Genomic DNA, 57,375 nt, shown 5'->3' with positions numbered 1-57,375 from the left:
GCCGCAGGATATTCGTAAGTTACAAACATTGAGGTATCCGCTGTTCATTTCCAGCCCCGCTCGCCCGCTTGATATAGCCGATGAAATCGAAGCGCTGGGTGCCTTGCTCGGTAAATCAGAACTGGCGGCCACACTGGCCCACCAACATCGTCAGGCGTTGTCTGCGCTTGCCGAGCAATACCGTCGAAAAACACCCTTAAGCGTGTTTTATTACATGCATCCCAAACCCCTGATGAGTATTGGTTCAGGAGCCTGGGCCAATCACCTTCTGTCTTTATGCAACAGTGATGCTGTTTTTGCCGATGCCATCAATGACTACCCGGAAGTGACGATGGAAGAAGTGATCAAACGCCAGCCACAGGCGATCATTGCGGCCCAACACCAGCCGATGACAGCTATCCTGGAGTTCTGGCGGCCCTGGCTACCCTTACTGGACATGGATGCGTCACATATCATTCAGGTGAATCCGGATCAGCTACATCGGTTTTCACTGCGTTTATCAGAGGGTGTCACCACCTTATGCGAGCAATTAGACCGTCTCAGATGAACCGAACCAGGTCTTCAGCGGTATAAGGGTTAACACATAGCCAGAATCACCTTTTGTCGTGTACAATTCGCCCTTTGATTTTTTTAACAGATAGCAACGTTAATGTCCGATTATGATGTAGTGGCGCTGGGCAATGCCCTGGTGGATAAAGAGTTTCAGGTCAGCGAAGCCTTTCTTAAAGAGCAGGGTATAGAAAAAGGGGTCATGACCCTGATCGATAGACACACTCAGCTTGCTTTGCTGGAGAACCTCTACCAGCACTGCGACCTTCGAAATCGAGCCGGTGGTGGCTCTGCAGTCAACTCGATGGTGACCGCGGCACAATTTGGCAGCAAGGTGTTCTGTTGCTGCAAAGTGGGTGACGATGAACTGGGCCATTTTTACCAACAGGATCTGGCCGCTGCCGGCGTTGACAACCGTCTTGAAGAGCAGGCAACCAAAGGCGATACCGGTCGTTGCGTGGTAATGATCACGCCGGACACCGAGCGGACCATGTGCACCTTTTTAGGCGTGACCACAGACTTTTCGGTGGACGAATTACACGAACAGCCCGTGCAAAAAGCGCAATATCTGTATATTGAGGGGCACCTGGTTTACTCAGATACGGCCGTGGAGGCGATTCTCAAAGCCAAGCGTCTTGCCCGGGATGCCAATGTCAAAATCGCCCTGACCTTCTCTGATCCGGCGGTGGTGAAATACGCCAGAGACAATCTGGAAAAGGTGATTGGCGACGATGGTGTTGACTTGTTATTTTGCAACAAAGATGAAGTGCTGGATTATGCTGGCAATCAGGATCTCGACACGGGTATCAAAAAGCTCAGAGAGATAGCTAATCTGATTGTGGTGACGCATGGTAAACATGGCGCACGCATTTATAATGGCTCAGAAGACTATTTGCCAGTGGCCCCGTATAAAGTCAAAGCGGTGGACGCGACCGGTGCAGGCGACACCTTTGCCGGTGCTTTTTTACATGGTATTACTCAGGGCATGAGCCTGTCCCGTGCCGGAGATCTGGCCAGCCGTGCGGCGTCTGAGTGCGTAGCCAGTTTCGGTCCGAGGCTGTCGTCAACGTTACAGCAAGATATCCTGAGCGAATTCAATTAACAGAGGATCACGATGCAATACGACAACATGACAGTAAAAAGTGGTGACTATAAAGTCGCAGATTTATCTCTTGCAGAGTGGGGGCGCAAGGAGCTGACCATTGCCGAGAGCGAAATGCCGGCATTGATGGCCATTCGCGAAAAGTACAGCGCCGAGAAGCCTCTGGCCGGTGCCAGAATCCTTGGTTGCATTCATATGACCATTCAGACAGGTGTACTGATTGAAACCTTGCTAGCGCTGGGTGCTGAAGTACGCTGGTCCTCCTGTAATATTTTTTCCACTCAGGACCACGCTGCCGCAGCGATGGTGGCAGCGGGTGTGCCCGTGTTTGCCTGGAAAGGTGAAACGGAAGAGGAATACGACTGGTGTCTGGAACAGACCATTGTTAAGGACGGTCAACCCTGGAACGCCAATATGATCCTGGATGATGGTGGCGATTTGACCGCCATGTTGCATGACAAGTACCCGCAAGTGCTTGAGAACGTCCATGGCATCACCGAAGAGACCACAACCGGTGTTCACCGCCTGCAGGAAATGCTTAAGGCCGGCACGCTGAAAGTTCCCGCTATCAACGTCAATGACGCTGTCACCAAGTCCAAAAATGACAACAAGTATGGATGTCGTCATAGCCTCAATGATGCCATCAAACGGGCAACCGACCACTTGCTCGCCGGTAAGAAAGCGCTGGTGATTGGCTATGGTGATGTGGGTAAAGGCTCAGCCTTGTCTCTGCGCCAGGAAGGCATGATTGTGCGGATCAGTGAAATCGACCCCATCTGTGCTATGCAGGCCTGTATGGACGGCTTTGAAGTGGTGTCGCCTTATAATGAAGGTATCAATACCGGCAACATCGAAGATATCAACAAAGCCTTGCTACAAAGCACTGATCTGTTGGTAACGACCACCGGCAACGTTAATGTCTGCGATGCAGCCATGCTGCAGTCTCTCAAAGCGGGCGCCGTTGTGTGTAACATCGGTCACTTCGACAACGAGATTGATACCGCCTTTATGCGTAAAAACTGGCAATGGGATGAGGTCAAACCTCAGGTACACAAAATATTGCGCAGTGACGATCCCCATGACAATCTGCTGTTACTCTCAGAGGGACGCCTGGTTAACCTGGGTAACGCCACGGGCCACCCTTCACGTATTATGGATGGTTCTTTTGCCAACCAGGTCATGGCCCAGCTGCACTTGTTCAAGCAAGCCTTTGCCGACATGAACGATGCCGACAAAGCCGACGCTATGCGTGTTGAAGTGCTGCCCAAACAATTGGATGAAGAAGTAGCCCGCTACATGGTGCAGGGCTTTGGCGGTGTTATCACCAAAATGACGCCCCAGCAGGCGGATTATATTCATGTTCCTGTTGAGGGTCCCTTCAAGGACGACAGTTACAGGTATTAAGCCTTTGCTGCTCAAAAGACCGCCACAAGGCGGTCTTTTTGATTATCCTCTCCATCACGCGTTTTATCCACGGCTTTTACCACCACGCTCCTCTGTCCAGCTCAGATTTACAGCGTGTTTCAGCGCTGCCTATTTACTCAGCCGCTGAGTAGACGTACCATCAAAGTATAAATTTTTTGATTATTAGCGCCCTATGAAATTCTTGCTCGCCTCCGTTGCACTGTTGTTAGCCTCTATGGGCGTGGTTGTTGCTGCCGAACCCATCTCCGCGCAACAGGTTCAACAAAATGCCCAGGACTATTTTGTGCTGGATGTGCGCAGTGAAGAAGAGTATCACCAGGGGCATGTTCCCGGTGCCACTAACATCGCGCACAGCAAAATTGACTCCCATGCCGGACTTTTGCCCGCTGACCCCACAACCCCGATGGTGCTCTATTGCCGCAGCGGACGCCGAGCGGCATTGGCGGCGCAGAAACTCGAAGAGATGGGATATACCAAGGTATTTCTGATGCAAGGTGATATGCTGGGCTGGCAGGAACAGGGATTTGATGTGGCCTATGACTGAGCCTCTGAGCAGAAAAGACAAATACGGCAGTTATAAGCTGCAATGTCATGATCGCGGTCCGGGTAAAATCATTGAGGCAACCTTTATGGGGGCCTTAGGTTCAGGCCTTGCCCGTCATTACAAGAATGACTTACTCAAGTTAGCCGCCACGATTCCGCCTAAGCCATGGGCTTACATGGCCGATTGCAGTGAATACCAGGCGTCTATTCCAGAGGCAGCTGACTACCTCAGACAGGCCTATGAAGGTGCGCTCAACTGCGGTTGTGTGGGCGATGCCTACTGCATCAGTTCCGCCATGGGTATTGCTCAGTTGGCGAAGATTCGCAGGCAGTGTGGTATCGACAGTCCCATCGAAGAGCGTATTTATTCCTCGATGGAAAAGGCTGAAGCCGCCGCACTGGAGCTTATCACTGACACCCATTCCGACTTTTCCTGACCCATGGATATTACCCTTACTACCCCGGCGATGCTCTTCCCAGCCATTTCATTGCTGTTACTGGCTTATACAAACAGGTTCGTCACCCTTGCCTCCATCATTCGTAATTTTGAGGATGACAGCGACAGTACCCATAAACAGGTGACAAATTTACGGAAACGCATCCAGCTGATTAAGCGTATGCAGGAAGGCGGCGCAGCCAGTTTCTTTTTGTGTGTGCTGTCGATGCTGGCCATCTACCTGCAATACCAAAGTGTCGGCAGCTGGATTTTTGCAGGCAGCCTGGTGTTGCTATTATGGTCGCTGTGGTTGTCGGTACTGGAAATTCGTATCTCCGTAGAAGCGCTGGATGTCCATCTCGACAGCGTCAATATTCAGGTTAAGAAAGTCAAATAAGAACAAAAATAATGAAGCATATTGAATATCAGGAATTGCTCCCCGAGCATTTTGAGCGTCTACTGATGCTCGCCAACAGGGTTCATGGTGATAACTACATGGATGAGCCTACGCTGCAAGCATACTGGCAAGCGGGGTTTTCCAACAAGATCAATGCCAGCTGGGTGGCGCTGGATGGCGACAAACTGGTGGGCTTTCGACTGACACTGGCAGCAAAAAACTGGCAGGCCGATAAGTGGTGCTCGCCGCAGCTATGGCTGCTTCCTGAAGATCAGGTTTGCTATTTTAAATGCAACACGGTAGATGAGGATTATCGGGCCTATGGTATTGGCTCAAAAATGCTCCAGCTGTCTGTGGAAAATGCAAAAAAACAGGGAGCCCGTGGGGGCCTGGCCCATATCTGGATGGCCAGCCCCGGCAACAGCGCCTATAAGTACTTTTCCAAATGCGGTGGCGAGCTGGTTAAGGAGCACCCCGGTAAATGGCTGGAGAACGTCATCAATGATGGCTATGACTGCCCCGTTTGTGACACCGGCTGCGATTGTGTTGCCGCCGAAATGTTATTGCGATTCGAGCCGGCCTGATGTCTGCCGGCTCTGGTATGTATGATCCCCTCGTAGCGTCCTCGCCCGGCCAGGGGGAAGCCTACCCACAAAGTTACTGGGCCGCCAACGTTACGCCTCCCGCCCCGACTCAGCTTAAGAGCCATATTGATACACCGGTCGCCATTATAGGTGGGGGTTACACAGGGCTATCCTGTGCCTACCACCTGGCGAAAACACATCAGATCCCCTCGGTTGTCCTGGAAGCGAACCAGCTGGCCTGGGGCTGCAGCGGCCGCAACGCCGGTTTTGTCCTTAATGGTACGGGCAGACTGTCACTGCCCCAGATTGAGCAGAAGTGGGGCGCGGACACCGCGCGCCGTGTCTATGCTGAATACCGCCAGGGTATTGAAACCGTGGATGAACTCATCTCTGCAGGCGGGATTGCCTGTGACAAAACCCCTGGCGGCTACCTTAAAGTGGCTCATAAAGCCTCACTGACAGAAGGGCTTGTCTCGCAAGCGGAGCATTTACAGCGACACTATCAGGATCCGGTCGAGATCATTGATGCCAGCGCGCTGCAACAGCATTACCTGCGCAGCACTGAAGCCCATGGCGCACTGCTTTTCCCCTACTGCTTTGGTATTCACCCGTTAAAGCTGGCGCTTGGCTATGCAACGCTCGCCCAACATCAGGGCGCGGCCGTGCACTCTCACTCTCCGGTAACGAACTGGCAACGTCACGGCGACAAACACTGGCTTAGCACGCCCACAGGAACCGTCAGCGCCGACAAAGTGGTCATTGCCACCAACGGCTATACGCCAGCCACATTTCACCCGCTGGTAGACAACCGTCATTTCCCGGTATTGTCCAGTGTCATCGTGACCCCACCACTGAGTCGTCAGCAACTGGATGATTGCGGCTTAAAGCCGGGACTCATGGTGATGGATACGCGGGCGCTTAAATATTACTACCGGCTATTGCCTGACAACCGCATTCTGTTTGGGGGCAGAGGCGCCATTCGTGGCAAAGACGCCAACCATCCTATCTACCGGCAACGGTTACTTAACGCGCTGGCCCAGAGCTTTCCTGCACTTAAAGGCATTGACGCAGCATACTTCTGGAGCGGTTGGGTCAGTGTGTCGCTGGATGATTATCCGCGTATCTGTCAGGCAGACACTCAGGGAACGGTGTTCTACAGCATGGGATATTGTGGCTCAGGCGTGTCGTTTTCCACCCAGGCCGGCAAACGCCTTGCCCAGCGCGTCGCGGGTGACACCAGCCTGCCAGACTTACCCTTTATGCAAACAGCCTTGCCGCGCTTTCCCTTAGCCAGGGCCAGACGACTGGGACTGTGGGCGTTTTATCACTGGGGGCGGTTCAAGGACAGCTGCAGCCTGCTTCGCTAAACGGCACTCACAGCTGTTGTTGTGCTGCAATGCGACACTAGCGGTGTCACACACCAGCGGCCTGAGACAGGCCGCAGAGCGGGGCCCGTTACGCCAATGTCACGCGGGCAAATTTTCGCTTACCCACCTGATAGACTGCCTGACCTTTTTCGGTCAGTACCAAACGGGTATCCGTCACCTTGTCACCGTCTATTTTCACCGCACTTTGCTTGATCATGCGCACGGCTTCCGAGGTTGAGCTGACCAGGTTAGCCTGCTTGAGCAAATTGCCAATGGCAACGCCTTCAGCATTGAGGGTAATCTCAATTTCGGGCATTTCATCGGGCATGGCGTTCTTAGAAAAGCGCTTGGTAAAATCGGCGTGAGCAGCCTCTGCAGCATTTTGGTCATGAAAGCGCTCGATGATCTCTTTTGCCAGCTCAATTTTGATGTCTCTGGGGTTCGCCCCATCTGCCACACGTTGTTTAAGCGCAGCGATGTCTTCCAGGGCCCGGAAGCTCAGCAAGTCATAATAACGCCACATCAATTCATCGGAAATCGACATGATTTTTCCGAACATTTCTGTGGGGCTGTCAGTAATGCCGATATAGTTGCCCAAAGACTTTGACATCTTCTGCACACCATCGAGTCCTTCCAGCAACGGCATCATCAGCACCGTCTGTGGTGATTGGCCTTCGTCTTTTTGCAGCTCCCGTCCCATCAGCAGGTTAAAACGCTGATCGGTTCCACCCAGCTCCACATCGGCTTGCAGGGCAACGGAGTCCCACCCTTGCACTAGTGGATAAAGAAATTCATGAATGGCAATCGGTTGACCCGAACTGTAGCGCTTTTTGAAATCATCGCGCTCCAGCATACGTGCAACAGTCTGACGGGCAGCGAGTTTAATCATACCGGCGGCCCCCACTTCATTCATCCACTCAGAATTGAAGCGAATCTGCGTTTTCTCGGGATCAAGAATCTTAAAAACCTGTTGTTTATAGGTTTCCGCATTGGCCAACACTTCTTCCTGCGTCAACGGCTTACGGGTCACATTTTTGCCGGTGGGATCACCAATCAGGCCGGTAAAGTCGCCGATCAAAAAGATCACTTCATGGCCGAGCTGCTGAAACGCACGCAGTTTATTGATGAGGACTGTATGACCCAAATGCAGATCTGGCGCCGTCGGATCAAACCCCGCTTTGATGCGTAAAGGCTTACCCTGCTTAAGTTTTTCTGCCAGTTCATCCTCGATCAGGATTTCTTCTGCTCCTCGCCTGATTTCTGCCAGTGCACTTTGCCAGTCATTCATCTGTATTTCTCTTTACTGCCGCTGTGAAAATAAGTCGGCCATTCTAACCTCTCCCCCCGTGACACACAATTTATGATCTCGGCCTGACAACCGCCTAAATCCATACCTATGTCAGCAGGTGGGAGTAGAAATTCACTCAAGAAGCAGATATTCTGCATAAACAAGACGATGCAGAACTAATGTTCTGAAATTGAGTCTGATAAAGAGTTGTTGTTGTTCGCTGTTTTCTGAGAGGTTGCTGTAGGTGGTAAAACAAACCATAAAACAACTGCCAAAACCCCATAAGCTGTTGATTATATCATTGGCACTTATTGCGGTAGTGCTGTTCATTTTTCCTTCAGAGCCCGCCAGTGCATCCCGTCACACTGCTGAACTGGAGCCAGGCAAGCGTTATCCACTTGAACTTGAACTTGAATCAGAACAGGCCAGTCTGGATCTGAAGGACAATGAAGAGCCAGCCTGGCAAAAGTATGAAGTAAAGCGCGGTGATAATCTGGCACGGATCTTCGACCGCGCCGGCCTGACGCCTCAGGAAACCTATCAGGTAAGTCGCGCAGGCGATGCAGCCAAGCGTCTGTTAAAAATGATGCCGGGTGACCAATTGCAACTGGCAACAGATGAGCAAGGCCGCTTTCTGGCGCTACAGTACGCCTATTCCCCCATTGAGTCCTTGCGTATTGAAAAGACCGGCGACAATGACATCACTAGCCGCATCGAGTCCCGGCAGGTAGATACCCGCCTGGGTTATGCAAGCGGCACTATTAATACCAGCTTCTGGCACGCTGGCGTCGCCGCCGGTATGAGTGAAGGGCAAATAATGAATCTGGCCGGCATCTTCGGCTGGGACATCGATTTTGCCCTGGAACTGCGCGCCGGAGACAGTTTTAACCTGGTTTATGAAGAAGAATATGTGGATGGTGAATTTATCGGCCAGGGCCGCATTTTGGCCGCCGAATTTACTAATCGTGGCGAAACCTTCAGGGCCATACGCTATGACGATGGCAACTACTACACCCCAGAGGGGCGCAGTATGCGTAAAAGCTTTTTACGCGCGCCGGTGAACTTTAAGTACATCAGCTCCAGCTTCAATCCTCGTCGCCTGCACCCGGTATTAAAGAGTGTCAGGCCACATAATGGTATCGATTATGCCGCCAGCACCGGAACACCCGTGATGGCCGCCGGTGACGGCAAGGTGATCGCAGCATCCTACAATCGCTATAACGGCAATTATGTGTTTATTCAGCACGGCGAGAAATACACCACCAAATACCTGCATTTCTCAAAGCGGGCGGTGAAAAAAGGCCAAAGCGTCAAGCAAGGCCAGGTGATAGGTTACGTCGGTTCCACCGGGCTGGCATCGGGCCCCCACCTGCATTACGAGTTTTTGGTTAATGGCACACACCGCAATCCGCGTACCGTGGAACTGCCGAAAGCCGAGCCGATTGCCAGCAGTGAAAAGTCTAAATTTGCGGCCATTGCCGAAGAGTATATGGGCTATTTAAATACCAACCGACGTATTATGTTGGCAATGAATTAATCGTTAAGGAAACGGCCATGCGCGCGCTGGATAACACGGACCTGCAAATTCTGGCGAATTTGTTTAAAGATGCCAGGGTATCAAATAAAGATCTGGCAAAAATGGTCGGCCTCGCGCCCTCTTCATGCCTTGAGAGGGTCAAGCGCCTGCAACACGAAGGCGTCATTCAGGGCAGCTCGCTCAAACTTAACATGAACGCGCTGGGCGCCCATATTCAGGCGATGATTGCTGTGCGCCTGTCAGACCATAACAGAGAGACCTTTGAGCGCTTTATGGAAGCGGTACAACATGTGCCGGAAGTGCTCAGCCTGTATCACCTTGGCGGTGAAAACGATCTACTCATTCATGTTACGGTGGTCGATACCCGTCATTTACGTGACTTTGTGTTTAATACCATCACCTCTAGGCAGGAAGTCAGCCATGTGGAGACTGCACTGGTATATGACTATCGCCAGAGTGACAGCATGCCGCGGTTTAACGCCTCAAAGGGTGAGTAAGGACAGTTTCTCAAGACTGGCAATCCAGTGTTCCTGATAGTGCTGCTGCATCCCACTGTCGGTTAAGTCACTGTGTATCAGAGTCAGCGATGACGTGGCGTCGTTAAGCTTATCAAACAACAGTGTCACTTTGGTTAGCGGCGGTTGCTCGTTAAGCTGCCAGGTAAACTCCAGTAACTTGTTTTCATCAATTTGCAGGTACTCACCGGTGATTTGATATTGCTGATACTGAGCATCCTGCATCATTATCCGGTACTTCCCCCCCACACTGAAGTTAGACATGGCCTGGGTCAGCGTCATATCACCGGGAGCAAACCACTGCAATAGCAACTCGGGTTTGTACCATGCTTCAAACAGGGCTTCGACCGGGGCATCGAATTTAATTTCCAGCTTAACGTCATGCATCAGATTACTCCTGGTTTTACTGTGCTTATCAGAACAACCGCTGCCTTCCCCGTCAAGATACACCCCTGTTCTTACCATACAGGAGCGTACGCTTGTTGACTCAGACCAGAACAGCGTTCGCCCCTGTATCGGCATCCTGACCGATTCCCTGAGTTCAGAAAGCTGCCTGGCTCTGAAGCGCTTATTGGGCCAGTAAATCTACCATGCTGGCACTGGACCCATAGTGCTGACGGCATACCTCGGTGCTAATCTGCAAGTACAATGCGTCGATCTCCGTGGCATCCATAAACTTATCGCTGAACCCCGGACGCACCGGGTCGATATGCATTCTGGCCGAATGAATAAAATGGGCAATCAGCTCTTTTATGCTTTCCGTGCCCACGGCAATACGCATGGTCGTCAGGTAGATCCCCGCGGCGTGCTGATCTTTTTCTGACAATTCTGAGTGAGAGGTCAGTGCCGGGCAGAGAATAATGGTGTTATTCTGGCCAATCGATACCTGATGACTGAAGCCGGGCTCCAGTGCATCGAAAAAGCGCACGAAGGTATCTCTGTCCAGCGCAGCACTTTCCATATCTACGGTAAACAGTGCACAGGGCCAGCCATGGCGGTGCTGCTTCTCACGCAGACCGGCATTAACATGATCAGGCAATGCGTGACTGTTGACCCTGAAATCAGGATGCGCACCCAAAACCCGTGTCAGAACTTGCGTATTGATGACTTTGTTCATCACCCGCTGCTCAAGGGTTTTCATACCATTGAGTACGTCAAAGGCTTTCTCCGAATCAAGAAACGCACCTTTAATGTAAAACACGTCCCAAAACATCGTCTTAGACCAGTCAAAACCGTTGACCGAGTCGCCTTTGGGCTGGAACATCCGGTAAGTTTCACCGATCACAACCCCGGCGGTCGTTGCTCCACTGCCGCAGATATCCTTGGTATAACTGTGAATGATGTAATCAGGGCGCTCCGCCTTATCTTCCCGCTGCAAAGGCTGACTTAAAATCGGGGTGGCGAGGGTGGCATCCAGCATGACCAGGTGTTCGCCTTCATGGGCAACACGGCAAATACCGGGCACATCCAGCACATAACCATGGGGGTTGCACGGAGATTCCAGATAAACGTGTAACTGCTTACCACTGTCCAGGCGTGACTGATGACGCTGCTTCACTTGTGCCATAAAATCGCGGAAGCTCTGCTCATCATAACCATCAAACCATTCCAACTGAATGTCCATTCGATTGCTACGTGCAAAATAATCCTGCAATAACTGGAACACCCCGCCATAGACATTGCGCGAGACAACCAGAACATCGCCATGACTGAGTACATTGGAGAGCACACCGTCAATGGCTGCCATTCCTGAGTTGTAGTTCCAGGCCAGATAGTCTGCGGAGTATTTGCCAGCTTCCAAATCGACAATGGCGTTAGCCAGTGATATGGCAGTGGGATTCAGCAACCGCGAATAGATTTGATGGGTAAACTCCTTGCCCTGAAACGCATCATCTATCCATTCTGTGCAGGCATAAACATAGGTTGCTGTGCGAACAATAACCGGTGTTGCCGAAAACAGTGCCGTCACATTATCAAACAACGGATAGTGACTTTTCACCAGATGCGATCCCTGCTGTTTGTGCAAACTCTGATGCACTGCTCTGAACGGGTTCTGTAGCGTATCTAATATTTTAGCCAGCTGAAATGAAAGGAACTTTTTGGCGTTGAAGCGGGCTATCTTGTCTTCATGGCTAAGGCTATTCAGGGTTTTCGTGGTGACGGCCCACAGTTGACTCACATCTACCTGCGCCTGATACAAATGCAGTGCTGCATCATAAAGCGCCTGACCATATTCGCTCTGGCTATCGATGCCAAAGTGCTTAAGCTGCTCTGCAGCCAGTGCTTCCATGGTGGTGGATTCGGTGGTGTTACGACGTGGCGAAAGAATTTTCGCCTGCTCAATCTGCTCTTTTGTATGCATAGCTGTTTTCCGCACATTTAAAGTTATCCGACATGCTATACCGAATATAATTCCTATTTAAGAGTTAACTTTCGATTTTAATTAACATCACAGCAAACTTTTCTTTACTTAGTTGGGATACCATTGCTGCGATGGTCACCGCGCGCAGCCCGGCAAATGCCAAACTGCAGACATAAAAAAAGCGGGCCGAGGCCCGCTCCAGGGTCGTCACAGGGAGTTAGAAGACCACACTGATAGTCACAGAGCAGGTTGCAGTACCTGATTCGCAGACCTGATAGTCATATACACCACCGCCTTTATTGCCGGTTGCGTCAGTGTAACTGCCACTATTGGTCGTCGTTGCTACCAACGCACCATTGCGGAAGATATCCACATTGCTGCTGCTGGCTCCGGACCAGCTCAGGTCGACAATGTGGCTGCCTTTGACTTTATAACCATTGGCCGTTAATTCGAAACTGCCAGTGTCGCCGCCGTCGCCACCATCACCGCCGTCGCCACCATCGCCACCAGCGCAACCATTGGTGGTCAGGTAGTTGTGCGCATCCAGGGCGTTAACGATACCGTAACCAAAGAAATCATCTTTGCCAGCTGCTCCGGCATCCATGGCGGTGGCTTTTAAGGCTTCACGAATCTCGGTGCCACTGCACTGAGGATGGTTAGACCATACCAACGCTGCCATACCTGACACGGCCGGTGTGGCCATAGAGGTACCGCTCATATAACCATAATCACTGACTGAAATCGTGATCTCAGCCGTTGAGGCTGCCAGTAACGCCGAGCGATCTTCCTGAGCTGCGCCCACCGCCGGAATACTGGTGTCATTGGTATCACCGAGTGTTCCATACAACATTCCGGGCTCATTGTTGATAATAATGGCACCGACACCGCCAGAGTTTTCACAGTTTGCAACTTTGTCATAGAAGCTGATTGCGCCGCGGTCAATCATACAAACCTTACCACTGGCACCTGTATCGATGGCTTCAGCCGTACCCATAAAATAGTTAGGGGCATTAGCGTAACCATTGTTCTCCATTGCAGAAGTCGCATACGCGAGACCATCGGCACTCATGCTGGCAATGGACGCGCCTCCTGATGGATACGTAGAAAGGGTGTTCACTCCCCCTGCGGTGACTTCCACACAGATCGTTTCATCGGTGGTAGCGCGCTTTCCTCTGCCGCTACTGCAGCTGGGATATTGTGAAAAATCGGCAATATTGTTGTCAGCATCGTTAGCGCCGATCATCATCACCGAAGAATACCCGGCAGGATAGGAGCGCACACTGTTACCGTCGTTACCGGCAGCCGCGACCACCAGACCACCGGCGTCAGTAAATGCCTGGAACGCATTCTCTTCGGTGCTGTTGGCACCACCACCACCGAGGCTCATGCTGATAATCTCAGCGCCCGCCTGGCTACACTTATTCGCGGCATGGGCCAGATCTGAGGAGTATCCCCAGCCCGCATCGTTAAACACCTTAATGATGTGCAGCGGGTTACCCGGTGCCATCCCAATCACACCATAGGAATTATCGGCAGCGGCAATCGTACCGGCAACGTGAGTACCATGAGGGCCACCGTCACGGAACCAGTCGCCGGTGCCCGAGTCACTGTCACCGGTGATGCTGTTCCAGTCAAAGTCAGGATTATAACCACCGGTTTCACCGGTCTCACGGGCAATACCCGAGTCGATAACACAAACCTTTTTGGCATTGCTCATTTGCAGCGCCACCTGGTTTGCCTGCGACTGATACACCGCATAAGGAGTCAGCTGCTCCATTTCCGGGTTGCCCGGATCATCATTGTACAGCGCCATGGGTTTGCGCAGCTGATCCTCTTCAATTAATTTCACGTGAGGGTTATTGAGTACCCCTTTGACCTCATCCAGACTTTTACCGGCAAAGGTCACGGCAATAAAGCCATCGGAGTCCACTTCGATGTTACCACCGAGCTGCTTACTCAGGGCCTTGACGATGCCTTTACCGTTATTATCTACCTGAATAATATAGCGATCATTGGCTGCCTGCGCGGAGGCACTGCCCAGTGCCATCAGGGTGGCGGCGACGACGGGTTTTAAAATTCTTGTTTTCACTTCTACTACCTTCAACATTTATTATAGGAATGCACTTAGTTCAGAATATTTTATTTTTATTGTATTTAATTCTGAATAAGACCTTTAAGCCGACTATAAATCGACCAAGTACAAACCAATCTAAATGTAACAGGATGTAATTTCAATCGCCTTTGACGATATTTTTTCTGTTCGAGTGGCGGTGAAATGACCTTTTATTGCGGTGAAATGCAGCTGCGCTGTGGGCTGTGGCCATCTGCAAGAGTCAGTAAAATTTATCTGCACAACTCAAAAAATCGTGTTGTTCTGTGTCTCTACAGAACATGAAGAATTGCAGGTAGCGGGTCTTTTGTTTTCTCATCCACAACATATAAAGCGGGCCGAAGCCCGCTTTTCTGTCACCTGGTAGGGAAGGTTCTAACTGATTCCTACCCGGTTACTTTGACACTATGCCTGTGATATCACTCATCAAAGCTTGCGGTCAGACTGACGCCGGAAAACGCCCGATAGCCGCGGATCATCAGGTAGTAGGTACCTTGTTGAGGGTTACTGAAGTCGCAACGTTCATTATTACCCGACTCATACGGACGACAATCATAATTAGATGTCGTGGGCTCAGCACCAAACCTGACGTACAGATCGGCATCGCCTGAGCCGCCACTCATAACAAAGCTCAGATTAGATGCTCCTGCCGGCACATTCATTTCCAGTATGGTCTCAGAACGTCTGGCGCCTGAGAGATCGCCGACGGTTTCACCGTTAGCCAATCCATCTCCGCTGCCACCCCCGGTACTGCCTTCGCTGTAGCTCGCCGTCAGACTTACACCGCTATAACTACTGTAAGCCTGGATCATCACGTGGTATGTGCCGGCCTGAGGGCTACTGAAATCACAGCGTTCACTGTTACCGGACTGATAGGGGCGACAATCATAGCTGGAAGTGGTGGGCGCGGAGCCGAATTTCACATAAAGATCCGCATCACCGCTTCCACCGTTCATGACAAAGCCCAGATCCGTTGCCCCTTCAGGCACCTCGATGGTAAAGAATGTCTCGGAGCCGGTCGCAGCGGAAAGATCACTGACCGTTTCACCGTTGTTAAGCCCGCCGGAGCCGGTATTACCGCCGTCGTCGCCGGAACCCGCACACCCGTTAGCAGTCAGATAATTATCGGCATCCAGTGCATTGACAATACCGTAGCCGAAATACTGATCTTTACCCTCCGTGCCGGCATCCATGGCGGTGGCTTTTAAGGCCTCACGAATCTCGGTGCCACTGCACTGAGGGTGGTTAGACCATACCAATGCAGCCATACCTGACACGGCCGGTGTGGCCATAGAGGTACCGCTCATATAACCATAATCACTGACTGAAAGATTGATCTCGGCGTTGCTGGCAGCCAGCAAGGCAGAACGATCTTCCTGCGCCGCACCCACTGCCGGGATACTGGTGTCATTGGCTGTGCCTAACGTTCCTTGCAGCACGCCGGCCTCGTTATTAATAATTACCGCGCCAATCCCGCCAGAGTTTTCACAATTGGACACTTTGTCATAGAAGCTGATATTGCCGCGATCGATCATACAAATTTTACCGTTAGCTGCGGCGTCAATCGATTCTGCGGTGCCCATAAAATAAGTTTCACCAGAGGCAAATCCGGAGTTTTCCATCGCCGAGGTTGGGTAAGAGGTGCCTTGTGCACTGAGGGTGGCAATGGATGTGCCGCCTGAGGGATAGGTGGACAGGGTATTGACCCCTCCTGCCGTCACTTCCACACAGGTTGTCTCATCACCTGATGCACAGCTGGGATATTGGGAAAAGTCAGCAATATTGTTATCGCCGTCATTCGCGCCAACCATCATCACCGAAGAATACCCGGCAGGATAGGAGCGCACACTGTTACCGTCGTTACCGGCTGCAGCAACCACCAGACCACCGGCGTCAGTAAAAGCCTGGAACGCATTTTCTTCTGTGCTGTTGGCAGCACCACCACCCAGGCTCATGCTGATAATCTCAGCACCCGCCTGGCTACACTTATTCGCCGCATGGGCCAGATCTGAGGAGTATCCCCAGCCCGCATCGTTAAACACCTTAATGATGTGCAGTGGGTTACCCGGTGCCATCCCAATCACACCGTAGGAGTTATCGGCAGCGGCAATCGTACCGGCAACGTGAGTACCATGAGGGCCACCGTCGCGGAACCAGTCGCCGGTGCCCGAGTCACTATCACCAGTGATGCTGCTCCAGTCAAAGTCAGGATTATAGCCACCGGTTTCACCGGTCTCACGGGCAATACCCGAGTCGATAACACAAACCTTTTTGGCATTGCTCATTTGCAGCGCCACCTGGTTTGCCTGCGACTGATACACCGCATAAGGGGTCAGCTGCTCCATTTCCGGGTTGCCCGGATCATCATTATACAGCGCCATGGGCTTGCGGATCTGATCCTCTTCAATTAATTTCACGTGAGGGTTATTGAGTACCCCTTTGACCTCATCCAGACTTTTACCGGCAAAGGTCACGGCAATAAAGCCATCAGAGTCCACTTCGATGTTACCACCGAGCTGTTTACTCAGGGCTTTGACGATCCCTTTACCGTTATTGTCTATGTGAATGATATAGCGATCGTTGGCCGCCTGTGCCGCGGTGGCACCCAGTGCCAGTAGCGTCGCAGCCACGACGGGGTTTAATGTTTTTACTTTCACTTTTTTACCTTCAACATCTCATTACAAAATGAATTAACTTCAGAAATATCACTTATTAATGTTTTTTATTCTGAAAATGACCACTTGAAACGGTTAAAATGCGATCAAGCGTCGGCCAATCTAAATGTAACAAAATGTATTTCAATCGCTTTTTGCGATAGTTTGAGGCGAGAAAAACGAAACATCGGGGGATGAATGAGGGCAAAGACCAATGGCATTGGGGGCAGCAGCGCCTTTGATAAGGCGCTGAAAAATTTACTTATTCCGCGCTTTGATATTCTTTTACCGACTCCAGCATCATGGTTACGAGGCGTCTTTCATCCTCACTCAACTCTGGCCGCCAGATATCAAATAACAGCACGATGCGCTCCTGGTCACTGTTGTTGCAGGCTTCATGTTCGATACTGTCATCAAAGATGAGGGTCTGGCCTTCCACCCACTCTCGCTGCTCGCTACCACAGCGCAATGCGCCACAGTTTTTGGGCACGATCAATGGCAAATGACAGATGAGACGTGTATTGAGCATACCATGATGCGGCGGGATACTAGTCTTCGCCGCCAGCCGCGAGAACAGCACAATAGGTGTCTGACTATTCACGTGCGGCAAAGGGACTTGCTCCATTGCCGCCATGGTGGATGGACAGGCACTGGCATTGTCTTCAACCACCTGACCGTATTCCCATAGGTACAAAGCGCCCCAATCCGGGTTGTTAATGATGTGCTTACCGGATTCGTTAATCTCCGGCATATCCGCATCAGACTGTAAATAGGGAGAAAAACGTTCGGGTGACTGCAATAACCCCTTGAGTTCTGTTCTGATGCTGTCTGTCTGCGCTTCCAGGCCTTCAATCCAGTCAAATTCCTCTCGCTCATAGAACTGACGCTGCGGCAGACCAGGAAAGTAGAATCGATTGGGCTGCTGGTGATAAATCTGTTTGCGCCCCAGACAAATGTCCAAAGATAAATTAAACCGGTCACTGGCGTCACCGGCCTGATAACCTTTCTCTTTAAGTTTACCGAGGAGGAAGTCGGCATACTCTGCGGAGAATTTATCCGCCAGGTGCTGTGCACGCTGTAGCCCTTTTTGAATGTCACCGGGTAGCGGTTCCTGAATATTGGCAGCCAGACTCAGTGCAGCCTCGAAAAACGGCAATGCCTTGCGACTCTGACCCGCGCTTTCCAGCTGTTCAGCTTTAAAGAGCAGCGCCCTGATGTTTCGGGGTTCCAACTTGAGACAGCGCTCTATCGCGGCCATGGCCGCTTCACTATCGCCCAGATTAGAGCAGCTGAACGCCAGCCCTAACCAGGCCTGCGCAGCCTGAGGAGCCTGTTGTACGACACTGTTGAACAAAGAGCGAGCTTCCTGAGAGCGGCCCTGTTGTAGCGCGGTAATAGCTTGTTGTAATTGTTGTGATGCTTGCGCCTGATTCATAATTCTTCCTGTCAGTCAGGGTTGCGTGGATTCGTGGTGGTGACTTCAATACGGTCGTTGTGGCGGGCCTGAAACTCAAGTAAGGCTGGCATGGCGGAGAGGTCATGCAACTCGCGAAACTCGATCCAGTCCACCAGACAATAGAGACAGATTTCCGGATACTGCCAGTGTCCGAACTCGCCTTCTTCCACCAGCCGGTTAAGATGTTCAAGGATGGTCTGAATACGTTCTTTCTGTAGCCTGAATATCAGCTTGCTGTCGTCCTCTTCAATCTCGGAGCGTTTGAGGATTAGCGATTGCACCAGCGCATCATTAGCCGAATCAATCAGGGTCAGCAGATTCTCTTGCTGCCAGTTCAGCGGGCGCTCAGCGTACTTATCACTGAGATAACGGAAGATCACCCGGGAGTCATAAATGACCTTACCCTCGTCATCAATCATGGGGATCTTTAGCGTCGGGTTCATCCTCGCCAGCAGTTCACGATCCGAGCCGGAGAAAATCTGCATGTTAATAAATTCATGCTCCACATTCGCCAGCCACAGCCGCAGACGCCTGACAAAAGGGGATGTGGTAGAGCCGTATAATTTTAACATTGTCGTTCTCCGTTGATTCGCCGGTTGTTACACGCTGAAGCTTGCACCACAGCCACAGGTGGTTGTGGCATTAGGATTATCAATCAGGAAACGACTGCCCTGCAATCCATCCTGATAATCGACTACACCACCGACCAGATATTGCAGACTCATGGGGTCCACCACCAGAGTGACATCATCTTTATCGATGGTGGTATCGCCCTCATTCACCTTTTCATCAAAAGTAAAACCATACTGAAACCCCGAGCACCCGCCACCGGTGACAAATACTCTGAGTTTAAGGTTCGGGTTTTCTTCTTCCGCCACCAGCTCTTTGACCTTGCGGGCCGCGGCATCAGAAAATTCTATCGGGCAGGCTGTTTGAACGGACATGATTACCTCAATCAATGGGGGATGGACAAGATTCGACGGTCGCCATTATCTAATACCTGACTAATTCAATCAACTATTCACTGGCGTGTCGGATGGCTCTGGATTATTAAGTTGCCAACGAAAGCTTCGTTCTAATTGTCCCCGTTTCGGTTTGGTCATATCACATACGACGTTAAGCCGCTGAGGCACAAAGCCTTCGGGCAGTCTGAATGTGCCCGACAGTACTTCAAAATACTTAAAGTTAAAGTCCAACTCCTGTGCTGACTCATCCATCAGTGTCCGGATATCCAACTGTCGGGTCTCACCATTTACCGTGCCGGACAGTTGCAATGAGACATTGCCCTGCACCATACCTTTGTGTTGATTTTTCTGCATCAGCACCAGCGCAAAACGGTAGTATCCTTCGCTGTTGCTGGCCTCAATATCCACAGAGTCGATGACGACCCCTTGTTCCTCTAGCTCTGGTGCCATAATTTTTTTATAAAAGGCGAGCTCCTGACGCAAGCCAGTCTCTCCTTCCATCGCTTGCCTGAGACTGCTTTGTAACTTCTGATTGGCCAGGCGCTCGACTTCCAGTTCGACACCCACAATGTTCATCTGTTTCGTGAGCTGATGATTTTCTGTGGTTATCGCGTCAATGGTCTGCTCCAACCCGGCTATCTTCTCCTTCTGATAGCTGTATTGCACGTTACCCAGGCGCACACCGGCATACATGGTCAGTACCAGAAGCGCCACCAGCAGCAAATAAAAGCGCATGGCCCCCAGCCGTTCTTTGATTTCTCTTCCTCGTAACAAGTCTTACTCCGGATATATGATTTTTCTTTAATTACAGATGCTTGTGTTAGACTCTGGCTCATAAGCCTCAACGTCAGCATAACGATGTCATTACAGGGACTGCGCCGGGAACTTGCTCATCCCAGAACTTCGGTTCAACTCTGCCTGCTCGGAATCGTGGGCGGCAGTTGTGCCGCGCTGCTTATCATACTGTTTCGTCTGAGTATTGAAACCATTCAGCACCTGTATATTGAGCAGTTTGATAATTTTACCACGCTGGCCGCCATCGACCGCTTTATTCTGCCCATTATCGGCGCCGTGCTTATCCTGTTTTTTGCCTACCTGACGGGCTTTAAACATTACCGCATGGGCATTCCTTACGTGATCCATAGGGTCAAGCACCGTTATGGTTTGATCCCTTTGCGTACCAGCATTAACCAGTTCTTCGGCGGCGTCATTGCGCTGGCGTCGGGGTTTTCCGTCGGTCGCGAGGGCCCTTCGGTGCATCTGGGTGCAGCCGGTAGCAGTTTTCTGGGGCAGTGGCTGAAATTGCCCTATAACAGTATCCGGATTCTCGCTGGCTGTGGCATTGCAGCAGGCATATCAGCCTCCTTTAACACTCCCTTTGCTGCGGTCATCTTTGTCATGGAAGTGGTGCTCAGAGAATACAAAATTCATATTTTTATTCCAGTGATGCTGGCGGCTGCCTGTGGTTCTGTTCTGACCCGCTTAGTCTTCGGTGAAGGCAGCGAACTGGACTTGCTGCATTTCGTCAATTTCAGCTACTGGATCTACTTGTATCTTATTCCCGTGGGGATGATCCTCGGCGCGCTGGCCACGCTGTTTAACAATCAGCTGATGAACCTGATCCGCTGGTTCCGCCCGTTGAACATGGTCAGTCGTTTGCTGCTGGCGGGCTTGCTCACCGGTGTGGTCGGCTATTTATTGCCCCAAGCCATGGGGTCGGGAATGAGCTCCATTCAGTTTCTGGTCAACTCCCCTGACAACCTGGTATTGCTGTTCGCTATTCTGGCGGCCAAACTGGCGCTGACACTGATTGCACTGGGATTGGGGATTCCCGGTGGTATTATCGGCCCGGTTATCGGCATGGGCGTACTCGCCGGCGCCATACTCCTGTTGCCGCTGGGTATCTTTATGGAGGATACCACGCAATTAACCGGTAGCTTTGCCTTACTCGGCATGGCAGGTCTGCTGACCGCCGTATTGCATGCGCCCCTGGCGGCCCTTTCTGCCGTCATGGAGTTATCATTCTCCCCCCAGGTTATTCTGCCAGCCATGATGGTCATCGTGCCGGCTTATGTGACCTCAACCCAATTGCTGGGCAACCGTTCGATATTTATCCGTCAGCTCGACTTTCAGAAACTCTCCTACACCAGTTCCTCTGTGCGCGAACATTTGCAGAAAACCGGCGTACTGGCTGAAATGAACAGCGAATTCCGACTCTTTAATGATCCGATGGAAAGTCAGTTGCTGGCGCACCTGCATGACAACCCCACAGATCTGGTTGTACAGGCACAGGACTTTGAAATTGGGAAACAGTTTTCGCTGGTACAATATGACACTAGTCTCGGATATGAAAACACCACGCCACTTAAATTCTTCAATATGGAAGGACTGCCCTCACAGGCAACCTTAGCCGAAGTGTATGAAGAGCTGCAGGCCAACAGAGACGGCGCCGTGTATATCTACGATGACAACCCGGAAGACATTGTCGGTATTATTACCTGGAACCGCCTGCATGCTGAGTTACTCAAGGAGCAATATTGATGCTGTTATGGTGTAAAGCCCTGCATGTGTTCTTTATGGTGGCGTGGTTCGCCGGTATTTTCTATCTGCCCAGACTCTTTGTTTATCATGCCGAGACAAACGATGAGGCCACACGCAATACCTTTAAGGTGATGGAACGTCGTCTGTGGTGGTTCGTCACACCCTTTGCCGCGCTGACCCTGATATTTGGCTTAGGTCTGATTTACCTGTATGGCATGACCTGGCTGAAGCTGTCGGTATGGCTGCATATCAAGCTGGTGCTGGTGTTGCTGATTTACGCTTACCATTTTTATCTGTACAAACTGGTTAAAGACTTCGCTAATGATAATAACCGTCACTCTGCGCGGTTTTACCGTTTACTGAATGAAGCGCCGGTGCTGGTATTACTGGCAATCGTCATACTTGCCGTACTCAAGCCTGCCATATGAGCGGAGTGAACCCTGCGCCAGTCCAAATTTCGTACCCTTGACGCGAATAGGATCTTATACTGCCACCAGAGCGCTTTTGTTAATTCGGCAGGTCATATGCAACGCAGACAGTTTCTTCTTGGCACCCTGGCTGCCAGTGCAGCCCTAAGCAGTGGTGCTCTTATCTGGTTGGCGACCGGTGATCAAAAGCCGGACTTGTCCATATCCAGTGTACTGGCAACATTGCAAGAGATGGATGAACAGGCGTATTTAACCACCGGAAGTTGGGATCTCTATCAGATACTCACCCACTGCGCTCAGAGTATTGAATATTCAATATCAGGCTTTCCAGAGCATAAACCGGAGTGGTTTAAAGATACCCTGGGAGTATTGGCTTTTACTGTGTTTGCCCGTAAAGGTGAAATGTACCATGCGCTTGATGAGCCGATACCAGGCAGTCAGGGCATTCAGGCGGGTGGAGATGTACGTCAGGCATATCAGCGCTTGCAACAGACTCTGCTTGACTTCCAGCATCATGACGGGCCCTTGCATGCTCACTTTGCCTATGGAGCATTATCCAAGCAAGACTATGCGCTTGCGCACGCCATGCATTTTTATAACCACTTGCAGGAGATACAGCTTTAGGCACCGGCTCCTTGCGGCAATGGTCTGGGGCTTCTAGGGTTAGTGGTAGGTTCACTAAACGACAGGGAAAAGATAATGAGTATGAAAGATGCCTATCAGAAAAAACTCCAGTCAAAGCTGGAACAAAGCCGGCTAGAGATTGGTCAGCTGAAGGCCAAAGCCGATGAAGCCGAGGCGGATGCCCAACTTGAATACTATAAACAAATCGAAGAGCTAAGAGTGAAACAGGAGCGGGCGAATCAGAAGCTTGAGGAGTTAAGGCAGGCCAGCGATGATGCGTGGGAAGACATTAAAGCAGGCGCAGATAATGCCTGGGATTCTATAAGCAAGGCGCTCACATCGGCAGCTTCCCGATTCAAATAGCCCGGCGGGCGCCGTGACTGCCGCCGGCGAGTACAGACTCACCGTGTCAGCTTTTACCTGATACCCGATCCCAGAACTCTTCGCGGTCGTTCGTTCTCGGAAACGGTGTGTCTGGCACCGGCAGATTGAGAAAGTCGCATAAGGGTTGCCATCCCTGCTTCACTTCAAATAACAACAGTTGTTTTGCCGGGATAGCAGCCTTAACGGCGTCATTATGCGCGATAAATCCATCGACCAGCCCCTGATGGTCCAGGCCTTGCGCAAACCCGCTTTTTTCAACCACACGTTGAGCCATGCTCAGCCATTCACGCATAGACTCGGGCGCCTCATTTTGATTGGCTAACAGCGTATAAATGGTGGAACCAAAGCTGCGGGCCCAACTATCCGGGTCACGATGCGTCAGAATAAACTTTGCTTTAGGGTAAGCCTGATGAAGCTCCCGAAAATAACCCGCAGTCGGCCAGTCAACCGCACTGTTATAACGGGTGTAAATGGCCGTCCAGTCTGGCTCTCCCCTGAGGGCGCTATTCCAGAGTGGTACCTGTACGTCCATATTAAGCAGCACTTCTTCCATATGATGACATGGACCGAGTCCCAGCTCATTTAATGCCAGCTTCAGAGAATACGTACCGGTTCGCCCCACACCTGCACCAATAATATGCATGTCATTACTCTTTTGAGGTAGGTAATTGAGCTTAGCAGCTTATTGTCAAAAGTCCTTCAGTCTTACAGCTTTGTTAGTGAACACTGAGCACGGGGCAATGCCTGGCTGATAGCGGTGAGCCTGTTTGCAGCGCCCTAGCGAACCTGACTGGCCAGGTAGCGGTCTTTTTCAAGCTCAATCTCCACGCCAGCCAGCCAAATCCGCATCAGCCGGGAGCGGGAAATACCGGTTGTCGCCGCCAGTTGCTCCAGCGTTGCCCTGGCCTCGGTGGTCAGCGTCACACTGGTAGTTTTTAGCGGTGCACCGTGCCCCTGTTGATCAGCCGTTGCGCCCGGGTGCAACCTGATAACTTTATTCAGGCCACGGGCATAATTCTCCGCATCTTCAATAAATTCATCGACACTGACCGCATTAGGACTGGCCGACGGCGAGTTTTTCTTCAAACTGGCGAACGTCATGCTTCTCTCCTTTGGCCCGGGCGAATAACTCATCAACAATAGCGCGGATTTCGCTGGCTGCTTTACCCTGGGGTTCGTTTTCCATGACAGACAGCCCCAGTTCTTCGCTGTCGTCATACATGTTACGGCTGAATGTCACCGAGTTAAGTACGGGGATCTCAAAAGAACGACAGACCTCTTTTGCTTCGATGATACGAGGGGCCAGAGATGGCAGCGATGGGCACTGGGTAATCACAAAGGCGACGTTCATCTTGGGATTCACCATCTTACAGGTGGAGATAATGTCTTCCATGTGCGGGACAGTTTTCAGATCCCGGCGCTTGGGGCGCAGGGGAACCAGGATATGATCGGCAACCGCCATGGATGAGCGCAACGCCAGGTTGTCCTGTCCGCCGCAATCAATCACCACATAGTCATAATGATTGCGTAAACTCAGCAATTCATTGCGTATCTTGCCGTATAACTGAACACAGTTTATGTTGGGCAGCTGTTTTTTATTGCTGTTACGTTCCTGTATCCAGTCAGACGTTGTGCGCTGCGGGTCGCAATCCACCATCAACACCGAGGCGTCGCGCTCTGTGCGCAGGTGAACCGCGATATTCTGAGCCAGACAGCTTTTTCCACTGCCGCCTTTTTCACCACCAACCAGAATAATCATAACCGTAATCCTCTCAATCCTGACAGACTTCGCAGCCATCAAGGCTGCCTCTGTTTAACTTTACGCCACCGATACAGCCCACGCCAGTAAAGGCGCGCATGGCAAATGACTATAAGGAATGGGAGTTAATACCTATTTGTGATGATGGCGTGCTGCCCGCGACACTGGCTTTTCCCCTGACCCTGTCGGGTTGCCACGGTATCCGGACCTTGTTCATAGCGGGTATGTGGATTGCCCTGACATCCCATCGCAAGATCCCTGCTCTGTGTTAATCAGTGATTGGTATAACCCTCCAGCCTTGCTAAAATTGCCGCACTTTTGCCGTCCAACAGGTTGTCCGCGTTATGAATCAGTTTAAAGGTCAGCATATCCTGTCCGTCAGCCAGTTTGACCCCGATAGCATTGCCCAGATTTTTTCTGTCGCCGATACCATGCGTCCTTATGCACACCGTCTCAAACGGACCAAGGTGCTGGATGGCGCCATTCTCGGCAATCTCTTTTTTGAGCCCAGCACCCGTACCAGAGTCAGCTTTGGCACCGCCTTTAACCTGCTTGGAGGTGAAGTCAGAGAAACTGCGGGCATGGCCACCTCCGCGCTGAGTAAAGGCGAATCGCTGTACGACACTGCCAGGGTGCTGTCCAGCTACTCGGATATTGTCGCCATGCGCCATCCTGACGCCGGCTCAGTGGCGGAGTTTGCTGAAGGCAGCCGTGTTCCTGTAATCAATGGTGGGGATGGCGCCAATGAACATCCGACCCAGGCATTGCTGGATTTGTATACCATCAGTAAAGAACTGCAGTTCCATGGTCATAGTATTGATGGCATGCATATCGCGATGATCGGTGATCTTAAACATGGGCGTACCGTGCACTCTTTGTCAAAACTACTCAGTCTTTACAAGAATATTCGCTTTACCCTGATATCGCCCAAGGAACTGGCAATGCCTGATGCGATATTAGATCTGATTAGCAAAGGCGGACATACCTTTAAAATCACGGAGCAGATGGAAGGCAGTATGGACGCCGACATTTGTTATCAGACGCGGATTCAGGAAGAGCGTTTTGAATCCCAGCTTGAGGCCAATAAATATCGTGGGCGCTTCCGCCTGAACCAGGATATTTATACCCGGCATTTTCAGTCCAAAACCGTGATCATGCATCCGCTCCCCCGGGATTCTCGCGCCGATGCCAACGAACTCGATAACGACCTTAACCTTAATCCTAACCTGGCGATTTTTCGCCAGGTCGATAACGGGGTATTGATCCGAATGGCCTTGTTTGCCCTAACCCTTGGGGTAGAAAATATCGTCCAACAGTACGACTGCGATGTGCAGTGGTACAGCAGCAAACAAAATCTTTGAAGCCGCCGCTGCGGTGTCAGTCTCAAACAACGAAGGTATTATGCAAAAATCCATAGAATTATTTGAACGCGCCCAGCAACACATTCCTGGTGGTGTAAACTCACCCGTGCGCGCATTTAAAGCGGTGGGTGGCACCCCGGTCTTCATCGATAAAGCCGATGGGCCCTACCTGTTCGATGCCGATGGCAAGCGCTATATCGATTATGTGCAGTCCTGGGGGCCCATGGTACTGGGTCATAATCATCCCCAGATAAAACAGGCCGTACTCAGTGCCGTGGAAAAAGGCCTCAGTTTTGGCGCCCCCACCGAGGCTGAAATTCATATCGCAGAGCTGGTCAGCAAGCTGGTACCGTCAATGGAAATGGTGCGCATGGTCAACTCGGGTACAGAGGCCACCATGAGCGCCATTCGTCTTGCTCGCGGCTACACCGGGCGGGATAAGATTCTGAAGTTCGAAGGATGCTATCATGGTCATGCCGACTCGTTGCTGGTCAAAGCCGGCTCTGGAGCCCTGACACTGGGTGTACCCAGCTCCCCCGGCATACCCGCAGATGTGGCACAACACACACTGACTGTCGAATACAATAACCTAGACTCGGTGCGAGAGGCCTTCGCTCAGGTTGGCGAACAGATAGCCTGCATTATCGTTGAACCCGTCGCCGGAAACATGAACTGCATTCCTCCGGTGCCAGGTTTTCTTGAGGGATTAAGAGAAATTTGCGACGAGTACGGCACGGTGCTGATACTGGATGAGGTCATGACAGGCTTTCGTGTGGCGCTGGGCGGGGCACAGGGTCATTATGGCATTGAGCCCGACCTGACGTGTCTTGGCAAGGTTATCGGTGGTGGTATGCCAGTCGGCGCGTTTGGTGGTAAGCGGGACATCATGTCACATATTGCCCCCTCTGGTCCCGTCTATCAGGCTGGTACGCTTTCAGGCAATCCGGTTGCCATGGCAGCAGGTTTGGCATCGTTAACGGCCATTCAGCAACCCGGGCTTTACGACATCCTGAGCACACGCACAGAAAAACTCGCCAAAGGCATGAAGGCCCTTGCGGACAAGCATGGTATACCCATGAGTATTAATTATGCTGGCAGCATGTTTGGGTTATTCTTTACCGATGTGCCGCGGGTGACTAATTATCAGCAGGCGATTAACTGTAATCAGAAGCAGTTTAACCAGTTTTATCATGGCATGTTGGAACAGGGGGTTTACCTTGCACCGGCATCCTATGAGGCCGGATTTGTTTCTGCGGCCCATGATGATGAGATTATTGCGCAAACGCTAAGCGCTGCCGATACAGTACTGGCTGGATTATAACGAAGACACGACAGGGAAAGTCGGGACTCTTTTTTAACGAGTATGACGATATCACTATGACGGCGCCGTTTTCACACCCTGTCACTCTGCTACTGCTGGCCACCTGCATCTTCTTAGCAGTATTGGTGGTCATTCTTGCCAGCTTGCTGCGTCAGGCCAGGGTGGCGTATCGGCGCCCGGTTGTAAAACTCGAATCACATACCTTTCAGGCGGCACCGGATTACGCTTCCGGCCAGGCTATGCAGGATGAACAAGCCGCCCGTATCAGTAAAACCTTTGAGAAGTTCGTGCCCCGTCAGTTTGCAGAGCATTTTGCCAAACACGGACTGGATACCCTGGAGCTGGGACGGGCCGATGAAGACGAAGTGGCAATCCTGTTTTGTGATATCCGTGGTTTTACCGGGCTATCTGAGCGCATGTCACCCCAGGAGTTGATGAATTTCCTCAACTCGTACTTTATGCGTATGAACCAGCCTATCCATGCCAACGGCGGCTTCATCGATAAATTTATCGGTGATGCCATTATGGCGCTGTTTGATCATCCCGGTGGTAGCAATCAGGACAAGGCCAGAGACGCCATTAAGGCGGCCCTGGCCCTGAGAAAAGCGGTGCAGCAATACAACCAGCACCGCAGCAACTCGGGCTATCCCCCGATCAATATTGGTATCGGCGTGCATTTTGGCCCGGTTATCCTCGGCACGGTGGGCTCCGAAGACAGAATGGACACCACCGTCATCGGTGACAGTGTCAACATAGCCTACCGGCTGGAATCACTGGCGCCTCAGTATGAGGCCGATATTCTGGTTAGCGCACAGCTCCTCGATACGGCCGCTGCACGGAACACATACCAGTACAGGCTGCTGGACTGGGTCAGGGTCAAGGGGAAGAAAAATCCGGTCGAGATTTACGAGATTATCGCGCATCAGAATGATGATATTCAAAAACAAAAGTTAGCCTGTGCACCACTGCTCGAAAAAGGCATTGCTCACCGCCGCGTTCGCCAATGGGATGAAGCCATAGCCTGCTTTGTGGAAGCCAGTCACCTTTGCCCGGGCGACAAATTAATCACCCATCATATTGAACAATGCCAGCTGTTGCGTCGCCAGGTGCTGCCAAAAGACTGGGACGGTGCACTGAATCTCTGAACACGGTGTGACTGCGCTATTGAGCTATACTGGATAAACGACGCCCCCTGCTGAGGCATGATCATGCCCGCCTGTCTATTATCTGCTTCGTTTTTTCTATCGCTGCGCTGGCTTGTGCTGTTGTTATTTTTCGCGCCCTTTAGTGCCAACGCGACACCTCCGAACCTGCTCATCGGGCACATTCGCCACCCTCACATGGAACCCATTAAAAGCTTGCTAAAAGAAGCCTATGCGCAGCTCAATATTGACGTTTCCTTTCTTGAAACGCCCATGGAGAGAGAGCGGTTGCTGGCCGCTAACGGAACCATCGATGGCATCGCCGTGAGATTCGGTGCCATGGCCGAAGAGTTAAAAGGGGTAGTCATGGTCGATGCCCCCATCATGCGGATTCGGGTACATCTGATTTGTCGCCTTCATATTCCCTGTCATGCCAGTATGCTCAATGATCCAAAAAACAGTATCGCGGTGCCTTTTGGTGCCAGCATTGTCACCCGACTTCTCTCAACCTATCAGGCCAAACCGATCTTTCTGTCCTATAACCAACAAGTCATCAACATGATCAAAGACGGTAAAATCGACTATGGCTTTACGGCGGTGGATCCGGACAGTTCACATACTCTGGTAGGCATTCAGATTGCCGAGCCCCCTGTTTACGACGACCTCGCCTATCACTTTATCAGCGAGCGTTATGCCTGGCTGGCACCTTCGCTGGCTAACGCAATACTCCAGGCTAAACAGGCTACGCCATTAACTTCCCCCGAATAATTTTTGCCACCAGCTCTTTTTCTCTTTTTTGGACGGCACCTTTTCTGCTGTACTGACGCAGCCTGAGGGGGCAGGCAACGCGTCAATCACAGCCGGCACACTGATGCTACCGGCACATCCGGGTGGAACCGGGTTTCCACTGGCCACATCAAAGTGTGCAATCCCCAGCCCCTGCGGGAAACGCCGGGACAGCGATTTAGGGTGGCCTTGTCTGAGATAATCCATATACAGCGGTAACGCCCCACTGGCCCCTGCCAGACCGGTACTCTGATTGTCATCGGTGCCAAGCCAGATGGTCGCCAGCTGACTGCGATCAAAGCCACTGTACCAGGCATCCCGATAGTCATTTGTGGTACCGGTTTTGCCCGCCAGGTGCAAATCCGGAAACTGTTGTCTGAGCACCTTTGCCGTGCCTTCACGGGTCACCCGATTCAGGGCGTAGTTAAGCAAGTAAACGGCACCTTGGTCAGCACGTTGCCTGGCTTGCTGTTGATGTTGCCAAAGCACACGGTTGTCATGATCCACCACCGCGCTGATACTGTGCAATGGGATATAAGCGCCCTCATTGGCGATGGTCTGATACATCTGATTAACCTGTAAAGGCGACAAAGACAGGGCACCTAAGGTCATCGCAGGATATTGTGGCACCTCCTGATGGACACCCAGGCGTTTGATGGTCTCGGCAACGGCGCCCAGCCCCAGTTCCATGCCCAGTGTCACCGTGGGCACATTCAGAGATTCGCTTAGCCCTTGTAACAACGACACCTGACCACGGAACGTTTTGTCCGAATTTTGTGGTGACCACACCTTCCCTTCGCTGCTTTTCAGTTGTATCGGTTTATCTGTAATGGGCGTTGCCAGATGGTAATAAAAGGGCTGTTCAAGTGCAGTCAGATACACCGCGGGTTTAATCAGTGATCCGATCGGTCGCCTGGCGTCCATTGCACGGTTAAACCCCTGATAGTGGGTATTCTTATCTCCTACCATGGCGCGAATACCGCCGCTGGCGACATCGGATATGACCATAGCACCTTGCAGTGCGGGAACGTTTCGTTGCTGACTGATACGCTCAATGCCCTTACTCATTACCGCTTCCGCTTTACGCTGGGCCAGGGCATCAAGCGTCGTAAAGATCTTGATGCCAGCCTGCTGCAACGAGGCGTCCGGGAGAAGACGTTGCAGTTCTTCACGCACCTTATCCATAAACGCAGGATGGGTACTGCGATTGTGTTGGTTTTGCTGGCGCAGATTCAGCGGGCTTTGTACCCAACCTTTATAATGCTGAGGAGCGGCCTCGGATTCCTCAAACAGCAAACGCAGCACAAGATTCCGCCGTTCTGTCGCCCTTTCCTGATTACGACTGGGATTGTAATAAGAGGGCCCTTTAATAATCCCTACCAGCAGTGCCATCTCAGGAATACTGAGCTCGTTCAATGGCCGGTCAAAATAGAAATAGCTGGCCAGGCCAAAGCCGTGGACACCGTTAATACCATTCTGACCAAGAAAGACCTCATTGAGGTAAGCCTCAAGAATTTCGTCCTTGCTGTAACGCAATTCTATGACCAATGACATCAGGGCTTCATTGACCTTTCTGATCAGCGTCTTTTCATTGCTGAGAAACAGATTTTTGATCAGCTGTTGCGTGAGCGTACTGCCGCCCTGCACGGCTCTGCCGGCACTGATATTGGCCAGCAGCGCTCGCAGAATTGCCAGAGGCGCAACCCCGTGGTGCTGATAAAAATCTCTGTCTTCCACCAGCAGCAGCATGGTGATCAATTCCTGTGGCACGTCTTCCAGCTTAACCAGCATGCGGTCTTCGCCGCTGCTGTTGGTAAAGCGTGTAACCAGATAAGGTTCCAGCCTGACCTGCTCTACGGCCTGATGATCAAAGCGAATATCACTGAGTTCTCCGTTGGAAAAAGTGAGCCTTGTGATGGCGGCAGACTCCGGTCCCTCAGCAAAAAGCGCTTCGCGCCGGTAGAAAAAAAGTTGATTGCCCTTTACGGCATATTGACCGCTGGTGGTCACGTTCGCCACAGGCCGGTAAGACAACCATTTCAGTTCCTCAATGACCTCTGACATGTCCAGAGGTTGACCGCGACTGAGGGTGTAGGGCCGGGCATAGATCTGCGCCGGAACCTGCCAGGTATTGCCCTCAAAACGTGCTTTGATGCGGGCATCCAGATACACCCCATAAGCACTCAGACACAGCAATGCCACCAGCAGAAACTTCCAGCTATTACGCCAGCCCCAGCTCCACAACCGGCGAATGACAGAGCGACCATTATTACGCTGATTAGCCGGGGAACGAGTGGATGAGGATTTGTGACCGCGATTTGCAGGTTTTTTAGGTGCCATTACATCTTCTTCTTGGTTTTGGTGGTGGCCTGAGCCTGTGCAGGATCATCCGGCCAGTAATGCTTAGGATAACGACCTTTCATCTCTTTTTGGACTTCTTTGTAGCTGCCTGCCCAGAATCCTTTGAGATCAGCGGTTTTCTGGATAGGTCGCTGCGCAGGCGACAAGAGCTCCAGCTGCAAGGTGATTTGCCCGTTGCCCAGTAAGGGCGTATCCGTCCAGCCATAAATCTCCTGCATTCTTACCGCCAACACCGCGCTGCCATCAGCCCTGTAGGTAATTTTGCCTCGGTTCCCGGTAGGTAGTGGTAAATAGGCAGGACATGCTTTATCCACACGCTGCTGCTGTTCCCATGTTAAGCGATGCTTCAACAATGACACAAAGTCCAGCTGTTGCAGTGATTTGAAATTCAGGCAGTGTTCAAGATAAGGCCCTAACCAGTCCTCTATCTCATCCAGCAGTGCTGTTTCCGTCCACTCGGGCCCTTCCTTTAAACAGTTCGTCGCCAAACGTGCGCGGTAAATAAACTGCCAGGCATTGTCATTCATGGGCAACCAATCCAGCCCCTGCTGGCGAATCAGCGAATGCCAGCGCGCCTGTAAGGCCGGGCCAGGCTGCACCGGAACGGGTTCACTGGACAGTACCAACTGATTCAGTCGCCGCTGTGATCTGGCCTGCATCGCCTGTTGTGTTGGCTGCCACTGACAAACCGTTTCGGTTTCTATATTTTCGCTGAAACAGGACAGTAGTTGCGCCTCGGTCATGGCGGCGGCGAGTGTGATGCGGGCGTCCCCCCCGGCACTGGTATTGAGCAAACTGGCAATGACCAGGTAAGGCTCCTTGCTCAGTCTGTCATGCTGCGACAATTTGGCACCGGTACCTCGGGCCATCAGATAACGGCCCTCTCCTCTGGATTTTGCCACCCTGTCAGGGTATGCCCATGCCAGTACTCGCCCCGCACCAGCCACATCCAGCGATGACGTATCCAGGCGCGTCTTATCCGACAACCGTTTAAACCATATTGAAGCTTGCCTCAGAATGGGGTCACCACTGTGGTGACTCAGATACTCAAGCCGCTCTTCAAGGGATGCCGTGCCGGACGAGCGAAGTGGGTCTTTACTTTCTGTCAGTGCAGCAATTAAACAGGCCAGTTTCAGATCCCTTTCTCCCATTTGCTGCGCTTTTATCAACATATGCGCTAACCTGGGATGGCAGCCCAAAGTACAGAGTTGACGTCCGTGTGCCGTGATTCGCCCTTGCTCGTCCAGCGCTTCAAGGGAGTGCAGCAATGTCAGTCCCTGCTCTATCTGTGCCTCACTGGGATAGTCCAGCAGTGACAGAGTGGTAATGTCTGCGCCCCATGCTGCTGCTTCTAACAACATCGGCGCCATATCGGCTATCAGAATCTGTGGAGGACTCTGCTCAGCCAGCCTGGACTGTTCATCCTGAGGCCACAAACGATAGCAAGTGCCGGGGCCGACTCGCCCCGCACGCCCGGCTCGTTGCGTAGCTGAAGCCTGAGAAATTCGCTGAGTACGTAAATGCTGTATGCCCTGATTCAGATCGAAACGGGCCACCTTTTCCAGCCCACTGTCGATAACAATATGAATGCCCTCGATGGTGAGACTGGTTTCAGCGATATTGGTGGCCAGTACCAGCTTACGCTCCCCCTTCTTCAACGGTCCCACTGCGGCCATCTGCGCCTCTTTACCCAGCTCTCCATAGAGACAATAGAGGCGGCAATTTGCCGGCAGCCTCTGAGTTAGCATTTCACCCAGTCGGCGAATCTCTCCGGCACCGGGTAAAAACGCCAATGCGCTGCCATCGCGCTGATTAAGCGCCTGTACAATAACCCCCGCCATATGCTGCAACCAAGCGACCCGGGCCGGCACCGGCGCATAGTGCATCTGCAAAGGATAACTGCGTCCTGCACTTTGGATCGCTTGAGCGCCGGGTAAAAGTGTCTGCAGAGCCTGTTGTTCGAGGGTAGCGGACATGATCAGCAAGCGCAGATCGTCTCGTAGTGCCTGTTGTGCTTCAAGACACAGGGCCAGTGCAAAATCAGCATGCAGATTACGTTCATGGAATTCGTCGAAAATAACTAACCCCACGCCATTGAGCTCAGGATCCTGTTGCAACATACGGGTCAATAAACCTTCCGTCACGATCTCTAGGCGCGTACTGCCACTGACCTTAGCTTCTCCACGAATTCGGTAGCCGACGGTTTTACCCACAGGTTCGTTGAGCTGTGCAGCGAGATAACCGGCAATGGCCCTGACCGCCACTCTGCGTGGCTGAAGCATCAGAATCTTTTTGCCGGATAACCAGGGTAGTTTTAGTAACTGCAGGGGCAACCAGGTGGACTTACCCGCCCCCGGCGGGGCAGACAGAATAACGTTCTGTGATTGCAGCCCGTCGACAAGCCGGGACGCTATGTCACTTACGGGCAATGCTGAAGGTTCACGCATGAATAAAGCCGTATCTCGGGTTGGCATCGGCCGCAGAGTTTATCACTTCCACGGCCCTGTTTGTCCGAAATATATGGGTGTTATGGCAGCACGTCAGTGCTTAATGGATCTGATTTCACCATAGGTCAGTGTGCGCCAGCACCACTCCATGGGTCCCATACGGAATCGCCGTAACCATAAGTGACTGAGCCATAGCTGCAGGGCGTAAAACACCACCGCCATCAGGGTCGTTGCGGCGCGGCCATACTCGCCGTAAAGTCCCAGTCCATAGCCATAGAACAACATGGTAAAGACCACAGACTGCAGCAAGTAATTGGTCAGCGCCATCCGCCCGGCCGGAGCCAAGTAGTGAATCCATCTGGCGCCATGTAAGAACAACAACGACAGCGTACCAATATACGCCAGACACATGGCCAGATTCGCTATCTGACTCACGGTGATCATCCCGGCATACTCTATTGTCGGGTAGAGCATATCCAGACCGCGGCCTGCATACCCCCAGTAAAGTGTGGCAGGCAGCCCCACACCATATCCCCACAACACCATACGTTTAAACAGTCCCCGATGTGCCGACACATCAGAAAACACACCGCGGCGGCCAAAGGCAGCACCGATCAAAAAGGCGCCCAGAATGATGGGCCCAAAGAACAGCAATCCACCATCCAGATACATGGCATACCACTCTTCAATACGCCATTGCACCGCCTGCCAATAGTCCCCGCCCGCATAAATCGCTTCTCCCCGGGCGACATCGGCAAGCAGACTGACCTTGTCCTGTTCAAATTCCGACTGCATCTGCGCGGCCACTTCAGGCTCGCTCATTGCCGCCTGTATGGCCAGCGCCCCCAGCCAAAGCATCAGCACCGGTAGTAAGAAATAGAAGGACACGCCCCACTTCCATAGTCTTTTAGCGGGGCTGTTGATGAACAGCATCAATACTAAGCCCAGAAAGGCATAAAGATGGAGTATATCGCCGCCCCACACCAGAAATAGATGGGCGACACCGATCACAAGCAGGATCAGGAGTCTGCGAAAAAATAGCCGCTTTGGCCGCGTTGTTTTTTGTACGGCTCTGTCCATAAACACCACAAAGCCAAGTCCGAACAAAAAAGAAAACAGGGTGTAGAACTTACCCTGCACAAAGGTAAATGAAAACCATGCCACCATGTAATCGAGGCCTTGCTGATCACTCTCAAAACCCAGCATGATTGCCTGTAGCGGCCGCTGGAAAAATTCGATATTCATCAGCAAGATGCCCAGCAGTGCAAAGCCCCGCAAGGCGTCCAGCAGCACGATGCGCTCATTTTCACCGACCGGTGTGTGATCTGTTGTTGTTTCTGTCATGCTCTCTTCCTTTTTGAGTTTCGGCTTCCTATTTAGCGCACACCGCAATGTACGCGATAATGTGCGCTCCATGAGGCTTTTTTAACGCTTATTGAACAATTCAGACTGCTGGCCACCTAAGCTGCTCCCTGAGACGTTGCACCTTGTCTTATTATGCCACCCATCCGGCGGGCTTAACCGCCCCCGAATACATCGCCATCCCTAACCGTTGTTGCAACCAGTGGGCGTGGGGCGGTAGGTTAGTTTTTGCCATCTTTAATCGCTGCAAAATAGCGGGATGAACCTGTGCGGGCGGGCGCTGAACACCGAACCACTTATCACACTCCTCGGTCAGATAATTCATCCCGTACAAGATGCATTCGTAGCTTTGGTGATTCCACAGCGCGGCGGTGTCAATCGGCGGACGTCGGTCCCCCCCCGTCATTGCTGCTGGCATCGGTGAAATAGACTGCCCCGGGATCCACATGTCCTCAAAATCCGAAGCACTGGGTGGCTTAATGCGCCAGAAATCCAGCTTTGCCTGCAAGCGGGGATTAATCCTTTCAGGCTTCTGCACTTCCTGCCAGAAGGGGGTATCGGTGCGCTTGGTCAGACAATAATGCATATTGATGAAATCGAGAATTTCATAAAAGCGGTTACTGAGCAGGCGATTATAGCGGGTCGCCAGGACTTCCATGCCTTCATCCTGCCAGGGGAAGTGCTCTGCCAGCATCACGGCACCGAGATCGCTCAGATACAAACCTGTGGACTCCAACGGCTCAATAAAGCCTCCGGACAAACCTATGGCGATACAGTTGCCATGCCAGGTGCGGTGGCGACGCCCCACTTTAAAATCAATGAAGCGAGCATCCAGCTTATCCGTATTGCCGCCCTGATACGCGCGCATCTCTTGCTCTGCGGCGTCTTTGTCGATAAAGGCACTGGAGTGTACATACCCGATAGAGCGACGGGACTGCATCGGAATATCCCAAATCCAGCCATTGGATAAGGCTGTGGCAGTTGTATAAGGCCGCACCAGACCAGGATAATACTCATCGTATGGCACATGCATGGTCACGGCACGGTCACACAACAACCATTGGGAACAATCTTCAAAGCCTACACCGAGCTGCTTTTCAATCAGCCTGGCCCGAAAACCAGTGCAATCAACAAACAAGTCAGCCTCAAGAGTTTGCCCCTGGTCCGTCGTCACTGAGCGAATATGATCTTTATCTCTGAGCTCTACCTCAACAATATTTGCCAGAGTATGCTTAACGCCCCGTTCAACAGAAAAATCACGCAAGTAATCGGCAAACTTCTGCGCATTCATATGATAGGCATAACTCAGTGGCTGGCCCATGCGCCACTCGCCGAGCATTTGCGGGGCCAGGCCCATCTCACAAATAATCGGCTGAGCCGAGCAGGTTTCCATAAAGGGGATCTTCTGATCACTTTGTAGCCAGCGCTGTCCGGAGTAGTCCAGGGGATGGATCTGAGCCCGCGAGAAAGGATGATGATAAAAGCTGTTATCCTTATGAACCCAATTGGTATATTTAATCGATTGCTTGAAGGTCGCTTCTGTCGCCTGCATAAACTCGGTTTCATCAACGCCTACCACGGATAACAAGTGGCGCATAGATGGGATCGTTGCCTCACCGACTGAGATTCTGGGCGTGTCGGGTGATTCCACCAAATGAATGTCAACTTTGTTGTCTTTCCCTCGATTATTCAGCGCGCCATTCAAATAGGATGCAGCCATCCAACCAGCGGATCCGCCGCCGACAATAACAACTCTTCTCTTTTGCATATTCCGGTATCCGTTTGATTAATAGTAGCCGAGGATCCGGCGCAGACCGGGGGCAGCATATTCAACCAGCTGCTTTTGCGTATCAGGCAATTCATCAGGCAGTGTGACCTGATTACCGGAGAGATTTTCTCTGGCGGTGCCGCTCTGTTTTCGATCGGAGCCAATACGGATCCTATCCTGCCAGTCGTCGGGCAGTGAAGAGACGCCAAGTATACTGAGCAAATCGGAAAAGAACGCTTCAGCCTCTGTGGTATCCAACGCTTTTAAATGACGGATCACATGTTCGTATTTCACCAACTTGACACCGGTGCCCAACCAGGCAACGGCATTGTGGGTGAAAATTTCCTGAAGCGTGGGGGCTTTTTGATAAATACCGAAGATCATCATATTGAGCATCTCTTCGATGGATACCGCACCATCTTTCAGGTGTTCCATTGAGCCCTGAAAGGTGTCGGATAGGAAAAACCTTGCTCGGGCCAACACCCAATCATAGGGATCCCTGACAATAACAAGATGTCTGACTGGCTTGAGCGCCTTGGCAGACTCATCGGAAAATAACAAATGTCCCCAGCTTAGTTGTGGCTGCTTGGGATCAAACGCCTGCAAATGCTGGCGCAGATTCGGAAACTGAATAAAGTCATGGTGATATTGCTGAGTAACCGGGACAAACATGCGGAAAATGTTGCGCAACAAATGGGTACCACACTTGGGCACAGAATTGATAAACACCGGGTGGGCTATAGGTTGTTGCTCAAACTTAGGGTTCAGTTCATTCAGGTTATCGGATTTTGCAAAAACTCTGGGCATGCTGCTCTTCTCTGGTTATCCAATGGCAGTTATATAAATACAGGTGCGCGGGTCAGTATAAAATAAAAAAGCCGACTTGCGTCGGCTTTTACCTGATTACGATTAATCAGAAATCGTAAGACAAATTCAGGAAGAAGCGTCTACCTAACCAGTCATACTGACTGTAGAACGCAGAGTTTCCTGATGTGTTCAGTTCACCAAGGTTCAATGTCGTCACTCTTGGTGGCTTCTGATTGAAAGCATTCGCCACACCGAAGGTCGCACTTAAGCCTTCATCAAACTCTTTATTAACGGAGAATGCGTGATAGAAGACACCGTCGTTATGCAACTTCACGCGCACTTCTTCACCACGATAAGTGGCATCGAAACGCTCTTCCTCGTCATTACCATAACTTAGATAGTTTGACACTTCACCGACGTAGCGCACATTCCAGTTAAAGGTCCAGTCATCGCGCTGTAGGATGGCATTAAAGTTACCCACATGCTCAGGATTACCGAACTCACCATTGGTGTCTTCGATGTCGCTGTCTTCAAACAGACGCTCTTCAGACTCGGTCTGGAAGGTATGCTGAGTCGACAGTGTTAACTGACCATAATCCGTATCTGTACGATAGGTGATATTGATGTCATAACCCTTATTTGACTGGGTTGCAACGTTAATAAAGCTATCCCGAATCAGCTCGATACGACCATCTACACTGCTACGGTCAAACTGATTACACAGCGGCTCAGTGGAAAAATTATCAGAGTCGTAACATTCCCTGACAATCGTCGATGCACCTAACTGAGTCACTTCGTCTTCAATCAGGAAGTCAAAGTAATCCACCGACACGCTCAAATCCGCGAATTCAGGCTGCCAGACGAAGCCAATCGTGGTCGCTTCGGAGGTTTCTGCCTCCAGTACACCAGCTCCACCACCAGTCAGAACGTCGGCAGAAATAGCCCCGCCGGCATAATCTGGTGCAATGCCATCCGCAGCACAGTTTTGAGCAGTCTGTTCAGATATTGATCCGTCTGCAAGATTTTGCTCCCAACGGATACAGGGATCAACCGTACGTTGTCCGGCAAAACTGCGCTGATCGGCCAGGTATAGCTCAAACAGGGCTGGAGAGCGGAAAGACGTACCCTGTGACGCACGAATACGGAAACCATTAACGATTTCCCAGTTCAAACCCACTTTATAGGTGGTGTCACTGCCGTACGAATCAACATCGGTGTATCGTGCCGAAAGCGTTAAATCAAGCATTTTAGCCATGGCGGCATCACGCAACAATGGAATCTGAGCTTCACCAAAAATCGCAGAGGACGCATCATCACCAGCGGTAATGCCTGCAGTTGAGGCACCCCAGATGTTACCGGCAAGAGTATGCTCACCTGGTACATCTTCGATCTCATCTTTCTGGTACTGAGCACCAAACGCCACCCCTACGGGTCCGGCCGGCATTTCAAACAAATCACCTGAAACGAAACCTTCCAGCGTACTCTGCTTGTAGATAGTGCGTCCGGTTTCCTCACCAAACAGGAATGCCCTGACTTCAGGAGAAACGTTGCCGGCTAAAAAGTCCGGATCCAGCCACGGGACATCCACACAGGGAACACCACGTACAGGCGTTTCAGTGCCTTCACAAGAACCCGTTCCGAAGTTATACGGGCTGATAGCATCATCAAAGATAACTTTGTTTGTGTACTCACCCTCTGAGCGGCTGTACTGATAGGACACGTCCCAATACCAGGTACCAATATCACCGGTCATACCCAGGACAAAACGCTGGTAATCAATATCGACTTCAGAACCACTGTGATCCGTAATTGGCGTGGGACTTAGCCATTGGGCACCCGTCCAGCCTTCACTCAGAGAACTACCTGCAAAGAAGTCTTCGTTATACAGATAGCTCCAGTACTGACGATAGCTGTTACTTTTGGTTGTGCGACGGCTCATCAGCGCTTCGGCATACATTGAGGTGGTATCGGTCAGATCATAGTCGCCCTGAGCAAAAACCGTTGTAATATCAGTTTCTGGTACATGTGACTCACGATCCTGGAAGGGATGATCCGCGTTCGCAACCGCATCAGACGCACGATCATAAGCGACCGGGAACCAACCTGGCGGCGTCACCATGTAATCAGGGTTGCTGGGGTCCTGTGCAAAGCCGGGGATATACTGCCCCAGGTCACCATCATAATCATACTGGGCTTTCGCACCTGAGGGAACGTTACCGCCTTCACCCTGGTAGTCATAAATCCAGACATGGCCCCAGAGCAGATCATTACAATGGTATTCACCGGTACGAGGATCAACCGGATCGACGCGCTCGCCACTGTTAGGATCGAAAATATACCGCTCACCGCATTTGAAGTAATCACGGTCACCTTTTCTCAGTTCACTCTGCTTTTTATAGTCAGCGGTGATACGGAATGAACCGCGATCAAAAGCTGCGCCATAAGTACCGTTTATTCTGAACAGTTCACCACCATCTTCCTGTGGCTGGGAGTAGGACACATCAACGTTACCTCCATCCCCTTTTTTGGTGATGATATTGACAACACCGGCAACTGCATCAGAGCCGTAAAGTGATGACGCACCATCTTTGAGAATTTCCACTCTGTCGATAACAGACAGAGGCAATACGTTCAGGTCAAAAGCAGACACTTCACCACGGGTGCCTGCCGGTCCTGCCCGACGTCCATTCAACAGTACCAGTGTACGGTTGGCACCCAATCCCCGTAACGACAGCGTTTCAGTACCTTGACCACCGGCCTGAACAAATGCCGTTGATGTTGCGGCAGTGACCTGAGGAGAACCCGCTGCTACCGTAGAGTTGCGCAGCAACTCACCGATATCACCAATGCCTTGATCCACCGCTGAGTCAGCGCTGATCACGTCGACTGGTAGGGCTCGGTCAAAACCATCATTGCGGATACGTGAACCCGTGATAACGATTCTCTCTTGTTGTGCTTCAGCTTCAGGCGCCTCATTCTCAGTTTCCTGCGCCATCACACCAAACGACGAGGTGGCAAGAATGCAGCCAATTGCATGAACTAACGGCCTTTTCTTTAAGTGCTCTAATGTTGTTTTCATATTGTTTCCCGTGTAATTCTAATTATATGGAAAGTACGATGCCCATGGGCAAAGATGACTTCCGTGGGTCCATACTAAAAGATGTTTCCAAGTGTGACAAATTTTTGTCCAATTGTTACTTGTTTTACTAAATCATCAATAATCAAAATTTAATTTGGATAAGAGCTATTAATGCGACTTTTTTTTGGACTTGAGCTGAGTCCCACGGAAAAGCTGGCTGTCGAAAAGTGGCGAGATATCAACTTACCACCATTGCACGGTCCTGTACCTGCCGCCAACTTTCATATTACCCTTGCGTTTCTGGGACAGGTCTCGCTGCAGCAACAGGAAAGACTGTTTGACGGGGCAGATAGCCTTGCGTGTGAGACGTTTGATCTGACGGTTGACCAAATGGGCTACTGGCCCAAACCGAAAACACTCTGGATTGGCGCGTCGGCGACGCCTCCAGCACTGACACAATTGGCCCGCTCTTTACGCGGCCTTGCTGGCAATCTGGGCTTACCCGTAGAAAATCGACCCTATGTACCGCATATCAGCTTGTACCGTAAACAACCCACCAATCCGCCGGTTTGTCTGACACCACCGCATTTCCCACTGGCGTTTACGCACTTCTCCCTGTTTGAGTCGGTCTCAGGGCGCGGCGGAGTCCACTACCCTGTTTTAGCCCGCTGGCCGCTGCGCGGCCCGGGTAATGTCCGCGACAATCTGGCACAGGGGCGTTTCCTATAATAGAGGGGGACACAGACTATGGGGGAAGCCGGGCGGCGAGAAAGATAAGAACCAAAAGGCAGCTCAGTGACAAGTAATCGGTATTTTCATGGTTAAGCCCTTGCGATTGGTAGCGCGTCGAGGTACTACTTGTACCCAGAGAAAACTTTTATACGATTGACAGACAGGTACCCCATGCAACAAACGTTTCGTCTGGTCATTGATTGTCCCGACCAGGTCGGCCTGGTGGCAGCAGTGAGCCAATTTTTAGCCAGCCACAATGCCACCATTATTGAAGCCAGTCACCATACAGACCAACAGACCGGTCGCTTTTTTATGCGGCACGAGATACGGGCCGATTCCTTACCTTTAAGTCTCGAAGCGTTCAGGGGACTGTTTGAACCCATTGCCAGACAATATGACATGCATTGGCGACTCACCGATTCACATCAGAAACAAAAGGTGGCATTACTGGCCAGTAAGGAATCTCACTGCCTCAATGACCTTTTGCACCGCTGGCACACCCATGAACTGCATTGCGATATTCCCTGCATTATTGCCAACCACCCTCACCTGCAGCAATTTGCCGACTGGTATGACATTCCCTTTCATTGGGTCGATTTTGAGGCACTGGGCAAACAACAGGCTTTCGCCGATATTCAGAAACTGCTGAATCACTATCATGTTGATCTCACGGTACTTGCCCGCTTTATGCAGATTTTACCGGATACCTTATGTACTGAGCTGGCAGGCAAGGCCATTAACATTCATCACAGCTTTTTGCCCTCTTTTGCCGGCGCTCGGCCCTATCAGCAAGCCTATGAAAGAGGCGTAAAACTGATCGGCGCCACCTGTCACTATGTCACTTCAGATTTGGATGAAGGGCCGATTATCGAACAGGAAGTAATGCGCATCAGTCATAGTGACACCGCAGCAGATATGGTGCGTAAGGGTAAGAACTGTGAAAAGCAGGCGCTGGCAAACGGAGTACGTTATCACCTGGAAGACAGGGTCATCATTCACCAGCATAAAACCGTTGTTTTCGCCTGAGCATGACAGGCCTGTGGATGAGTCTCAGAAACGCAACTGGTAACTTATTCTGAGGCTGTTGTCATAGAATCCGGTTTGTTGGTCGTACACAGCATGTGCGTCGTAATGAGAGCGGCTTACCCGCAACTCCAGCGCTTCTGATGGCTGACTGAAAGGTATTGAAGCGGCCAGAATTACGCTGCGGCGATCTACCATATCGAGTTTATCACCGGTTACGAACGCCATGTGCCCACCATCGAGTCGCCCTACTCCCAGGCTGACCTGAAGGTTATCCCTTACTTTAAGGCGAGGCAGTATTTCATAGCCGAGTGTTCTTTGATCATAGCTATTGGCGCAGTCTTGCAGGCCCCGTTGACTGCTAACAATATTGGCTGCAACGGAAACCGACGGACTGAGAACTTTAGTAAAACTGAATCGCTTTATTTCGTGATGGTAGTCTGCGCCGCCCCAGCGTTGCTTATGCAGATGCACTGAACTGTCAGTCATAGACTTAAACACGCTATCGGGAACATGGAAATCGGCCGCTGCGACCGACAAGGGGAAGAGAACTCCAACACTTACTGCGAACCTGAACATCATACTACCTCCGCTTCAGGTACACAGCATAGCGCAGTTTTTAACCATCAAGCGTAAGTCGGTTGATACCTTTGTATTGTTGTGAGGCGTGAGGCGTGAGGCGTGAGGCGTGAGGCGTGAGGCGTGAGGCGTGAGGCGTGAGGCGTGAGGCGTGAGGCGTGAGGCAGAAATATTTTGACTTAAGTGAATGATATGTCGAAATTTTTCCTAACTCCTGACGGCCCTACAGGCATAAAAAAAGCGCCTTTCGGCGCTTTTTTATCACTACAGATGGATTAGATCTGTGTGGATTTCTCAACAACGTCTACCAGCATCCAGTTTTTAGTCTTAGACAATGGACGACACTCGCGAATCGTTACCACGTCACCGACGTTACACTGGTTGGTTTCGTCATGAGCATGCAGTTTCGTGGTGCGCTTGATGAACTTCCCATAAATTGGGTGCTTCACACGGCGCTCGATAGCAACAGTGATAGATTTCTCCATCTTATTGCTGATCACACGGCCCTGCAGTGTACGTATAGTTTGTTCAGTCATTACGCACCTGCCTTTTCAGTCAGAATGGTTTTTACACGCGCAATGCTGCGACGCACTGTTTTCAGCTGATGACTTTTTTCCAGCTGACCTGTGCTGTGTTGCATGCGCAGGTTGAACTGTTCGCGGAGCAGATTCAACAGCTCTGCATTCAGCTCTTCCACGCTTTTTTCTTTCAGTTCAGTCGCTTTCATTACATCACCGTCCGAGTTACAAAGGTTGTTTTGAAAGGCAACTTGGAAGCGGCCAAAGCAAATGCTTCACGAGCCAGTTCTTCAGGAACACCTTCCATCTCATACAGCACGCGGCCAGGTTGGATTTGGCAAACCCAGTATTCAACGTTACCTTTACCTTTACCCTGACGAACCTCAAGAGGCTTCTCAGTGATAGGCTTGTCAGGGAATACCCGAATCCAGATTTTACCCTGACGCTTAACGTGACGGGTCAGCGCACGACGAGCTGCTTCGATTTGACGGGCAGTCATACGTCCACGACCAACGGCTTTCAGACCGTAAGTACCGAAGCTCACTTTGCCACCGGCAATTGCCATGCCGCGGTTACGACCTTTGTGCTGCTTACGGAATTTCGTACGTTTTGGTTGTAACATCTTTAGCCCCCTTGCTTAGCGCTGCGGCCTTTCTTCTTAGGTGTCGGAGCTGGTTGCTCTGTAGCAGCGGGTAAGCCACCCAATACTTCACCTTTGAAGATCCACACTTTTACGCCGATGATACCGTAAGTAGTGTTGGCTTCAGATGTTGCGTAATCGATGTCAGCACGGAAAGTGTGCAGCGGCACACGGCCTTCACGATACCATTCTGAACGAGCAATTTCAGCGCCGCCAAGACGACCACTTACTTCTACTTTGATACCCTTGGCACCCAGACGCATAGCGTTCTGTACCGCACGCTTCATGGCGCGACGGAACATGACACGACGTTCCAGCTGACTGGCAATGCTATCACCAACCAGTTGCGCATCCAGTTCTGGTTTACGTACTTCGGCAATGTTGATTTGCGCGGGTACGCCGGCCAGGTTAGAAACGTGCTTACGCAGTTTTTCTACGTCTTCACCTTTCTTACCAATCACAACACCCGGACGGGCAGTGTGAATAGTGACACGGATGCTTTTCGCAGGGCGCTCAATGATGATCTTAGAAACTGAAGCATTCTTCAGTTCTTTAGTCAGGAACTGACGTACCTGATGATCATTGAACAGGTTATCTGCATATTCTTTAGTATTAGCGTACCAGGTAGAAGTCCATGGTTTACTGATACCCAGGCGAATACCTGTAGGATGTACCTTCTGTCCCATAATCTACTCCTAGTTATCAGCCACAACCACAGTGATGTGACTGCTACGCTTAAATATCCGATCCGCACGGCCTTTAGCTCTTGGCTTAATCCGTTTCATGGTCGGGCCTTCGTCGACGAAAATCTTCGCAACCTTCAGCTCGTCGATATCTGCACCTTCGTTATGCTCAGCATTGGCGATGGCAGATTCCAGCACTTTCTTAACCAGATCAGCAGCTTTTTTAGGGCTGTAGCTGAGCAGTTCAAGTGCTTTCTCAACGTGCATTCCGCGAATTTGATCTGCAACCAGGCGCGCTTTCTGAGCCGAAGTGCGGGCAAAACGGTGTTTAGCTAATGCTTCCATTATTTCCCCCTTATCTTCTGGCTTTCTTATCAGCGACATGGCCGCGATAAGTACGCGTTGGCGCAAATTCGCCCAACTTATGGCCGACCATTTCGTCACTGATTAATACAGGAACGTGCTGACGACCGTTATGGACTGCAATGGTCAACCCAATCATATTGGGGATGATCATAGAACGACGCGACCAGGTCTTGATCGGTTTTCTGTCGTTCTTTTCCACCGCAGTCTCTACCTTCTTCAACAAGTGCAGGTCAATGAATGGACCTTTCTTGAGAGAACGTGGCATGGTGAATCCTCGCTATTACTTATTACGACGACGTACGATAAGCTTATCGGTACGCTTGTTACTACGGGTTTTCTTACCCTTAGTAGGTTTACCCCAGGGGGATACAGGATGACGGCCACCAGAGGTACGACCTTCACCACCACCGTGTGGGTGATCGACCGGGTTCATGGCAACACCACGAACGGTAGGACGAACACCGCGCCAGCGTGTGGCACCTGCTTTACCCAACTGGCGCAGCATATGTTCTGCATTGCCAACTTCCCCGATGGTGGCACGGCAATCAGCCAATACCTTACGAACTTCGCCACTGCGCAGACGCAGAGTGACATAAGCTCCATCACGGGCAAGGATCTGCACATAAGCACCGGCAGAGCGTGCCATTTGGGCACCTTTACCAGGCTTCATTTCCACAGCATGTACCGTAGTACCTACCGGGATGTTGCGCATCGGCATGCTATTACCGGCCTTGATCGGTGCATTGGAACCTGACTGAACCTGATCACCGGCCTTCAGGCCTTTAGGCGCCAGTATGTAGCGACGTTCGCCGTCTGCATAAAGCACCAGAGCAATGTTTGCACTGCGGTTTGGATCGTATTCCAGACGTTCAATTTTGGCAGGTACGCCATCTTTGTTACGTTTGAAATCAATGTTGCGGTAATGATGTTTGTGACCGCCACCGATGTGACGAACAGTAATACTACCACCATTGTTACGACCGCCAGACTTGCTTTTCTTCTCCAACAAAGGAGCGTAAGGCGCGCCTTTGTGCAAATCTGGGTTAACCACCTTAACGACGTGGCGACGACCCGGAGAAGTTGGATTAGCTTTCATTAATGGCATATCTTAATCCCCCTGTTACTCAGCGCCACCGACGAAGTCGATGTCCTGACCTTCTTTCAGCTCCACGTAAGCCTTTTTCCAGTCTTTACGCTTACCGAAAGTCATACCATGACGTTTGGTTTTACCCTTTACGTTCACAGTGCGGACACCATTAACTTCAACTTCGAACAGTTTTTCAACCGCCTGCTTGATTTCAGCTTTAGTGGCATCTTTGAGCACTTTGAACACAACGGTGTTGCTGTTCTCGGCAGCCAAAGTAGACTTTTCAGAAACATGTGGTGCCAGCACCACTTTCAGTAGACGTTCTTCGTTAATCATGCCAACGCCTCCTCTAACTGCTTCACTGCATCAGCAGTAATCAGCACTTTTTCAAATGCAATCAGGCTGACCGGATCCACACCCTGTACATCACGTACATCAACCTTGTACAGGTTGCGGGCTGACAAGAACAGGTTCTCGTCCAGTTCTTTGGTCACGATCAAAACATCATTAAGGTTCAGTTCGTTAAGCTTAGCCACCAACTCTTTGGTTTTAGGCGCTTCAACACCGAATTTCTCAACAACAATCAAACGCTCCTGACGAACCAGTTCAGACAGGATGCTTTTGATCGCACCGCGATACATTTTCTTATTTACTTTCTGACCGTGATCCTGAGGCTTAGCTGCAAACGCGCGGCCACCACCAACCCAGATTGGGCTGCGGATTGTACCAGCACGGGCGCGGCCTGTACCTTTCTGACGCCATGGCTTCTTACCACCACCGCGAACTTCGGAACGGGTCTTTTGTGCTTTGGTTCCCTGACGGGCACCTGCACCGTATGCGACAACTACCTGGTGTACCAGAGCTTCGTTAAACTCACGTCCAAAGGTAGCTTCGGATACTTCAAGAGCGCTGTTCGCGTCTTTCAATACTAATTCCATCACTAATCTCCCAGACGTTACGCTTTAACCGCAGGCTTAACGATTACATCGCCACCTGTTGCACCAGGGACAGCACCTCTGACCAGCAGAAGGTTGTTCTCTGTATCGACACGTACTACTTCCAAAGATTGAACTGTCACGCGCTCAGCGCCCATGTGACCAGCCATTTTCTTACCTTTGAAAACTTTACCAGGAGATTGGTTCTGACCAATCGAGCCTGGAGCACGGTGAGACAAAGAGTTACCGTGTGTCATACGCTGAGAACTGAAGTTCCAACGTTTGATAGCACCGGCAAAACCTTTACCTTTAGAAGTACCCGTTACATCTACCATGGCATTCTCTGCGAAGATTTCGACAGTGATTTCACTGCCCACTTCAATGCCTTCACCTTCAGTACCATTGAGGCGGAATTCCCACTTACCACGACCGGCTTCCACACCAGCTTTAGCAAACTGACCAGCTTCGGCCTTGTTGACGCGGTTAGCTTTCTTGGTACCTGCAGTGACTTGCAACGCCCGGTAACCGTCTTTTTCCTCAGTACGGAGCTGAGTCACACGGTTAGGCGTTGCTTCGATAACAGTCACAGGAATAGACACGCCATCTTCAGTGAAGATGCGAGTCATACCGACTTTACGACCGACTATACCAATCGCCATTGTTTAAACCCTCTCTTGTTAGCCCAAGCTGATTTGAACATCAACGCCGGCAGCCAAGTCCAATCTCATCAAGGCGTCTACTGTTTTATCAGTAGGCTCGATGATATCCACCAGACGCTTGTGCGTACGGATTTCATATTGATCACGCGCATCTTTATTTACGTGAGGAGAAACCAATACCGTATAGCGTTCTTTGCGAGTAGGCAGTGGAATAGGACCGCTAACCTGAGCACCAGTGCGTTTGGCAGTCTCGACGATCTCAGCCGTAGACTGATCGATCAACTTGTGATCAAACGCTTTCAAACGAATACGAATTCTTTGATTTGGCATCGACCAAGCTCCAATCAAAAGAACAAAAAAATTCACCCTCACCACCAACTATTGTTGGGGAAGGATGGGTGTAAACTGCTGACCCCCAATCGGGGCCTTGTAGTTCATTCTTAACCTGTTACCAGAGAGAAGAACGCATGTCCGTCAGGACAAGTGGCCGCGAATTATACCTATGTCGGTTTTTTATGCAAGCCACAATAGTAAAAAACTCGCTATTTGTGGCAACATGGCGCAATGGTGTTGGCCTTGCAAGATGAAACCACCTAACATAGCTTCATATAAGACGCTGCGATGATGTGCGTATAACCGAAGAGCAGACAATAATTACTATGATGACCACTAAAGCCGACCAGCAACTGGAACAAATCAATCGACTGCTGGAAACCCATCAGGAATTGATGGACGCTTATGAAGCCCTTGAACCCATCATTCTCGACATGTTTGCCGCGGAGCGCATGAGTATTTTTCAGCGGCGCCGCCAGCATCAGGATCTGGTCGCTCGCTTCAAAACCGGAAAGGAAGTACGAGAAATCAAGGTTCCTATCACGCCACAGTCTATTGCTGGGTACGTTGCTCTCAGTCAGTTACCCCTATTAATTGAAGACCCTTATAATAAGGAAGAGCTAAGCGCCATTCATCCCCGCCTTAAGTTTGCTGACAAGTTTGATAAGTCCAGTTCTTTTAAAACACGCAATATTATCTGCGTTCCCATCATGAATGCCGGCGTACTGCTTGGTGTTATGCAAATTATCAATAAGCAACGCGGCGACTTCATCAACGAGGATCTGGATTTAGCCAATCAACTTGCCACACTGCTCGGCAACAAGTTCCGTTACGAACTGGGAGGCACAAACAAGCCCTTCCAATATCTGGTGCACCGACAGCTCATTTCATCCTCAGATCTGGACAATTTGATTGAAAGCTGCCGCGATCCCAGGCAACTGGTGCAACGCCTGACGACGGAATACCGGATAGCAGACGATGAGCTGGGACATGCCTTATCCGTCCACTATCAGGTGCCTTACATTGGCTACCTACCCGATAAATATCACCTTTACCAAAGTGACAGCCGGCTCAACCTGTCGTATCTCAAACGCAACTATGTTGCGGTCATCAGCGATGTTTCTGATAATCCTATTATCGTTATGGCCGAGCCTAATAATGCTGCACTTTTGATGGAGATAGAGAGCGCCATCGGTATCGACAGCTACGATATTTGTGTGGCCTTGCCCAACACGGTGCTGCAATATCTGGGTGAAAGTGCCGGTGGCAACAGTGGCCCCGGTGACATGGATGAAATTCTCGATGAAATTGGTACCAGCGCCGATGAGCTCGAAGAGCAGACTGAGGAAATGTCTGACGATGCGCCTGCAGTGGTGCGTCTGGTAAGCCGGATCCTGCATGATGCCAAGAAACTGAATGCCTCTGATATCCATGTTGATGCAGAAAAGAGCGGCCCGACCCGTGTTCGCATGAGAATCGACGGGGTCTGTCGCGACATTACTCAGGTTCCCGCTTCACACCACAATGCCGTGGTCGCACGCATAAAGATTATGGCAAACCTGAACATCGCAGAGAAACGGGTTCCACAGGATGGAAAGCTGGCGGTCAAGATGTCCGGTCAGATTGTTGAAGTGCGTGTAGCTACTATTCCGACGGTCGCCGGCGAAGGGGTGGTGATGCGTATCCTTGCTACCGGTGGTGCCATGCCGATGGACAAACTGAATCTGTCACCGCGAAACAGTAAGTCCATCAAAGAAATGATTAAGAAACCGCACGGGATTATCCTGGTAGTGGGTCCGACGGGCTCTGGTAAAACCACCACGCTGCATGCGGTGCTCGGTGACTTGAATACGCCAGAGAAGAAAATCTGGACGGCAGAAGACCCGGTTGAGATTACTCAGGCAGGTCTACAGCAGGTTCAGGTTAGCCCCAAGATTGGTTTCACCTTTGCCAATGCACTGCGTGCATTTTTACGTGCCGACCCTGACATTATTCTGATTGGTGAGATGCGGGACAAAGAAACAGCCCATGCCGGTATTGAGGCCTCACTCACCGGGCACCTTGTGTTATCAACCCTACACACCAACTCGGCCCCCGAAACCATTACCCGTTTGTTGGATCTGGGTCTCGACCCGGTTAACTTTTCTGACGCCTGTGTGGGCATTCTCGCACAGCGCCTGATCCGTACACTATGCCCTAATTGCAAAGAGCCTTATGAGGCTACCGACACCGATATTGGCTTTATTAAACGCCAATATGGCGAGCAGTATCTGGATGAGATAGCCCTCGACGAACCGCTTACTCTACATCGTGGCAAAGGCTGTGACGCCTGCGGTGATACTGGCTACAAGGGCCGTACCGGTGTACATGAGCTATTGGCGATGACACCGGACTTGCGTGCCCTGGTGTACAAAGAGTCTTCTGTTGCACTGATGAAAGAGCAAGCCATGAAAGACGGTATGCGCACCCTGACGCAAGACGGTATTTATAAAGTACTCAAAGGTGATACTGATATCGCTCAGGTACAGATTATTAGTGGTACGGAATAATACTGTTATGCTTAAAGCTGCAGGTTAGTCATCTATCAGGACGCTAAAATGGCCGGGAAAGACGAGCAGAAAAAAGAAGAGAACATCGAGGCGTCCTTTCAGATCCTCAAACAAACGGTGCCCTTATTACTCAAGCACCGCATCTCTGCCATTCCCACCAATTATGCCCTTTGGTATACCTATGCCAGCGGCCAGTCCGCAGAGTTAAATGCAGAGCTGGACAAAATGACAGAGAACCAGCGTCCTCTGTCATCGGCCAAAGCCCAGGAGTTGCATCGAGCCTATCTGGCCGATCAACAAGAAGTCAGTACCTGGCAGTTACGCCAGTCACTGGAAGCGATGTTGGTTGATTTAACGCAATCGCTTACTGATACCAAAACCGATACACAGGGCTTTAAACACAGTATGGATAACTGTCTTGAAGACCTGGAAAAGGTAGAGCGAGAAGGCTGGTCAGTGGAAGAAGTGATGACACTGGTACGTGAAATGGTCCGGGAAACGCAGCAGATCAAGCGCTCCACTCTTGACTTCAGTGCATCACTGGCCACCGCAGAAAAAGAAATTGCGCAACTGCGTCGCCAATTGGCTGAGAGCCAGAAAGACGCACTCTATGATGCGCTTACCGGCCTGTATAACCGTCGCGTGCTGGATGAAGAAATTGCTGCCATGGCACCAGATCAGGGCGTCTGTCTGATCATGATTGATATCGATCACTTCAAGTCTATTAATGATCAGTACGGTCACCAGATGGGTGACAGAGTCCTCAAAGCCATCGCAAAGCGTATCAAAGACAATTGCCGTGAAAATGCTGTGGCGTATCGCTTCGGAGGAGAAGAATTCTCCGTGCTAATGACAGCCAGCAAGCTGTCTCAGGCCATCCATCAGGCTGAAAGCATGCGTCGCGCCATGGAAAGAGTCAGTGTCATCGACCGGCGCAGCGGAAAAAATCTGGACGGCGTTACAGCGTCATTTGGTGTCGCCGAATACAAAAAGGGTATGCGCCGCAGTGATTTATTAGAACAGGCTGACAAATACCTGTACGAAGCAAAGCGTCTCGGACGCAACCGTGTGATGCCAATGCAGACGTAATTCGTCGGACTCGACATCGGCTATAGTGACCAGCTTTTCACAAAGAAATTGCATAATCTTTAGCCAGCCACCGACAGATATGCTAAATTCCGCCCCACCTGCTTCTGGCCTGCTGCCAAACAAGTTGAATTGGCAATCCAAGATCAGGTCAGAACACCCTGAAATGTAATAATCAGACAAAAATTGCGCAATATTTACCAAGAAGGCAGGTTTTTCACTGTGTTTTCCTGTATACTTGCGCGCGATTTTTTCTCCCTAACTTGTGAAGGAAACCATGGCAGATTTATCCCAATACAGAAATATCGGTATTTTCGCCCACGTTGATGCGGGTAAAACTACCACGACTGAACGTATCCTAAAGCTTACCGGCAAGATCCATAAGACCGGTGAGGTACATGATGGTGAATCAACCACTGACTTCATGGAACAGGAAGCTGAGCGTGGTATTACCATCCAGTCAGCTGCAACCACCTGTTTCTGGAAAGATCACCGTCTGAACGTGATCGACACTCCCGGACACGTTGACTTTACTGTTGAAGTATACCGTTCATTGAAAGTACTGGACGGCGGTATCGGCGTGTTCTGTGGCTCTGGTGGTGTTGAGCCACAGTCCGAGACGAACTGGCGTTATGCGAACGACTCAGAAGTAGCACGTATCATCTTCGTTAATAAACTGGACCGCATGGGTGCAGATTTTTACCGTGTCGTTGGCCAGGTTAAAAATGTACTGGCGGCTAACCCACTGGTTATGACGCTGCCAATCGGTATCGAAGATGACTTCGTTGGTGTGGTCGACGTACTGACCAAAAAAGCCTACATCTGGGATGACACTGGTTTGCCAGAAAACTACGAAGTCAAAGATGTTCCGGCAGACATGGTCGACAAGGTAAACGAATATCACGAAGCCCTGGTTGAGACCGCTGTTGAGCAAGACGACGACCTGATGATGGCCTACATGGATGGCGAAGAGCCTTCCCTTGAAGACCTCAAGCGTTGTATCCGCAAAGGAACACGTGACCTGGCTTTCTTCCCGACGTTCTGTGGTTCTGCATTTAAGAACAAAGGTATCCAGCTGGTTCTGGATGCAGTTGTTGATTATCTGCCAAGCCCCACAGAAGTCGATCCTCAGGATCTGACTGATGCAGAAACCGGTGAGCCTACTGGTGAAGTGGCTAAAGTCGCCCTGGATGAGCCACTGCGCGCCCTGGCATTTAAAATTATGGACGACCGTTTCGGTGCCCTGACCTTCGTACGTATTTACTCAGGCAGACTGAATAAGGGTGACACCATCCTCAACTCAGCTACTGGCAAGACTGAGCGTATCGGTCGTATGGTAGAGATGCACGCTAACGATCGTACCGAACTGAGCTCTGCTCATGCCGGTGACATTCTGGCCATTGTCGGTATGAAGAACGTACAGACAGGTCATACCCTGTGTGATCCTAAACATCCTTGCACACTGGAACCTATGATCTTCCCCGATCCGGTTATCTCCATCGCCGTATCACCAAAAGACAAAGGTTCGACTGAGAAGATGGGTATCGCTATCGGTAAGATGGTAGCAGAGGATCCTTCCTTCCAGGTGGAAACGGATGAAGATTCCGGTGAAACGATCCTCAAAGGTATGGGTGAATTACACCTGGATATCAAAGTCGATATCCTCAAGCGTACTTATGGCGTTGAACTGGAAGTGGGTCAGCCGCAAGTGGCGTATCGTGAAACCATCACGCAGCAAATTGAAGACAGCTACACCCATAAGAAGCAGTCAGGTGGTTCTGGTCAGTTCGGTAAGATTGATTACCGTATCCGTCCTGGAGAGCCGGGTTCTGGCTTTAAATTTAGCTCTACCGTTGTTGGCGGTAATGTACCTAAAGAGTTCTTCCCAGCCATCGAAAAAGGCTTCAAGAACATGATGGAAACCGGCGTATTGGCTGGCTTCCCGGTACTCGATGTCGAAATCGAACTGTTTGACGGTGGCTTCCACGCCGTTGACTCCTCTGCCGTTGCCTTTGAAATTGCAGCGAAAGGCGCATTCCGTCAGTCAATTCCAAAAGCCGGTCCTCAGTTGATTGAACCCATCATGAAAGTCGATGTGTTCTCTCCTGAAGATAACGTGGGTGACGTCATTGGTGATTTGAACCGTCGCCGTGGCATGATCAAGGATCAGGAAGCTGGCGCAACAGGCGTGCGCATTAAAGCAGACGTCCCTCTGTCAGAAATGTTCGGCTACATCGGCCACCTGCGTACAATGACATCAGGTCGTGGACAATTCTCAATGGAATTCTCTCACTATCTGCCATGTCCTCAGAACGTCGCAGAGAAAGTCATCGAAGAAGTGAAAGCTAGAAACGCTAAGAAATAAGCCTCTGTCTTAGCACTTCATAAAAGCCCCGCAGTGTCGGGGCTTTTTTTTGCCTTTAAGACGCGATCTCCTTCGTTAAGCGATGTCGCTTTTGAAAGCCCTCATTTTTAGGTACTCTATAACCAGCCGCAATTCCTTAAAGAGCCTTTATGACAAAAGACAACCCCGATGATATGCCGACAATTCAACTCGACCAGGAAGATCGTCAGGCTTACCTGAAACAGCGGAGCAAAACACCGAAAACGCCCCCGCCTCCGGAAGTCGATAAAAGCAGCGGTGGCAGCAATGGCAGAGGCGTGGCGATCTTGAGCCTGATACTGGTATTGGCTGCGTTATCCGCTAATGGTTGGCTGTACTATGAAAACCAGCAACAGCAGACCCTTCTGCTCTCATCCCAGCAACGGATTGATGAACTTGAACGTCGTCTTTCCGATACCGGTGAGGAAATCGGCGAATCCACTGTAGCCCTGCAGGTAAAAGTACGTGAACTGGGAGAGAAAACCGATGAACTCTGGGAACAGATGGACAAGTTATGGGCCTCTGCGTGGCGGCGTAATCAGGAAGAGATCAAGGAACTCAACAGTAAAATAGCCAGACAAGCAAACACACTGGCAACGCTGAATAAACAGCAGGATACCCTGCAGGACAGGGCCAACTTGTTAGCCTCTGACATTACCATGAACGACACCCGCTTCACGGCAATTGAAGAGCAGTTCAGTAAAGTGCAAAGCACACAGGACAATCTGCAGGTCAGCATGGAAAAGATGCTCAGCGCTCAGCCTAAACTCAGCAGTCAGGTAGATGAACTTCGATCTAAACTACGTGATGTGCAGCAAAGCATTCAGGACGTGGGCTTACGGGTAAACAGCCTTGAGGACATCATCAAAGCGCCCACAGCACTAAAACCTATTCCAGACCAGTCTATTGATGTAGGTGAATAAAAGCTGGCCGCCGCTGCGCCGTTCTGCAATCAGGATTAAAACGGCGCCGGATGCGCCCTTAATGCTTCCACAAGGCGTTTTTTCTGATCATCACTAAGCGATTGCTCAAAGGCTGTAAGGTTTTCACTGAGCTGCTCTGTGGACGTTGCACCAATAATCACTGATGATACTCCCTCGACTTCACGGCACCAACGCAACGCCAGTTGTGAGGGTGTCAGCCCACACTCATCGGCCAGCGCTACATACTCACTGATCGCCCGTTCAGAGGCCTGAGTGTTTCTGAATAGTCCGTTTCGTTGCAACATCGTCCAGCGACTTCCATCAGGTCGTTTCCCGCCCAGATATTTCCCGGATAACGCGCCCCCGGCGAGAGGTGACCATGCCAGATACCCGACATTTTCTCTGACACATTGCTCCAGCAGATAAGGGTAATCCTTGGTGTGCAACAGACTCAATTCATTCTGGACTGAGACCATCCGCGGCAGTTGGTGCTGATCACTTAATCGAAGATACTCGCTCACCCCCCAGGGTGTCTCATTGGAAAGCCCCAGGTAACGGATTTTGCCGGCTTTCACACAGTCATCAAGCGCTTCAAGGATTTCCAGCATCTGAGCTGATTCATGCCTGGTGTCCACATCTTTGAATCGCAGCGTGTCGGGCCAATGCCTGCCAAAATGTGGAGAAGTGCGGTTTGGCCAATGTAACTGGTACAGATCCAGATAATCCGTCTGTAAGCGGGTTAGGGAGCCTTCTACGGCTTGCATGATAGCGCTGCGGTCAACGGGCTTTCCGCCGCGAATGTAGGATAAGCCTGGACCGGCAATTTTACTGGCGATAACAACCTGCTGGCGGCGTGAAGGCTTCTTAGCTAGCCAATGACCAATAATAGTTTCTGTCGCACCATAGGTGTCTGCAGAGGGGGGAACCGCATACATCTCTGCCGTATCAATGAAGTTAACGCCTTTGGCGAGAGCCATCTCCAGCTGCTCATTAGCGTCTTGCTGCGAGTTCTGCTTGCCCCAGGTCATACTACCCAGACAAACCTGTGAAACCTTGAGTTCGCTCGAACCTAACAGATCGTATTGCATGATGACTCCGACTCGTCTTTTGGTCACAGCATAGCCAAATTCAGGCAATAAAAAAGGCCACCGAAGTGACCTTTTTTCGCTGTTACCTAAATATCGATATTACTCGATGATTTTAGATACAACACCAGCACCTACTGTACGGCCACCTTCACGGATAGCGAAGCGCAAGCCTTCGTCCATCGCGATCGGGGCAATCAGCTCAACCTTGAATTTCAGGTTGTCGCCTGGCATTACCATCTCTACGCCTTCTGGCAGCTCTACCGCACCAGTAACGTCTGTTGTACGGAAGTAGAACTGAGGACGATAGCCTTTGAAGAATGGCGTGTGACGG

General features: G+C 51.0%; 56 protein-coding genes and 2 pseudogenes (1 of these 58 only partly in view). 25 read left to right on the top strand and 33 right to left on the bottom strand.

What is annotated here, in order from left to right:
* The 8 genes from CCY32_RS10045 to CCY32_RS10010 form a co-directional block, all read left to right on the top strand.
* Positions 1–547 carry the 3' portion of a cobalamin-binding protein gene (locus CCY32_RS10045; protein ID WP_168171486.1) on the top strand. Its footprint begins 269 nt before the window's first position, so 547 of the gene's 816 nt are visible here — the last part of the coding sequence; the start codon falls outside the window, past its left edge; its stop codon occupies positions 545–547.
* 102 nt (positions 548–649) lie between these two features.
* Entirely contained in the window at positions 650–1,651 is a 1,002-nt protein-coding gene (locus CCY32_RS10040) for an adenosine kinase (RefSeq protein ID WP_088330495.1), read from the top strand.
* A 12-nt stretch (positions 1,652–1,663) separates the two neighbouring features.
* Entirely contained in the window at positions 1,664–3,055 is a 1,392-nt protein-coding gene (gene ahcY, locus CCY32_RS10035; protein WP_210401722.1) for an adenosylhomocysteinase, read from the top strand.
* A gap of 193 nt (positions 3,056–3,248) precedes the next feature.
* Positions 3,249–3,620, top strand: a complete 372-nt coding sequence (locus CCY32_RS10030; protein WP_088330494.1) for a rhodanese-like domain-containing protein — start codon at positions 3,249–3,251, stop codon at positions 3,618–3,620.
* The gene (locus CCY32_RS10025) at positions 3,613–4,056 is read left to right on the top strand and encodes a hypothetical protein (RefSeq protein ID WP_088330493.1); all 444 of its coding nucleotides are present in this window, start codon (positions 3,613–3,615) and stop codon (positions 4,054–4,056) included. The genes CCY32_RS10030 and CCY32_RS10025 overlap by 8 nt, the downstream gene beginning before the upstream one ends.
* 3 nt (positions 4,057–4,059) lie before the next feature.
* Positions 4,060–4,452, top strand: coding sequence for a DUF2721 domain-containing protein (locus CCY32_RS10020; RefSeq protein WP_088330492.1), 393 nt, complete (start codon positions 4,060–4,062; stop codon positions 4,450–4,452).
* Positions 4,453–4,463: 11 nt separating this feature from the next.
* Positions 4,464–5,036, top strand: coding sequence for a GNAT family N-acetyltransferase (locus CCY32_RS10015; RefSeq protein WP_088330491.1), 573 nt, complete (start codon positions 4,464–4,466; stop codon positions 5,034–5,036).
* Between the two features lie 17 nt (positions 5,037–5,053).
* Entirely contained in the window at positions 5,054–6,403 is a 1,350-nt protein-coding gene (locus CCY32_RS10010; protein WP_088330665.1) for an FAD-binding oxidoreductase, read from the top strand.
* Between the two features lie 88 nt (positions 6,404–6,491).
* Here the strand turns inward: CCY32_RS10010 and tyrS are convergent, their stop codons facing one another.
* Positions 6,492–7,691 (bottom strand): tyrosine--tRNA ligase, encoded by a 1,200-nt coding sequence (gene tyrS, locus CCY32_RS10005; protein ID WP_088330490.1) that lies wholly within the window; start codon positions 7,689–7,691, stop codon positions 6,492–6,494.
* A gap of 244 nt (positions 7,692–7,935) precedes the next feature.
* Between tyrS and CCY32_RS10000 the strand changes: the two genes are divergently transcribed.
* On the top strand, positions 7,936–9,228 hold the full coding sequence (locus tag CCY32_RS10000; RefSeq protein WP_088330489.1) for a peptidoglycan DD-metalloendopeptidase family protein: 1,293 nt from the start codon (positions 7,936–7,938) through the stop codon (positions 9,226–9,228).
* 17 nt (positions 9,229–9,245) lie between these two features.
* On the top strand, positions 9,246–9,725 hold the full coding sequence (locus tag CCY32_RS09995) for an Lrp/AsnC family transcriptional regulator (protein ID WP_088330488.1): 480 nt from the start codon (positions 9,246–9,248) through the stop codon (positions 9,723–9,725).
* Here CCY32_RS09995 and CCY32_RS09990 read toward each other — a convergent pair.
* The 9 genes and pseudogenes from CCY32_RS09990 to CCY32_RS09955 all read right to left on the bottom strand — a co-directional run bounded on the left by CCY32_RS09990 (position 9,711) and on the right by CCY32_RS09955 (position 20,064).
* Positions 9,711–10,130, bottom strand: coding sequence for an SRPBCC domain-containing protein (locus tag CCY32_RS09990; RefSeq protein ID WP_168171485.1), 420 nt, complete (start codon positions 10,128–10,130; stop codon positions 9,711–9,713). The genes CCY32_RS09995 and CCY32_RS09990 overlap by 15 nt on opposite strands.
* A gap of 181 nt (positions 10,131–10,311) precedes the next feature.
* Complete coding sequence (locus CCY32_RS09985; RefSeq protein ID WP_088330486.1) at positions 10,312–12,105, bottom strand: PLP-dependent transferase; 1,794 nt, start codon at positions 12,103–12,105, stop codon at positions 10,312–10,314.
* Between the two features lie 217 nt (positions 12,106–12,322).
* Positions 12,323–14,152, bottom strand: a complete 1,830-nt coding sequence (locus tag CCY32_RS09980) for a S8 family serine peptidase (protein ID WP_088330664.1) — start codon at positions 14,150–14,152, stop codon at positions 12,323–12,325.
* Between the two features lie 482 nt (positions 14,153–14,634).
* The gene (locus tag CCY32_RS17355) at positions 14,635–14,877 is read right to left on the bottom strand and encodes a PPC domain-containing protein (protein ID WP_281492512.1); all 243 of its coding nucleotides are present in this window, start codon (positions 14,875–14,877) and stop codon (positions 14,635–14,637) included.
* A gap of 153 nt (positions 14,878–15,030) precedes the next feature.
* Positions 15,031–16,872, bottom strand: a pseudogene (locus CCY32_RS09975) (S8 family serine peptidase); the annotation flags it as partial.
* 259 nt (positions 16,873–17,131) lie between these two features.
* Positions 17,132–18,304 carry an aspartyl/asparaginyl beta-hydroxylase domain-containing protein gene (locus CCY32_RS09970; RefSeq protein WP_088330484.1) on the bottom strand — a complete coding sequence of 391 codons (1,173 nt, stop codon included), beginning with the start codon at positions 18,302–18,304 and terminating at the stop codon, positions 17,132–17,134.
* Positions 18,305–18,315: 11 nt separating this feature from the next.
* A complete protein-coding gene (locus CCY32_RS09965) occupies positions 18,316–18,897 on the bottom strand; it encodes a glutathione S-transferase family protein (protein WP_088330483.1) in 582 nt (193 codons plus the stop codon).
* A gap of 27 nt (positions 18,898–18,924) precedes the next feature.
* Positions 18,925–19,269: an iron-sulfur cluster insertion protein ErpA gene (gene erpA, locus CCY32_RS09960; protein ID WP_088330482.1), complete on the bottom strand. Its 345-nt coding sequence runs from the start codon at positions 19,267–19,269 to the stop codon at positions 18,925–18,927.
* A gap of 69 nt (positions 19,270–19,338) precedes the next feature.
* Entirely contained in the window at positions 19,339–20,064 is a 726-nt protein-coding gene (locus CCY32_RS09955; protein ID WP_141096217.1) for a DUF6776 family protein, read from the bottom strand.
* Between the two features lie 84 nt (positions 20,065–20,148).
* On the opposite strand from CCY32_RS09955, the gene CCY32_RS09950 reads away from it, so the two are divergent.
* The 4 genes from CCY32_RS09950 to CCY32_RS09935 all read left to right on the top strand — a co-directional run bounded on the left by CCY32_RS09950 (position 20,149) and on the right by CCY32_RS09935 (position 23,246).
* On the top strand, positions 20,149–21,831 hold the full coding sequence (locus tag CCY32_RS09950) for a chloride channel protein (RefSeq protein WP_088330480.1): 1,683 nt from the start codon (positions 20,149–20,151) through the stop codon (positions 21,829–21,831).
* Positions 21,828–22,259: a protoporphyrinogen oxidase HemJ gene (gene hemJ / locus CCY32_RS09945; protein WP_088330479.1), complete on the top strand. Its 432-nt coding sequence runs from the start codon at positions 21,828–21,830 to the stop codon at positions 22,257–22,259. The genes CCY32_RS09950 and hemJ overlap by 4 nt, the downstream gene beginning before the upstream one ends.
* A gap of 96 nt (positions 22,260–22,355) precedes the next feature.
* Complete coding sequence (locus tag CCY32_RS09940; protein WP_088330478.1) at positions 22,356–22,883, top strand: DUF1569 domain-containing protein; 528 nt, start codon at positions 22,356–22,358, stop codon at positions 22,881–22,883.
* Positions 22,884–22,958: 75 nt separating this feature from the next.
* Positions 22,959–23,246 carry a coiled coil domain-containing protein gene (locus CCY32_RS09935; protein WP_088330477.1) on the top strand — a complete coding sequence of 96 codons (288 nt, stop codon included), beginning with the start codon at positions 22,959–22,961 and terminating at the stop codon, positions 23,244–23,246.
* Positions 23,247–23,292: 46 nt separating this feature from the next.
* On the opposite strand, the gene CCY32_RS09930 is transcribed toward CCY32_RS09935, so the two are convergent.
* The 3 genes from CCY32_RS09930 to CCY32_RS09920 form a co-directional block, all read right to left on the bottom strand.
* Complete coding sequence (locus tag CCY32_RS09930) at positions 23,293–23,910, bottom strand: sulfotransferase family protein (protein WP_088330476.1); 618 nt, start codon at positions 23,908–23,910, stop codon at positions 23,293–23,295.
* Positions 23,911–24,044: 134 nt separating this feature from the next.
* Positions 24,045–24,368 carry a CopG family transcriptional regulator gene (locus CCY32_RS09925; protein ID WP_088330475.1) on the bottom strand — a complete coding sequence of 108 codons (324 nt, stop codon included), beginning with the start codon at positions 24,366–24,368 and terminating at the stop codon, positions 24,045–24,047.
* Complete coding sequence (locus CCY32_RS09920; protein ID WP_088330474.1) at positions 24,322–25,026, bottom strand: AAA family ATPase; 705 nt, start codon at positions 25,024–25,026, stop codon at positions 24,322–24,324. Before CCY32_RS09920 ends, CCY32_RS09925 begins: the two co-directional genes overlap by 47 nt.
* A 98-nt stretch (positions 25,027–25,124) precedes the next feature.
* Here CCY32_RS09920 and CCY32_RS17215 point away from each other — a divergent pair, with 98 nt between their 5' ends.
* The 5 genes from CCY32_RS17215 to CCY32_RS09900 all read left to right on the top strand — a co-directional run bounded on the left by CCY32_RS17215 (position 25,125) and on the right by CCY32_RS09900 (position 29,618).
* The gene (locus CCY32_RS17215) at positions 25,125–25,298 is read left to right on the top strand and encodes a hypothetical protein (protein WP_168171484.1); all 174 of its coding nucleotides are present in this window, start codon (positions 25,125–25,127) and stop codon (positions 25,296–25,298) included.
* 72 nt (positions 25,299–25,370) lie between these two features.
* Complete coding sequence (locus CCY32_RS09915; protein WP_088330473.1) at positions 25,371–26,387, top strand: aspartate carbamoyltransferase; 1,017 nt, start codon at positions 25,371–25,373, stop codon at positions 26,385–26,387.
* Positions 26,388–26,427: 40 nt separating this feature from the next.
* Entirely contained in the window at positions 26,428–27,708 is a 1,281-nt protein-coding gene (hemL, locus tag CCY32_RS09910) for a glutamate-1-semialdehyde 2,1-aminomutase (RefSeq protein WP_088330663.1), read from the top strand.
* Between the two features lie 56 nt (positions 27,709–27,764).
* Positions 27,765–28,853: an adenylate/guanylate cyclase domain-containing protein gene (locus CCY32_RS09905; protein WP_088330472.1), complete on the top strand. Its 1,089-nt coding sequence runs from the start codon at positions 27,765–27,767 to the stop codon at positions 28,851–28,853.
* A 63-nt stretch (positions 28,854–28,916) separates the two neighbouring features.
* A complete protein-coding gene (locus tag CCY32_RS09900) occupies positions 28,917–29,618 on the top strand; it encodes a hypothetical protein (RefSeq protein ID WP_141096216.1) in 702 nt (233 codons plus the stop codon).
* On the opposite strand, the gene mrcB is transcribed toward CCY32_RS09900, so the two are convergent.
* The 6 genes from mrcB to CCY32_RS09870 all read right to left on the bottom strand — a co-directional run bounded on the left by mrcB (position 29,601) and on the right by CCY32_RS09870 (position 41,460).
* Positions 29,601–31,976, bottom strand: coding sequence for a penicillin-binding protein 1B (gene mrcB, locus CCY32_RS09895; RefSeq protein WP_088330470.1), 2,376 nt, complete (start codon positions 31,974–31,976; stop codon positions 29,601–29,603). The two genes, CCY32_RS09900 and mrcB, sit on opposite strands and share 18 nt — an antisense overlap.
* The gene (gene hrpB / locus CCY32_RS09890) at positions 31,976–34,444 is read right to left on the bottom strand and encodes an ATP-dependent helicase HrpB (RefSeq protein ID WP_168171483.1); all 2,469 of its coding nucleotides are present in this window, start codon (positions 34,442–34,444) and stop codon (positions 31,976–31,978) included. Before hrpB ends, mrcB begins: the two co-directional genes overlap by 1 nt.
* Before the next feature lie 93 nt (positions 34,445–34,537).
* Positions 34,538–35,788 (bottom strand): DUF418 domain-containing protein, encoded by a 1,251-nt coding sequence (locus CCY32_RS09885; protein ID WP_168171482.1) that lies wholly within the window; start codon positions 35,786–35,788, stop codon positions 34,538–34,540.
* Between the two features lie 151 nt (positions 35,789–35,939).
* Positions 35,940–37,574, bottom strand: coding sequence for a tryptophan halogenase family protein (locus CCY32_RS09880; protein WP_088330467.1), 1,635 nt, complete (start codon positions 37,572–37,574; stop codon positions 35,940–35,942).
* 18 nt (positions 37,575–37,592) lie between these two features.
* Complete coding sequence (locus CCY32_RS09875) at positions 37,593–38,381, bottom strand: hypothetical protein (RefSeq protein ID WP_088330466.1); 789 nt, start codon at positions 38,379–38,381, stop codon at positions 37,593–37,595.
* 106 nt (positions 38,382–38,487) lie between these two features.
* Positions 38,488–41,460: a TonB-dependent receptor gene (locus CCY32_RS09870; protein WP_088330465.1), complete on the bottom strand. Its 2,973-nt coding sequence runs from the start codon at positions 41,458–41,460 to the stop codon at positions 38,488–38,490.
* 171 nt (positions 41,461–41,631) lie between these two features.
* Here CCY32_RS09870 and thpR point away from each other — a divergent pair, with 171 nt between their 5' ends.
* Positions 41,632–42,189, top strand: a complete 558-nt coding sequence (gene thpR / locus CCY32_RS09865) for an RNA 2',3'-cyclic phosphodiesterase (RefSeq protein WP_088330464.1) — start codon at positions 41,632–41,634, stop codon at positions 42,187–42,189.
* Positions 42,190–42,363: 174 nt separating this feature from the next.
* The gene (gene purU, locus CCY32_RS09860; protein ID WP_088330463.1) at positions 42,364–43,218 is read left to right on the top strand and encodes a formyltetrahydrofolate deformylase; all 855 of its coding nucleotides are present in this window, start codon (positions 42,364–42,366) and stop codon (positions 43,216–43,218) included.
* Between the two features lie 24 nt (positions 43,219–43,242).
* Here purU and CCY32_RS09855 read toward each other — a convergent pair whose 3' ends face one another.
* The 12 genes from CCY32_RS09855 to rpsJ all read right to left on the bottom strand — a co-directional run bounded on the left by CCY32_RS09855 (position 43,243) and on the right by rpsJ (position 49,012).
* Entirely contained in the window at positions 43,243–43,797 is a 555-nt protein-coding gene (locus CCY32_RS09855; RefSeq protein ID WP_141096215.1) for a hypothetical protein, read from the bottom strand.
* 272 nt (positions 43,798–44,069) lie between these two features.
* Positions 44,070–44,330, bottom strand: coding sequence for a 30S ribosomal protein S17 (rpsQ, locus tag CCY32_RS09850; RefSeq protein ID WP_088330461.1), 261 nt, complete (start codon positions 44,328–44,330; stop codon positions 44,070–44,072).
* Positions 44,330–44,521: a 50S ribosomal protein L29 gene (gene rpmC / locus CCY32_RS09845; protein ID WP_062476094.1), complete on the bottom strand. Its 192-nt coding sequence runs from the start codon at positions 44,519–44,521 to the stop codon at positions 44,330–44,332. Before rpmC ends, rpsQ begins: the two co-directional genes overlap by 1 nt.
* The gene (gene rplP, locus CCY32_RS09840; protein ID WP_062476091.1) at positions 44,521–44,934 is read right to left on the bottom strand and encodes a 50S ribosomal protein L16; all 414 of its coding nucleotides are present in this window, start codon (positions 44,932–44,934) and stop codon (positions 44,521–44,523) included. Before rplP ends, rpmC begins: the two co-directional genes overlap by 1 nt.
* A gap of 2 nt (positions 44,935–44,936) precedes the next feature.
* On the bottom strand, positions 44,937–45,638 hold the full coding sequence (gene rpsC, locus CCY32_RS09835) for a 30S ribosomal protein S3 (RefSeq protein ID WP_062476088.1): 702 nt from the start codon (positions 45,636–45,638) through the stop codon (positions 44,937–44,939).
* A gap of 9 nt (positions 45,639–45,647) precedes the next feature.
* Positions 45,648–45,980 carry a 50S ribosomal protein L22 gene (rplV, locus tag CCY32_RS09830; RefSeq protein ID WP_088330460.1) on the bottom strand — a complete coding sequence of 111 codons (333 nt, stop codon included), beginning with the start codon at positions 45,978–45,980 and terminating at the stop codon, positions 45,648–45,650.
* Positions 45,981–45,990: 10 nt separating this feature from the next.
* The gene (gene rpsS, locus CCY32_RS09825; protein ID WP_062476082.1) at positions 45,991–46,266 is read right to left on the bottom strand and encodes a 30S ribosomal protein S19; all 276 of its coding nucleotides are present in this window, start codon (positions 46,264–46,266) and stop codon (positions 45,991–45,993) included.
* Between the two features lie 15 nt (positions 46,267–46,281).
* Positions 46,282–47,106: a 50S ribosomal protein L2 gene (gene rplB / locus CCY32_RS09820; protein WP_088330459.1), complete on the bottom strand. Its 825-nt coding sequence runs from the start codon at positions 47,104–47,106 to the stop codon at positions 46,282–46,284.
* Positions 47,107–47,121: 15 nt separating this feature from the next.
* Entirely contained in the window at positions 47,122–47,424 is a 303-nt protein-coding gene (gene rplW, locus CCY32_RS09815; RefSeq protein ID WP_088330458.1) for a 50S ribosomal protein L23, read from the bottom strand.
* Complete coding sequence (rplD, locus tag CCY32_RS09810; RefSeq protein WP_088330457.1) at positions 47,421–48,026, bottom strand: 50S ribosomal protein L4; 606 nt, start codon at positions 48,024–48,026, stop codon at positions 47,421–47,423. The genes rplW and rplD overlap by 4 nt, the downstream gene beginning before the upstream one ends.
* Before the next feature lie 17 nt (positions 48,027–48,043).
* The gene (gene rplC / locus CCY32_RS09805) at positions 48,044–48,682 is read right to left on the bottom strand and encodes a 50S ribosomal protein L3 (protein ID WP_088330456.1); all 639 of its coding nucleotides are present in this window, start codon (positions 48,680–48,682) and stop codon (positions 48,044–48,046) included.
* A gap of 18 nt (positions 48,683–48,700) precedes the next feature.
* A complete protein-coding gene (rpsJ, locus tag CCY32_RS09800; protein WP_008845776.1) occupies positions 48,701–49,012 on the bottom strand; it encodes a 30S ribosomal protein S10 in 312 nt (103 codons plus the stop codon).
* A 332-nt stretch (positions 49,013–49,344) separates the two neighbouring features.
* Between rpsJ and CCY32_RS09795 the strand changes: the two genes are divergently transcribed.
* The 4 genes from CCY32_RS09795 to CCY32_RS09780 all read left to right on the top strand — a co-directional run bounded on the left by CCY32_RS09795 (position 49,345) and on the right by CCY32_RS09780 (position 55,956).
* A complete protein-coding gene (locus tag CCY32_RS09795; RefSeq protein WP_088330662.1) occupies positions 49,345–51,564 on the top strand; it encodes an ATPase, T2SS/T4P/T4SS family in 2,220 nt (739 codons plus the stop codon).
* A 48-nt stretch (positions 51,565–51,612) separates the two neighbouring features.
* Positions 51,613–52,653 carry a GGDEF domain-containing protein gene (locus CCY32_RS09790; RefSeq protein WP_088330455.1) on the top strand — a complete coding sequence of 347 codons (1,041 nt, stop codon included), beginning with the start codon at positions 51,613–51,615 and terminating at the stop codon, positions 52,651–52,653.
* Between the two features lie 274 nt (positions 52,654–52,927).
* The gene (gene fusA, locus CCY32_RS09785; RefSeq protein ID WP_088330454.1) at positions 52,928–55,015 is read left to right on the top strand and encodes an elongation factor G; all 2,088 of its coding nucleotides are present in this window, start codon (positions 52,928–52,930) and stop codon (positions 55,013–55,015) included.
* Between the two features lie 149 nt (positions 55,016–55,164).
* Positions 55,165–55,956 carry a hypothetical protein gene (locus tag CCY32_RS09780; RefSeq protein ID WP_088330453.1) on the top strand — a complete coding sequence of 264 codons (792 nt, stop codon included), beginning with the start codon at positions 55,165–55,167 and terminating at the stop codon, positions 55,954–55,956.
* A 35-nt stretch (positions 55,957–55,991) separates the two neighbouring features.
* Here the strand turns inward: CCY32_RS09780 and CCY32_RS09775 are convergent, their stop codons facing one another.
* A complete protein-coding gene (locus CCY32_RS09775; RefSeq protein WP_088330452.1) occupies positions 55,992–57,044 on the bottom strand; it encodes an aldo/keto reductase in 1,053 nt (350 codons plus the stop codon).
* A gap of 99 nt (positions 57,045–57,143) precedes the next feature.
* A pseudogene (gene tuf, locus CCY32_RS09770) lies at positions 57,144–57,375 on the bottom strand (elongation factor Tu); the annotation flags it as partial.

Origin of the sequence: Lacimicrobium sp. SS2-24 (assembly GCF_002201535.1) — a bacterium.
GTDB lineage: Bacteria > Pseudomonadota > Gammaproteobacteria > Enterobacterales > Alteromonadaceae > Lacimicrobium.
This window is presented reverse-complemented; position numbering and strand designations above follow the sequence as displayed.

Excerpts from the sequence above, each read along its gene's own strand:
- CCY32_RS09880 (WP_088330467.1), bottom strand. The coding sequence starts at position 37,574 with ATGCAAAAGAGAAGAGTTGTTATTGTCGGCGGCGGATCCGCTGGTTGG.
- CCY32_RS17215 (WP_168171484.1), top strand. The coding sequence starts at position 25,125 with ATGGCAAATGACTATAAGGAATGGGAGTTAATACCTATTTGTGATGAT.
- CCY32_RS09925 (WP_088330475.1), bottom strand. The coding sequence starts at position 24,368 with ATGACGTTCGCCAGTTTGAAGAAAAACTCGCCGTCGGCCAGTCCTAAT.
- rplP (WP_062476091.1), bottom strand. The coding sequence starts at position 44,934 with ATGTTACAACCAAAACGTACGAAATTCCGTAAGCAGCACAAAGGTCGT.
- CCY32_RS17355 (WP_281492512.1), bottom strand. The coding sequence starts at position 14,877 with ATGAATGTGCCGGCAGGAGCATCTAATCTGAGCTTTGTTATGAGTGGC.
- CCY32_RS09980 (WP_088330664.1), bottom strand. The coding sequence starts at position 14,152 with ATGGCACTGGGCAGTGCCTCCGCGCAGGCAGCCAATGATCGCTATATT.
- tyrS (WP_088330490.1), bottom strand. The coding sequence starts at position 7,691 with ATGAATGACTGGCAAAGTGCACTGGCAGAAATCAGGCGAGGAGCAGAA.
- CCY32_RS10025 (WP_088330493.1), top strand. The coding sequence starts at position 3,613 with ATGACTGAGCCTCTGAGCAGAAAAGACAAATACGGCAGTTATAAGCTG.
- CCY32_RS09930 (WP_088330476.1), bottom strand. The coding sequence starts at position 23,910 with ATGCATATTATTGGTGCAGGTGTGGGGCGAACCGGTACGTATTCTCTG.
- CCY32_RS09935 (WP_088330477.1), top strand. The coding sequence starts at position 22,959 with ATGAGTATGAAAGATGCCTATCAGAAAAAACTCCAGTCAAAGCTGGAA.
- CCY32_RS09950 (WP_088330480.1), top strand. The coding sequence starts at position 20,149 with ATGTCATTACAGGGACTGCGCCGGGAACTTGCTCATCCCAGAACTTCG.
- CCY32_RS09905 (WP_088330472.1), top strand. The coding sequence starts at position 27,765 with ATGACGGCGCCGTTTTCACACCCTGTCACTCTGCTACTGCTGGCCACC.
- rplB (WP_088330459.1), bottom strand. The coding sequence starts at position 47,106 with ATGCCATTAATGAAAGCTAATCCAACTTCTCCGGGTCGTCGCCACGTC.
- CCY32_RS10030 (WP_088330494.1), top strand. The coding sequence starts at position 3,249 with ATGAAATTCTTGCTCGCCTCCGTTGCACTGTTGTTAGCCTCTATGGGC.
- erpA (WP_088330482.1), bottom strand. The coding sequence starts at position 19,269 with ATGTCCGTTCAAACAGCCTGCCCGATAGAATTTTCTGATGCCGCGGCC.
- purU (WP_088330463.1), top strand. The coding sequence starts at position 42,364 with ATGCAACAAACGTTTCGTCTGGTCATTGATTGTCCCGACCAGGTCGGC.
- rpsJ (WP_008845776.1), bottom strand. The coding sequence starts at position 49,012 with ATGCCAAATCAAAGAATTCGTATTCGTTTGAAAGCGTTTGATCACAAG.
- CCY32_RS09920 (WP_088330474.1), bottom strand. The coding sequence starts at position 25,026 with ATGATTATTCTGGTTGGTGGTGAAAAAGGCGGCAGTGGAAAAAGCTGT.
- CCY32_RS09870 (WP_088330465.1), bottom strand. The coding sequence starts at position 41,460 with ATGAAAACAACATTAGAGCACTTAAAGAAAAGGCCGTTAGTTCATGCA.
- rpmC (WP_062476094.1), bottom strand. The coding sequence starts at position 44,521 with ATGAAAGCGACTGAACTGAAAGAAAAAAGCGTGGAAGAGCTGAATGCA.
- rplD (WP_088330457.1), bottom strand. The coding sequence starts at position 48,026 with ATGGAATTAGTATTGAAAGACGCGAACAGCGCTCTTGAAGTATCCGAA.
- fusA (WP_088330454.1), top strand. The coding sequence starts at position 52,928 with ATGGCAGATTTATCCCAATACAGAAATATCGGTATTTTCGCCCACGTT.
- CCY32_RS09915 (WP_088330473.1), top strand. The coding sequence starts at position 25,371 with ATGAATCAGTTTAAAGGTCAGCATATCCTGTCCGTCAGCCAGTTTGAC.
- mrcB (WP_088330470.1), bottom strand. The coding sequence starts at position 31,976 with ATGGCACCTAAAAAACCTGCAAATCGCGGTCACAAATCCTCATCCACT.
- CCY32_RS09875 (WP_088330466.1), bottom strand. The coding sequence starts at position 38,381 with ATGCCCAGAGTTTTTGCAAAATCCGATAACCTGAATGAACTGAACCCT.
- rpsQ (WP_088330461.1), bottom strand. The coding sequence starts at position 44,330 with ATGACTGAACAAACTATACGTACACTGCAGGGCCGTGTGATCAGCAAT.
- ahcY (WP_210401722.1), top strand. The coding sequence starts at position 1,664 with ATGCAATACGACAACATGACAGTAAAAAGTGGTGACTATAAAGTCGCA.
- CCY32_RS09885 (WP_168171482.1), bottom strand. The coding sequence starts at position 35,788 with ATGACAGAAACAACAACAGATCACACACCGGTCGGTGAAAATGAGCGC.
- CCY32_RS09775 (WP_088330452.1), bottom strand. The coding sequence starts at position 57,044 with ATGCAATACGATCTGTTAGGTTCGAGCGAACTCAAGGTTTCACAGGTT.
- CCY32_RS09795 (WP_088330662.1), top strand. The coding sequence starts at position 49,345 with ATGACCACTAAAGCCGACCAGCAACTGGAACAAATCAATCGACTGCTG.
- rplW (WP_088330458.1), bottom strand. The coding sequence starts at position 47,424 with ATGATTAACGAAGAACGTCTACTGAAAGTGGTGCTGGCACCACATGTT.
- CCY32_RS10020 (WP_088330492.1), top strand. The coding sequence starts at position 4,060 with ATGGATATTACCCTTACTACCCCGGCGATGCTCTTCCCAGCCATTTCA.
- thpR (WP_088330464.1), top strand. The coding sequence starts at position 41,632 with ATGCGACTTTTTTTTGGACTTGAGCTGAGTCCCACGGAAAAGCTGGCT.
- CCY32_RS10010 (WP_088330665.1), top strand. The coding sequence starts at position 5,054 with ATGTATGATCCCCTCGTAGCGTCCTCGCCCGGCCAGGGGGAAGCCTAC.
- CCY32_RS09855 (WP_141096215.1), bottom strand. The coding sequence starts at position 43,797 with ATGATGTTCAGGTTCGCAGTAAGTGTTGGAGTTCTCTTCCCCTTGTCG.
- rpsC (WP_062476088.1), bottom strand. The coding sequence starts at position 45,638 with ATGGGACAGAAGGTACATCCTACAGGTATTCGCCTGGGTATCAGTAAA.
- CCY32_RS09985 (WP_088330486.1), bottom strand. The coding sequence starts at position 12,105 with ATGCATACAAAAGAGCAGATTGAGCAGGCGAAAATTCTTTCGCCACGT.
- hrpB (WP_168171483.1), bottom strand. The coding sequence starts at position 34,444 with ATGCGTGAACCTTCAGCATTGCCCGTAAGTGACATAGCGTCCCGGCTT.
- CCY32_RS10015 (WP_088330491.1), top strand. The coding sequence starts at position 4,464 with ATGAAGCATATTGAATATCAGGAATTGCTCCCCGAGCATTTTGAGCGT.
- hemL (WP_088330663.1), top strand. The coding sequence starts at position 26,428 with ATGCAAAAATCCATAGAATTATTTGAACGCGCCCAGCAACACATTCCT.
- CCY32_RS10040 (WP_088330495.1), top strand. The coding sequence starts at position 650 with ATGTCCGATTATGATGTAGTGGCGCTGGGCAATGCCCTGGTGGATAAA.
- rpsS (WP_062476082.1), bottom strand. The coding sequence starts at position 46,266 with ATGCCACGTTCTCTCAAGAAAGGTCCATTCATTGACCTGCACTTGTTG.
- CCY32_RS09965 (WP_088330483.1), bottom strand. The coding sequence starts at position 18,897 with ATGTTAAAATTATACGGCTCTACCACATCCCCTTTTGTCAGGCGTCTG.
- CCY32_RS09990 (WP_168171485.1), bottom strand. The coding sequence starts at position 10,130 with ATGCATGACGTTAAGCTGGAAATTAAATTCGATGCCCCGGTCGAAGCC.
- rplV (WP_088330460.1), bottom strand. The coding sequence starts at position 45,980 with ATGGAAGCATTAGCTAAACACCGTTTTGCCCGCACTTCGGCTCAGAAA.
- rplC (WP_088330456.1), bottom strand. The coding sequence starts at position 48,682 with ATGGCGATTGGTATAGTCGGTCGTAAAGTCGGTATGACTCGCATCTTC.
- CCY32_RS09900 (WP_141096216.1), top strand. The coding sequence starts at position 28,917 with ATGCCCGCCTGTCTATTATCTGCTTCGTTTTTTCTATCGCTGCGCTGG.
- CCY32_RS09995 (WP_088330488.1), top strand. The coding sequence starts at position 9,246 with ATGCGCGCGCTGGATAACACGGACCTGCAAATTCTGGCGAATTTGTTT.
- CCY32_RS09970 (WP_088330484.1), bottom strand. The coding sequence starts at position 18,304 with ATGAATCAGGCGCAAGCATCACAACAATTACAACAAGCTATTACCGCG.
- CCY32_RS09780 (WP_088330453.1), top strand. The coding sequence starts at position 55,165 with ATGACAAAAGACAACCCCGATGATATGCCGACAATTCAACTCGACCAG.
- CCY32_RS09790 (WP_088330455.1), top strand. The coding sequence starts at position 51,613 with ATGGCCGGGAAAGACGAGCAGAAAAAAGAAGAGAACATCGAGGCGTCC.
- CCY32_RS09940 (WP_088330478.1), top strand. The coding sequence starts at position 22,356 with ATGCAACGCAGACAGTTTCTTCTTGGCACCCTGGCTGCCAGTGCAGCC.